Annotated in this window: 36 protein-coding genes and 7 pseudogenes; 11 read left to right on the top strand and 32 right to left on the bottom strand. The window is 66.7% G+C overall.

Features of this window, described 5'->3' with window-relative positions:
• Window positions 1-107: 107 nt before the first annotated feature.
• The 7 genes and pseudogenes from Y694_RS04920 to Y694_RS04890 all read right to left on the bottom strand — a co-directional run bounded on the left by Y694_RS04920 (window position 108) and on the right by Y694_RS04890 (window position 11,437).
• A pseudogene (locus Y694_RS04920) lies at window positions 108-3,250 on the bottom strand (type I restriction endonuclease subunit R).
• Window positions 3,250-5,540 (bottom strand): annotated as a pseudogene (locus tag Y694_RS26645) (ATP-binding protein). Before Y694_RS26645 ends, Y694_RS04920 begins: the two co-directional pseudogenes overlap by 1 nt.
• On the bottom strand, window positions 5,537-6,286 hold the full coding sequence (locus Y694_RS04910; RefSeq protein ID WP_036230324.1) for an abortive infection family protein: 750 nt from the start codon (window positions 6,284-6,286) through the stop codon (window positions 5,537-5,539). Before Y694_RS04910 ends, Y694_RS26645 begins: the two are co-directional and overlap by 4 nt.
• Window positions 6,283-7,563 carry a restriction endonuclease subunit S gene (locus tag Y694_RS25485; RefSeq protein WP_036230321.1) on the bottom strand — a complete coding sequence of 427 codons (1,281 nt, stop codon included), beginning with the start codon at window positions 7,561-7,563 and terminating at the stop codon, window positions 6,283-6,285. The genes Y694_RS04910 and Y694_RS25485 overlap by 4 nt, the downstream gene beginning before the upstream one ends.
• Window positions 7,560-9,131 carry a class I SAM-dependent DNA methyltransferase gene (locus Y694_RS04900; protein WP_036230319.1) on the bottom strand — a complete coding sequence of 524 codons (1,572 nt, stop codon included), beginning with the start codon at window positions 9,129-9,131 and terminating at the stop codon, window positions 7,560-7,562. The genes Y694_RS25485 and Y694_RS04900 overlap by 4 nt, the downstream gene beginning before the upstream one ends.
• A gap of 7 nt (window positions 9,132-9,138) precedes the next feature.
• A complete protein-coding gene (locus Y694_RS04895) occupies window positions 9,139-10,047 on the bottom strand; it encodes a YafY family protein (protein ID WP_197028733.1) in 909 nt (302 codons plus the stop codon).
• 739 nt (window positions 10,048-10,786) lie between these two features.
• Complete coding sequence (locus Y694_RS04890) at window positions 10,787-11,437, bottom strand: TetR/AcrR family transcriptional regulator (protein ID WP_081782188.1); 651 nt, start codon at window positions 11,435-11,437, stop codon at window positions 10,787-10,789.
• Here Y694_RS04890 and Y694_RS04885 point away from each other — a divergent pair.
• The 7 genes and pseudogenes from Y694_RS04885 (at window position 11,361) to Y694_RS04860 (ending at window position 19,782) form a co-directional block, all read left to right on the top strand.
• Complete coding sequence (locus Y694_RS04885) at window positions 11,361-12,998, top strand: efflux transporter outer membrane subunit (RefSeq protein ID WP_081782189.1); 1,638 nt, start codon at window positions 11,361-11,363, stop codon at window positions 12,996-12,998. The genes Y694_RS04890 and Y694_RS04885 overlap by 77 nt on opposite strands.
• A 32-nt stretch (window positions 12,999-13,030) precedes the next feature.
• Window positions 13,031-14,128, top strand: a complete 1,098-nt coding sequence (locus Y694_RS04880) for an efflux RND transporter periplasmic adaptor subunit (protein ID WP_161727946.1) — start codon at window positions 13,031-13,033, stop codon at window positions 14,126-14,128.
• Window positions 14,125-17,240, top strand: a pseudogene (locus Y694_RS04875) (efflux RND transporter permease subunit). Before Y694_RS04880 ends, Y694_RS04875 begins: the two are co-directional and overlap by 4 nt.
• 29 nt (window positions 17,241-17,269) lie before the next feature.
• A complete protein-coding gene (locus tag Y694_RS04870; RefSeq protein ID WP_036230314.1) occupies window positions 17,270-18,163 on the top strand; it encodes an alpha/beta fold hydrolase in 894 nt (297 codons plus the stop codon).
• 124 nt (window positions 18,164-18,287) lie between these two features.
• The gene (locus tag Y694_RS04865; protein WP_197028731.1) at window positions 18,288-18,782 is read left to right on the top strand and encodes a heme-binding protein; all 495 of its coding nucleotides are present in this window, start codon (window positions 18,288-18,290) and stop codon (window positions 18,780-18,782) included.
• A gap of 80 nt (window positions 18,783-18,862) precedes the next feature.
• Window positions 18,863-19,024, top strand: a pseudogene (locus tag Y694_RS25480) (helix-turn-helix domain-containing protein); the annotation flags it as partial.
• Between the two features lie 98 nt (window positions 19,025-19,122).
• Window positions 19,123-19,782 (top strand): SDR family NAD(P)-dependent oxidoreductase, encoded by a 660-nt coding sequence (locus tag Y694_RS04860; protein ID WP_051495569.1) that lies wholly within the window; start codon window positions 19,123-19,125, stop codon window positions 19,780-19,782.
• Here the strand turns inward: Y694_RS04860 and Y694_RS04855 are convergent.
• The 18 genes from Y694_RS04855 to Y694_RS04770 all read right to left on the bottom strand — a co-directional run bounded on the left by Y694_RS04855 (window position 19,757) and on the right by Y694_RS04770 (window position 34,022).
• Complete coding sequence (locus Y694_RS04855; RefSeq protein ID WP_197028730.1) at window positions 19,757-20,056, bottom strand: hypothetical protein; 300 nt, start codon at window positions 20,054-20,056, stop codon at window positions 19,757-19,759. The two genes, Y694_RS04860 and Y694_RS04855, sit on opposite strands and share 26 nt — an antisense overlap.
• Before the next feature lie 49 nt (window positions 20,057-20,105).
• Window positions 20,106-21,314, bottom strand: a complete 1,209-nt coding sequence (locus tag Y694_RS04850) for an NAD(P)/FAD-dependent oxidoreductase (protein ID WP_036230313.1) — start codon at window positions 21,312-21,314, stop codon at window positions 20,106-20,108.
• 135 nt (window positions 21,315-21,449) lie between these two features.
• Window positions 21,450-22,004 (bottom strand): Rrf2 family transcriptional regulator, encoded by a 555-nt coding sequence (locus tag Y694_RS04845; RefSeq protein WP_036230311.1) that lies wholly within the window; start codon window positions 22,002-22,004, stop codon window positions 21,450-21,452.
• A 120-nt stretch (window positions 22,005-22,124) separates the two neighbouring features.
• Window positions 22,125-22,703: a class I SAM-dependent methyltransferase gene (locus tag Y694_RS04840; RefSeq protein ID WP_036230308.1), complete on the bottom strand. Its 579-nt coding sequence runs from the start codon at window positions 22,701-22,703 to the stop codon at window positions 22,125-22,127.
• A 57-nt stretch (window positions 22,704-22,760) separates the two neighbouring features.
• The gene (locus Y694_RS04835) at window positions 22,761-23,318 is read right to left on the bottom strand and encodes a nitroreductase family protein (protein ID WP_036230306.1); all 558 of its coding nucleotides are present in this window, start codon (window positions 23,316-23,318) and stop codon (window positions 22,761-22,763) included.
• A 101-nt stretch (window positions 23,319-23,419) separates the two neighbouring features.
• Window positions 23,420-23,785 (bottom strand): hypothetical protein, encoded by a 366-nt coding sequence (locus Y694_RS04830; RefSeq protein ID WP_036230304.1) that lies wholly within the window; start codon window positions 23,783-23,785, stop codon window positions 23,420-23,422.
• A gap of 19 nt (window positions 23,786-23,804) precedes the next feature.
• A complete protein-coding gene (locus Y694_RS04825; protein ID WP_011828529.1) occupies window positions 23,805-24,281 on the bottom strand; it encodes a GNAT family N-acetyltransferase in 477 nt (158 codons plus the stop codon).
• Window positions 24,282-24,303: 22 nt separating this feature from the next.
• Complete coding sequence (locus tag Y694_RS04820) at window positions 24,304-25,161, bottom strand: amidohydrolase family protein (protein WP_036230300.1); 858 nt, start codon at window positions 25,159-25,161, stop codon at window positions 24,304-24,306.
• A 58-nt stretch (window positions 25,162-25,219) separates the two neighbouring features.
• Entirely contained in the window at window positions 25,220-26,110 is an 891-nt protein-coding gene (locus Y694_RS04815) for an ABC transporter ATP-binding protein (protein WP_011828527.1), read from the bottom strand.
• A 10-nt stretch (window positions 26,111-26,120) separates the two neighbouring features.
• Window positions 26,121-26,945: an ABC transporter permease gene (locus Y694_RS04810; protein WP_011828526.1), complete on the bottom strand. Its 825-nt coding sequence runs from the start codon at window positions 26,943-26,945 to the stop codon at window positions 26,121-26,123.
• Between the two features lie 3 nt (window positions 26,946-26,948).
• Entirely contained in the window at window positions 26,949-27,815 is an 867-nt protein-coding gene (locus Y694_RS04805) for an ABC transporter ATP-binding protein (RefSeq protein WP_011828525.1), read from the bottom strand.
• A gap of 1 nt (window position 27,816) precedes the next feature.
• Window positions 27,817-28,635, bottom strand: a complete 819-nt coding sequence (locus Y694_RS04800; RefSeq protein ID WP_231497540.1) for an ABC transporter permease — start codon at window positions 28,633-28,635, stop codon at window positions 27,817-27,819.
• A complete protein-coding gene (locus tag Y694_RS04795; protein ID WP_036230299.1) occupies window positions 28,590-29,150 on the bottom strand; it encodes a cyclic nucleotide-binding domain-containing protein in 561 nt (186 codons plus the stop codon). Before Y694_RS04795 ends, Y694_RS04800 begins: the two co-directional genes overlap by 46 nt.
• 96 nt (window positions 29,151-29,246) lie before the next feature.
• Window positions 29,247-30,392: an NrtA/SsuA/CpmA family ABC transporter substrate-binding protein gene (locus Y694_RS04790; protein WP_152543385.1), complete on the bottom strand. Its 1,146-nt coding sequence runs from the start codon at window positions 30,390-30,392 to the stop codon at window positions 29,247-29,249.
• Between the two features lie 127 nt (window positions 30,393-30,519).
• The gene (locus tag Y694_RS04785) at window positions 30,520-31,248 is read right to left on the bottom strand and encodes a cyclic nucleotide-binding domain-containing protein (protein ID WP_011828522.1); all 729 of its coding nucleotides are present in this window, start codon (window positions 31,246-31,248) and stop codon (window positions 30,520-30,522) included.
• A gap of 13 nt (window positions 31,249-31,261) precedes the next feature.
• Window positions 31,262-32,299 (bottom strand): 2Fe-2S iron-sulfur cluster-binding protein, encoded by a 1,038-nt coding sequence (locus Y694_RS04780; protein WP_011828521.1) that lies wholly within the window; start codon window positions 32,297-32,299, stop codon window positions 31,262-31,264.
• A gap of 22 nt (window positions 32,300-32,321) precedes the next feature.
• On the bottom strand, window positions 32,322-32,783 hold the full coding sequence (locus Y694_RS04775) for an aromatic-ring-hydroxylating dioxygenase subunit beta (RefSeq protein ID WP_011828520.1): 462 nt from the start codon (window positions 32,781-32,783) through the stop codon (window positions 32,322-32,324).
• Window positions 32,784-32,810: 27 nt separating this feature from the next.
• Window positions 32,811-34,022: an aromatic ring-hydroxylating dioxygenase subunit alpha gene (locus Y694_RS04770; protein WP_036230297.1), complete on the bottom strand. Its 1,212-nt coding sequence runs from the start codon at window positions 34,020-34,022 to the stop codon at window positions 32,811-32,813.
• Window positions 34,023-34,396: 374 nt separating this feature from the next.
• Between Y694_RS04770 and Y694_RS25475 the strand changes: the two are divergent.
• The 3 genes and pseudogenes from Y694_RS25475 to Y694_RS04760 form a co-directional block, all read left to right on the top strand.
• A pseudogene (locus Y694_RS25475) lies at window positions 34,397-35,526 on the top strand (SulP family inorganic anion transporter); the annotation flags it as partial.
• Between the two features lie 123 nt (window positions 35,527-35,649).
• Window positions 35,650-36,186 (top strand): sodium-independent anion transporter, encoded by a 537-nt coding sequence (locus Y694_RS25470; protein WP_310732199.1) that lies wholly within the window; start codon window positions 35,650-35,652, stop codon window positions 36,184-36,186.
• Window positions 36,186-36,926, top strand: a complete 741-nt coding sequence (locus Y694_RS04760) for a sulfite exporter TauE/SafE family protein (protein ID WP_148210889.1) — start codon at window positions 36,186-36,188, stop codon at window positions 36,924-36,926. Before Y694_RS25470 ends, Y694_RS04760 begins: the two co-directional genes overlap by 1 nt.
• 25 nt (window positions 36,927-36,951) lie before the next feature.
• On the opposite strand, the gene Y694_RS04755 is transcribed toward Y694_RS04760, so the two are convergent.
• From Y694_RS04755 to Y694_RS04745, 3 genes are read right to left on the bottom strand one after another with little or no spacing between them, the layout of a single operon-like run.
• The gene (locus Y694_RS04755) at window positions 36,952-37,410 is read right to left on the bottom strand and encodes a cyclic nucleotide-binding domain-containing protein (RefSeq protein WP_036230295.1); all 459 of its coding nucleotides are present in this window, start codon (window positions 37,408-37,410) and stop codon (window positions 36,952-36,954) included.
• Window positions 37,411-37,428: 18 nt separating this feature from the next.
• A complete protein-coding gene (locus Y694_RS04750; RefSeq protein ID WP_036230293.1) occupies window positions 37,429-38,877 on the bottom strand; it encodes a sigma-54 dependent transcriptional regulator in 1,449 nt (482 codons plus the stop codon).
• On the bottom strand, window positions 38,874-39,869 hold the full coding sequence (locus Y694_RS04745) for a sensor histidine kinase (RefSeq protein ID WP_036230291.1): 996 nt from the start codon (window positions 39,867-39,869) through the stop codon (window positions 38,874-38,876). The genes Y694_RS04750 and Y694_RS04745 overlap by 4 nt, the downstream gene beginning before the upstream one ends.
• A gap of 223 nt (window positions 39,870-40,092) precedes the next feature.
• Between Y694_RS04745 and Y694_RS25465 the strand changes: the two are divergent.
• Window positions 40,093-40,596: pseudogene (locus Y694_RS25465) on the top strand (TetR/AcrR family transcriptional regulator); the annotation flags it as partial.
• Window positions 40,597-40,711: 115 nt separating this feature from the next.
• Here Y694_RS25465 and Y694_RS04735 read toward each other — a convergent pair.
• From Y694_RS04735 to Y694_RS25450, 4 genes and pseudogenes are all read right to left on the bottom strand, one after another.
• Window positions 40,712-41,320 (bottom strand): c-type cytochrome, encoded by a 609-nt coding sequence (locus Y694_RS04735; protein WP_036230289.1) that lies wholly within the window; start codon window positions 41,318-41,320, stop codon window positions 40,712-40,714.
• Window positions 41,307-41,675, bottom strand: a complete 369-nt coding sequence (locus Y694_RS25460) for a hypothetical protein (protein ID WP_231497539.1) — start codon at window positions 41,673-41,675, stop codon at window positions 41,307-41,309. The genes Y694_RS04735 and Y694_RS25460 overlap by 14 nt, the downstream gene beginning before the upstream one ends.
• Entirely contained in the window at window positions 41,669-42,193 is a 525-nt protein-coding gene (locus Y694_RS25455; RefSeq protein ID WP_231497538.1) for a molybdopterin-dependent oxidoreductase, read from the bottom strand. The genes Y694_RS25460 and Y694_RS25455 overlap by 7 nt, the downstream gene beginning before the upstream one ends.
• Window positions 42,187-42,485 (bottom strand): annotated as a pseudogene (locus tag Y694_RS25450) (sulfite dehydrogenase); the annotation flags it as partial. The gene Y694_RS25455 and the pseudogene Y694_RS25450, both read right to left, overlap by 7 nt.

Here is a 42,485-nt window from a genome sequence, read left to right as displayed (position 1 = left end):
GCGCGCACACTTCCTCGATGCTGTATTTGTGGTTTTCGATGCGGGCCATATCTCTCGGCTTTCCTCTTTTCTTGTTTCAGTGAAGTGACGCCTCTTGCCGGTACTGATCAGGTAGTGCCGCGATGCGTAATCGACCACCCTGATGACAACGCCTCGGCCTGCTGCAGAACCGTTTGCACAGCGGTGTCTTGGAGATCGGGCGGGTAGCCGTACTTCCGCAGGATGCGCTTCACCAGCACCCGCATCCGTGCGCGGGCAGAGTCCCGGTGGGCCCAGTCGACCGACACGTTTTCGCGCAGACTCATCAGCAATTCGTGGGCAATCAGCTTGAGCTTGTCGTCGCCCATCATCTGCACCGCGCTTTCGTTCTCGGCCAGGGCGTCGTAGAAGGCGATCTCCTCATCAGACAGCCCTGCCTCTTCGCCACGCTGGCGCGCCGCACGGATGTCCTTGGCCAGTTGGATCAGTTCCTGCAGCACCTCGGCGGTGGTGATGGCGTTGGCGTGGTAGCGCGCCACCGCATCCTCCAATCGCTCCGAGAACGCCTTGGTCTGCACCACGTTGGCCTTGCTGCGCGAGCGAATGCCGTCGTTGATCAGCTTGCGCAAGGCTTCCAGCGCGAGGTTCTTCTTCTCCATCTGCTGAACTTCGGCGAGGAATTCGTCGGAGAGGATGGAGATGTCCGGGCTCTTGATGCCCGCAGCGGCCAGGATGTCCACGATCTCGGTAGACACTACCGCACGGCTGACGATCTGCTGGATGGCCAGCTCGCGCTCTTGCTGGGTCACGCCAGACCCCGTGCTGCTCTTGACCAGCGCGGCACGGATCGCCTGGAAGAAGCCGACTTCCTCCCGGATTTCGCGGGCCTCGTCGGAAGCGGATGCCAGGGCGAACGCCTTGGACAACGCCAGCACGGCGTCCTGGTATCGGCGGTGAGCGTTCTTCTTGCCTTCTTTGGTTTTCTCTTTCGCCGCCAACTTCTGTTGCAGGTCGAGAATCCACTCGATGGCTCCCGCCATCATCGATAGCGCTCCTGCGGCGTGCCGCTCATCGCGGAAACGTAGTCGTAGCCGTGGTACATGTCCCGCAAGACTTCGTACTTCTCCATCATCACCGCGATGGCCTGCGCTTCGTCGACGCCGGTGTTCTCCTGGTCGTTCTTGGAATATTGCTGCAGGGCAGACTTCAGGTTTTGCGCGATACCGATGTAGTCCACGATCAGTCCGGCAGGCTTGTCGCGGAACACGCGGTTCACGCGCGCAATCGCCTGCATCAGTCCGTGACCCTGCATCGGCTTGTCAACGTACATCGTGTGCATACACGGTGCGTCAAAGCCGGTCAGCCACATGTCCCGCACGATCACCAGCTTGAGCGGGTCTTTGGGATCGCGGGCACGCTTGGCCAGCAGATCGCGCCGGGCCTTGTTGCCGATGTGCTGCTGCCACTCCTGCGGGTCGCTCGCTGCGCCCGTCATCACGATCTTGACCGCTCCCGCGTTGTCATCGGTGCTGTGCCAGTCCGGTCGCAGCTTGACGATCTCGTCGTAGAGCTTGACGCAGATGCGGCGGCTCATGCACACCACCATCGCCTTGCCGTCGAGGGCTGCTACGCGATCCTCGAAGTGGGCGACCATATCCTTGGCTACCAGGGCAAGGCGCTTGTCGCTGCCAACCAGGGCTTCGACCGTTGACCACTTCTTCTTGAAGCGCTCCTGGTCGGCCTCGGATTCCTCTTCGGTCAATTCGTTGACCTCGGCGTCGATCTTCGGCTTTTCTTCCTCGTCGAGTTCGATCCGCGCCAACCGCGACTCGTAGTAGATCGGCACGGTCGCGCCATCCTCGACCGCGCGGCTGATGTCGTAGACATCGATGTAGTTGCCGAACACCGCCGGGGTATTGACGTCGTCCGCTTCGATGGGCGTACCGGTAAAGCCGATGAAGGATGCGTTCGGCAGGGCGTCGCGCATGTACTTGGCAAAGCCGTAGGAGATTTCCCCGGTCTTTGCGTCCACCTTGGCCTTGAAGCCGTACTGGCTGCGGTGCGCTTCATCCGCGATGACGACCACGTTGCGGCGCGTAGTGAGGGGCTCCGCAATCTCGCCGAACTTCTGCAAGGTCGTGAAAATCACGCCGCCAGATGCCCGACTCAAGACCTTCTGAAGATCTTCGCGGCTCTCGGCCTGTACCGGCGTCTGCCGGATCAGATCGCGGCACATCGAGAACGTAGAGAAGAGCTGGTCGTCGAGGTCGTTGCGGTCGGTCAGCACCACCAGTGTCGGGTTGGCCATCGCCGGGTGTTTGACCAGTTGCCCGGCGTAGAAAGCCATCAGCAGGCTTTTGCCGGAGCCTTGGGTGTGCCAGATGACGCCGACCCGCTGATTGCCCTCCGGCGAGGACGCAGCCACCGTGCTGTTGACCGCGTGTCGCACCGCGTGGAACTGGTGGTAGCCCGCGATGATCTTGGCGAGCCCGGAACCGGTTTCGCCGAAGACCGTGAAGTGACAGAGCAGATCGAGCAGGCGACGATGCTCGAAAACGCCTTCGATCAGGGTCGAGAGTTCCGGCGCACCTTTCGGGGCAACGTCCGTGCCGTCGGTGGTGCGCCACGGCATGAAGCGCTCCAGGTCTGCCGAGAGTGAACCCACCCGGGCCGCAATGCCGTCCGAGGTGACCAGCAGCGCGTTGGTGTTGAACAGCGCCGGGATTTGCTTCTTGTAGGTCTGCAGCTGGTTGAACGCGCCCAGCAGATGCGCCCCTGCGCTGCCAGGCGCTTTCAGCTCGATCACGCCCAGCGGCAAGCCGTTCACGAACACCACCACATCGGGCCGCCGGTTGTTCTGGCCGTTGATCACCACGAACTGGCTCACCGCCAACCAGTCGTTCTGTTCCGTGTGTTCGAAGTCGATGAGCGCGACCTTGCCCGCTGTCAGCGTGCCGTCGTCGGCGTAATACTCGACGTCGACGCCTTCCGTCATCAGCTTGTGGAGGCGGCGGTTTTCTTCGAGCAATGAGGGCAGTTCGGACTGCGTCACCTTCCGAATTGCATCCTGACGTGCCTCCAATGGGAGGCCAGGGTTCAGACGCGCGACGGCGTCCTCGAACCGCTTCTTGAGCACGACCTCATCGTGGCTCTCACGCTCCGGGCGGTGTCCATCGGGGCCGATGTCCTCCTCACGTTCGATGCTGTAATCGAGAGCACGCAGCTGATCCAGCAGCGCATGCTCCACGGCGGCCTCCGACAGAAACGCCATTACGGTTCTCCTTGTTCTTCGATGGGCTGAATCGCCACCAGCTTCAATAGACCGTCGTAATGCTCACGGTCGACAGCCATCATCATTTCGAGTGTGTCGCGCAACACGGGTTGGGTTTCTGCAAGTAGAGAAAGATCGTGTCCCGGATCAGCGATTGCGCCAGCATGTGAATACGTGTTGAGCAAGCGGAGGATGCGGGTCTTTTTCGCGCTGTCGAAATCCACCCGCTCGAGTCGTGGGCCAAGATCGCCGCTCATCTCGGGGAATCGGAATGCGAGGAAGGCCTCGATCAATCGGCGCGCGACGTTTGGCAAACCGTAGTGGTGTTCCAGTTGAACAACGTCATTGCGGTGAGCCTCCTCGTGGACGCGCTTGAACAGGTACTGGTACTCCGATTCGTACTCTTCAAGTAGAGGATCAAGGTGGCCTAACTCGCTGGTGCGCGATCCGTCCGCGTGACGCCGGGTACGAAGCAGAAAGAGCCGACCGGGCCGGTCTTCGACCTTCTTCTTTCGTTGCCCAGGCAGGTGATGGAACCAGTTCTTCACCAACCGGAAAAACGAGAAGCTGTGCGTCAAGATGAAAAGCTGCCCGGCCTCCTTGGTGCGATCCTTCATGTAGCCGAAGGCCGAGAACAGTGCGTTGTCATCGAGGCTCGACACCGGGTCATCAATGACGACAATCCCATTCTTCAAGTCGAATGCTCTGTCCTGCAGCGACTTGAGGAAATAGAGGAATGCAATCGCCGTGCGCTCTCCATCGCTCAAATGCGTTACGTACTGGCCGCTGCGGGTCAGCGCGTAGCCGGTGCCTTTCACCTCGAAGCGCAACTCGTCGCGCCCAAGGTAGGCGCATAGCTCTGCAGTCAGCTCGTCAGCGGGGCGGCGATGTTCGAGGATCGCGCGTTCCAGCTCATTGATCTGCGTCTGGGTTTCTGCCTGCGTAGCCTTTATGCCATCCAGTTCGGCGGTCGCGGTTTCGCAGCCCCGGAGAGCTGGACGAACTCGGTGTGTGCCTCCGCGACATACGAGGCTTCAAGCTTCTTGCACGCACTATCGACTGACGCTGTGAACTCTGCGGAGATGCGGTTGTGCTTCTCCACGATCCCGTTGAATGCGGCGACTGAGTCGGTGATCGAGGAAGGTTTCGCGGTAGCAGGTGTCAGCGTGGCGGTGGGTGCGAACGGCTGATCGCGCTTGGCCTCGACACGTGCGATGAGGGCATCGAGCGCGGATTGGGTCTCAGACTGCGCCGTCAAAACCATCGTGCAGGCGGATGGCACTTCGGACGCGAGCGCTTCATAGAAGCGTGAAACATCGGGCAGCGACAGTGAGGCCGCAGCCTGCTTGGCCGCCTTCAGCTTCGATAAAAGAGCAGACAGGTCTTTCTGAAATCCCGCGAAGGCATCGTTGAAGTGAGCTTCGAGCGCGGCGCGACGCGCTGCCTGAAGCGGCTGCTGGCAGAAGCGGCAGGTGTCGGAGGCGTGCTCGCCCGAGTGCAGATGAAGCCCTTCTTGCACCCACGCGGCAAGCTTGGCATTGCTGGTCAGTTCATCGAGCGTCTGCGCGACGACGGAGCGACCGACCAGGGTGTCTACCTCACTCGCCAACACATCAAGTTCGATGGATGGCGCGGCGACCTTCTCTACCAGGGGCTTTGGCTGGGCGTTCTTCTGGCTATGGAGCTGTGTTTTCTGCTCGTCGGTCAGAGTCGCGGCCGCCGCCTGCTGCGCATCCATTGCTTCAACGGCACGCCTGAAAAGTCGCTTGTCGTAGTTGTTGTAGGTCTGGCTGTTCGCGGTGGTCAACAGCTCCTTGATGAGCTTCGCCTTGTCCTTACAGAAATCGTCCAGCTTCGACTCTGCTCTTGTCTTGTCGGCCTGAGCAGTACGCGAATTGATGTCGGTCGTGGCAAGTTCCTTCTTGAGCTGCTCGACCCGTGCCTGCTTCTCGATACTGTCTTCGCCGAGAAAGTAGATCGGCGCAATGCCGCCCGTTTGTGACAGGGTGGCATTGATGAAATCCCGGTTGAAGACGCGCACTTGGGGCAGTTGCGCCGAAGCGAAAGCGGAGCCTGCGACCTTCGTTGTGCCGTCGATCTCCAGTGCCGCTTCACCTTCAAGGAGCGCGGTCTTCTTCTCAACGAGCGAAAGCATCCATGACAGCGTCGTTTTGCCGCTGCCGTTCCATCCATAGATGACATTGAACTGCGCGAACGAGTGCAGTTCTGTTGGCCAAGCAAAGTCGCGGAACACTCGGAGCCGTAGCTTGGCGATGCGGGTCAACTTCATGCTGACTCTCCTTGTCCTTCGACCGGCTCCGCAGCCAGAGCAGGTGCGCCGCGCGCAGCGTTCAGGGCTTCGACGTAGGCATCCCGATCCAGTTGGTAAAGCAAACGGCTGACTTCGATGTTGATGGGCAGCTCATCGCCGCCAGGCAGCAGGAAGCGCAAGGTTGGCGAGTCGCCATCCTCAGCGTCCACCGCCAGCCCCACGTGCGCATCGATCAGCGCGTTATCCTGCGCAAACCGCTCCCACGGCTCGCGAGAGCTGATCGGGTCGAGCTGCGCATCCAGATAAGCCTGATGCAGAAAGGCCACGATGGCATCGGCTGCCAGAACCGCGCTGCGGCGGTGGTGTTCTGCCAATCGAGCCAGATACGGGTCTTTGCCGTGGCTGGCGGGGCCTGCCTTGTTGCGCAGGTCGTTCAGCGCGTCGGCCAACTTGTGATGGCTGGACACCAGCTTCTTGAAACGGTCGTCACGGACATCGCCCAGCTTGAGTGCGCGAATTGCTGCGGTCAGCCAATCCGACAGCGAGGGCGTCTCCTGCGTTGGCTTGAGCGGGCCTTGTTGGGTGTGGAAACTTTCCACCACCACGCGGCACACCACCTCGACGACGGTCTTGGCGCAGTCGATGCACGCATCGTTGCTTTGCTCCAGATTGCGCTCCATCGCCTCGAAGGTCTGCTGCAGCATCGGCGCGTCACGCCAATGGCCGCAGGCCTCGCGGATACCGGGGCACCAATCCAAGGTCATACCGCCGCTCCGGCGATGCGTTCGGCATCAGGCACGCGCAGTTCGCCGGAAATCAGCTTGGGCAGCAGCGTGTCTCGCAGTTGGGCGAGGGAGCGGGATTGCTGCGCATTGCTGACCAGCTGATCGAATAGCGGAGCAATCGCGATGTCAAACTTCTTCATTCCCTCCGGAGACGCAACAGCGACCCGGGCATCTGTCAGATGTTTGCGCTGAATGTGACCCATGGTCGTCGCCTTGTCGGCGGCAATCGCACGGAAGCTCTGCAAATGATGGCGAGTAGCGAAGAAGTAGAACCACTTCGGAACCGTATCGGACGTCACCTTGAACAAGTGCTGATTCAACGCACCCCGCCCGCCGTTCCACACCTCGACCTCAAGCGAGCCTGACCACGAGAAAAGTACGTCGCCATCGACAACAACATACTCAGGCTTGATTCGGGCGCTTGCCCGGTCTGCCCCATTCGTGTTCCCGGCGCGTAGCTGCGCGATCTTGATGACCGGCAGAAACTCGTCGTCGCTTTCCGGCGGGAACTTCTGTAGCGCAAGACCGTTTAGATAGTTCGCAATCGAGTCCAGGGAGCGCATTTCCCAACCCACCGGAATCTCACCCAGCTCCGATTCGACGAGCCGGTCGGGGAAGAGGTCGTAGAGGTGCGCGGGCATGCCGGGCAGCGACTGGCCACGCTGCCAGCGGCCTTCGATCTTGGCGCGCACCGGCTCGAAGTCTACGAACCACGCCTTGAACAGGGTGCGAGCCATCGATTCCAACGATTGATTGACCCGACGGTAGTTGGCGATGAGGTTGTCCATCGACGACAAAACACTTCCGATTCCGCTTCGCTCATGGCTGGAAAAGTCTGGGATCTCGTAATCTGAGATTGCTTGCCAGGAGACTCTCTGTCGCCCAGACGTTCCCTCCATCCGGCCTTTCGCGTAGGCCCGAAACTCGGGATGCCTCGCAACGTAGTAGACGAAATCTTCGTCGACGCCCGGGTCTTTTGCGGCCATGACGATGAATTCGGTCGAGCCATGACCAACAGCGTTGTCAGGCAGGCCGCTCACCTTCGCGGTCTTTCCGTTTTCGAGACAGGGTGTGATACGAGCGAACAGCGTGTCGCCGTTCTTGAACTTGCTGCCGCCACCGTTGAAGATGCGGTTGCCGATTCCTGAGACGTCTCGCTCTCCCTCGGGCAAGTCCGCCATCTCAATAAATGGTGCAATGGCACCCTTCTCAATGGGACGCTTCGGATTGAAATCGATCAGATCGGACAACTTCATTGCTCAAGCTCCGCGATGGGGAAGCCTAGGAGCTTCAGTTGATCTCGCATGGTCGCTTGCAGGCTCGCAGACTCAACGAGTTGCTCCCCCAGATCGGTCGTGAGTCGAGTCATCCGCTCTTCGAAGGACTCATCGTCTTTGACGAGGTCTCCAGTCCCAACGTAGCGCCCCGGCGTTAATACGTGGCCGTGCTTGCGGATGTCGTCCATTGAGGCAGACTTGCAGAAACCCGCCACGTCCGCGTATTCGCCCGCGCCATCTTCACCACGCCAGGAGTGGTATGTGTCGGCGATCTTCTGGACTTCCTCGTCGGTGAGTTCGCGTCGGGTGCGATCCACCAGCACGCCCAGCTTGCGGGCGTCGATGAACAGCACGTGCCCGCGCCGGTCGCGCAGCCCCTTGCCCGGGTTTTTGTTGCGGGCCAGGAACCACAGGCAGGCGGGAATCTGCGTGGAGTAAAAGAGCTGCCCGGGCAGCGCGACCATGCAATCCACCGCGTCGGCCTCGAGCATCGCCTTGCGGATATCGCCTTCGCCCGACTGGTTGGAGCTCATCGAGCCGTTCGCCAGTACCACGCCAGCCGTGCCGTTGGGCGCGAGGTGGTGGTAGATGTGCTGGAGCCAGGCGTAGTTGGCATTGCCCACAGGCGGTGCGCCGAACTTCCAGCGCACGTCTTCACGCAGGCGGTCGCCACCCCAGTCGGAGATGTTGAAGGGCGGGTTGGCGAGGATGTAGTCGGCTTTGAGGTCGCGCAGTTCGTCTTTGTGAAAGCTGCCCTCGTTGTTCCAGCGGATGTCGGAGTCGATGCCGCGCACCGCCAAGTTCATCTTGGCTAGCCGCCACGTGGTGTAGTTCGACTCCTGCCCATAGATCGCGATATCGCCAATGCGGCCGCCGTGCTCCTGCACGAACTTTTCCGACTGAACGAACATCCCGCCCGATCCGCAGCACGGGTCGTACACGCGGCCGGAGTACGGCTCCAGCATTTCGACCAGCACGCGCACCACGGAGCGCGGCGTGTAGAACTCGCCGCCACGCTTGCCTTCGGCACCGGCGAACTGGCCCAGGAAATACTCGTACACGCGCCCGAGAATGTCCTTCGAGCGGTCGCCTTCCTCGTTGAGCGCAATGCCGGAGATCAGGTCGATCAGCTCGCCCAGCATCACCTTGTTGAGCGCGGGTCGGGCGTAGTCCTTGGGCAGCACACCCTTGAGAGACTCGTTGTCCTTCTCGATGGCGCGCATCGCGTCATCGATCAAGGTGCCGATGGTGGGCAGCTTGGCGTTGGCCTGAAGGTGCGACCAGCGCGCCTCCTTCGGCACCCAGAACACGTTGTCCGCGAGGTACTCGTCTTTGTCCTCGGCGGCCTGCGCGTCTTCGGCTAGCAGCGCCTTGTGCTTGGCCTCGAAGGCGTCGGAGATGTACTTCAGGAAGATGAGCCCGAGCGCGACGTGCTTGTAGTCGCTGGGTTCCATGTTGCCGCGCAGCTTGTCGGCGGCCTTGAAAAGATCAGCCTCGAAGCCGAGGTTGCCTCCGTTGCCGTTTTTGGCGGTGTCGTTCTGTGCCATCGTGTTCTTACCCTTTACGTGATGTCTTTGCTGCCGGGGCTTGATACCCCGGCGCAAGCTTGGCGTTCTCAACGCCGTACAGCGCCAGCGGATCGCTGAGCCATAGGCGGTACTGTTCTTCCTTGAGACGGTGGTCGGGCGAGCAGTCCACGCTCCAGCGCAGCAGCATGTAGCCCGCCACAGCGGCGCGAACGCGCATCCGAATCGAGCCGTCGGTCATCCCGTAGTCCATCTTGATGATCTCGGGGCGTTCAAGGCGCGGGTGCGGCACGAAGTCCAGTTCGACGATGCGCGTCCACTGGATGTCGTTGTCCGGCCGTTCGTTGGCCTGTGGTTCCTCGTCGAGCAGCGTTGGCGCTTCGATGCGGGTGACGACGAAATCCCGAAACTCTCCGCTCTTGCGATCAAAGGCCCGGACGTGCCAGCGCAGGCCGGTATCCACCAGCGCGAAGGGCACGATGACTCGCTCGGACTCACCGCTGCTCATCGAGTGGTATCGGATGGCGACGGGTCGCTTGGCGTGGATCGCCCGGCAGACCGGGGCCAACACGTCCATCCTGGGGTTGCTCAGAGCGGTGGGCGACTCGCACGGCAGCAGCGGCTGCGTTGCGCCGTTCACGCCATCGCCGAAGCCCAGAGCCAGCGCCGACAGCACGCGCTGCGATGCGTGTTCGAACAGCGGGGAGAACGCCTGCCCGATCCGGTAGATCTTGTTGCTACCGTCAAAGGTGATGTTCTGCGGCGCGATCTCCCGGTACAGCGCCAAGTCGCGTGTCGCCCCTGCTGGAGCCACGCCGAAGCGCTCAATCAGGTCTGGGCGACCGATCTCACCGAAGAAGTAGAGCCGGAAGTCGATGTAGGCCAGCCGCTCGCGCTGGGCGTGGCTCAAGCTCTCGACGCGATGGGGTTGAGTCACCGAAGGCTCCTCATCCAAGACGGACGGCCGAAAGACTGCGATTGGTTTTATGTTTGTCCATTGCTAGGCGGTTCACATCATCAAACTGATGACATTATGCGCCACAACTTGGACCGCAACAACACGAGCGTAGCTACGCCTCGGGGGTCGAGTTCGATTCCGCGTTTGGGGATTGAACCGGCGTCCGCAAAAGACGGCCGGATACGACACAGGAGTGCCAAAGGACGGTGATCAGCGTAGAATCATCGCCGAACGGTGCTCATCGGAACTCATTGCAGCCGTGATAGGCCGCGTGGCGTCGCCTCAGCACCACCAAAATGCCAGGAAAGACGGGCCTTCGCGGCCCGTTTTTCGTTTGACGCACCATCCGGCCCACCAAACTCCAGATTGCTTAGCGCGTCCCTGGCTGGTGAGATTGCAGTGGACGATCTGAAGCCAATGGGGGTCGACGCTGGAAAAGTCTGTCGAGACTACTCGCCGGCACCCGTCTCTCGGCAACGTAAGTCCCACACAGTCCGATAAGGATCGAGAAGCTTAGGACGGTGTCCATCGAACCGGCAACGGCCCAGAATCGCGTTACGGCGGCGGAACGCGTCCATCGCCGAGCCGCAGGCACGCTTCGATACCGACGTATTCAGAGCGATACGCACGATCCACGAATCCAGTCGATGCCGGCCTGCGAAAGACCTTCGGCTCGGCCTGATCGAAGCGACGCCCGACTCCGGCAGTCGCAGGCGCATCAGCCCGCGATCTCGTAGGCTGCCATGAACATGCGTACGGCCTCGCGGAGCAGTGCCTTGTTCTCGCGCGCTTCGGGCATCGTCAGCATCAGCAGCCCGCGCATGTGGCCGTCGCCCAGGAACATCGCGAGGAACAGGTCGGCAGCCAGCCGGGGGTTCGTCACCTTCAGCGATCCCGCGTCGTTCGCTCGGCGCAGGTACGCGGCCAACTCGCCGATGAGTCGCTCGGGGCCCTGCCGGTAGAAGCCCTGGCAAGCCTCGGGCTGGGAACCGGCGGCGCCGTACAGCGAGCGGAACTTGCCCAGCGTGTGCTCTTCGCGCGTCAGCACCAGGAACTGGTCGCCGATCGCGAGCAGCGCCTTGCGCGGCTGCATCGGGTCCAGCGCCTCGACACCGGCAGAACCGCCCATCACGCGGTCGGTACGGTCCTGGACCATCGCCTCGAACAGCCCCTCCTTCGAACCGAAGTTGCTGTAGATGGTCATCTTCGAGACGCCGGCTTCCGCCGCGATGGCGTCCACGCTGGCGCGCTCCAGGCCGTGCGCATAGAAGTGCTTGCGCGCCGCTTCCAGGATGCGCCGACAGCGCTCCGGGTCGCGCGGCCGGCCGCGACGCGAGACGGGCGCCGCTTCCTTGTCGTTTCGTGCCATCGATGTAATTTGTAGACTTGACAGTACATTATATGCCGCTACACTTACTGGACTTTCAAGTCCACTAACTGTAGAGACCCATGAGACCCTCGTTGCATCGCCGCCGCCATGTCCGCATGCGATCCAGCCGCGCTGCAACAGCGGTCTTGGCGCTGTTCATCCTATCCGCGTGCTCGGCCCCGGCGCTCAAGCCCTATCCCGCCCGTGCCGCTGGCGAGAAGCTTCTCGAACGACGCCCTTCCACCGGCTCGGCGACGGCGCTGGACGCCGACTGGTGGGACGGATTTGGCGATCCCGCTCTGGCCAAGCTCGTGAGCGAGGCTGTGGCGTCCAACCACGACGTGACCATCGCACTGCAGCGCGTCGTCCAGGCCCGCGCGGCGCCGATATCCAAGGCTCGCGGTTGTGGCCAACGTTGGGTGCGCAGGCCGCCGCGTCGCGCAGCCACAGCGGAGTGCCCGAACCCGTCAAGCAAAGCCTGCCGGACACCCGCACGTTGCGTGCCGGCATCGATGTCGCCTGGGAGATCGATCTGGCCGGTGGCGTTCGAGCGGCGCGTGACGCGGCAAACTCCGATGCGCAAGCCGCCGTCGCCGGGGTAAACGGCGCGCGCCTGCTCGTAGCCAGCGAAGCGGCGCGGCAGTACTTCGTGCTGCGCAGTGCCGAGGAACGGCTGCGCATCGTGCTGGCTCTGGCGGATGCGCAGCGTCAGACCGCGGCGCGCGTGCAAAGCCGCCTTCGTGAAGGCCAGGCCAGCGCCTTCGACCTGGATCGCGCGCGCGCCGAGGCCGATGCGCTCGATGCCCAGGTTCCGGCGCTTCGCGTGCTGGTCGGTACCACGCAGACAAAGCTGGCCGTCCTGCTCGGCCGCAACCCGTCGGCGAAGGTGGTCGAGGCCGACCAGGCCTTCGCGTGGCCGGCGATGCGGGCCATCGCAGCAGGCCAGCCGAGCGAGCTGCTGCGGCGCCGGCCCGACCTGGTCGCCGCCGAGGCGCGTGTCGGGGCCGAGGCGCTGCGCAGCGCCGAAGCCCGCGCCCAGTGGTGGCCCAAGCTGTTCCTGAGCGCGCTCGTCGGCCGCCAGGACCTGCGCCTGAACGCGCTGGATCTCGCACCGGTGCACTTCTCGAACGTGGCCCTGGCCTTTGCTGCGCCCATCTTCAATGGCGGCCGCCTCGATGCGGGCATCCGCGTGCAGTCCGCGCGCGCCGACGAGGCCTTGCTGGCCTGGCAGAAGGCCGTGCTGGTGGCGGTCCAGGAAGTCGAGGACAGCCTGCTCGTGCGCTCGCAGGAAGCCGAGCGCAGCGCCGCTCTCGCGCTCACCGTCGAGCACCGCCGCCGTTCGCTGCAGCGCGCCGAGTCGCTGCAGCGCGAAGGACAGATCGACCTGCTGGTGCTTCTGGACGTGCAGCGCTCCGTGCTCGCCAGCGAACTGGCCTGGTCGGACAGCCGCCTGCAGCAGGCGCTGGCCGACGTGCAGCTCTTCAAGGCGCTGGGCGGCGGGTTTCCCGTGACCCAGTCCGGCACCGACATCACTCCTCTTGCCGCTAGGACACCCCAATGAACAGGATCATCCCCGCCGCCGCGCTCACGAGCATGGCGGCCGCCGCCCTGCTGACGGCCGGCTGCAGCCAACCGCCCGCGCCGCCGGCCATCGCGAAGCCGGTCTTCGTGACGACCGTGGCGCCGGCCACCTCCGCGCAAACCCGCACGTTCACGTCGGTGGTCCGGGCCCGCGTCGAAACGGAACTCGGCTTTCGAACGGCCGGCAAGGTGGTCGAGCGGCTGGTCGAGATCGGCGACAGCGTCAAGGCTGGGCAGGTGCTGGCCCGGCTGGACCCCGCCGACTATGAGCTCGCCGTGAAGGCAGCCGCCGATCAGGCGCAGGCCGCTTCGGTAGACGCGCAGCAGGCGGCGTCCGACGAAGCGCGGTTCCGGCGGTTGTTGGCCGACGGATCGGTCGGCGCCGCTGACCACGAGCGGCAGAAGGCGCGTGCCGATGCCGCGGCCGCGCGCCTCGACCAGGCCAAGCGCCAGCTGGAACTGGCCCGCAATCGCGCGGGTTACGCCACGCTGGTGGCGCCCTACGCGGGCGTCGTCACGGCGCTGCGCTTCGAGCGTGGGCAGGTAGTGGCCGAAGGCCAGTCCGTCGTCTCGCTGGCCCGGGACGGCGAGCGCGAGATCGTCGCCGAGCTGCCGGAGGATTGGGTCGGCCGGGCGCGGACTCTGGCCGCCACGGCAGCCCCGTGGAACGAGCCGGGATCGCCGGTCCGGCTCGTGCTGCGCGAACTCTCGCCGCAGGCCAGCACGCCGGGCCGGACCTACCGCGCGCGGTACTCGGCCGCCGCGGAGTCGCGCGCGCCAGTGGCTGCGCTTCCGCTGGGCAGCACCATGCAGCTGACGCTATCCGGCGCACCGGCCGGCTCCGCGGCCACGGTGCTGCCGGTCAGCGCGCTGGTCAAGGGGAGCGGCTCCGCCGGCGTGTGGGCGCTGAATGCCAAGGGTTCAGGTCTCGTGTTCACGCCGGTCCAGGTCGTGTCGCTCGACGACGCGACGGTTCGTGTCACGGGCCTGGCCATGGGCAGCCGGGTCGTCAGCGTCGGTGCCCAGAAGCTCGATGCCGGCACCCGCGTGCGCGCGATCGAGCGCGTCACAGATACCGCCACGCCCCCTGTCGCGAAGACCAGCTCATGAAGCGTTTCAACCTCTCAGAATGGGCCGTCACGCATCGGCCGATGGTGCTGTTCCTGCTCATCGCGACGCTGATCGTCGGCGGCCTGTCCTTCAACCGCCTGGGGCGCCTCGAGGACCCGAATTTCGACGTGCCGCAGATGACGGCCATCGTCGTGTGGCCCGGCGCCACGGCCCAGGAGGTGCAGGACCAGGTGCTCAACCGCATCGAGCGCCGCCTGCAGGAGCTGGATCACTTCGACTATGTCCGCAGCTTCGCGCGCCAGGGTTACGGCGGCATCACGCTGTGGATGAAAGGCGGCAGCAGCAAGGCCGAACTCGACAACGCCTGGTATCAGGTGCGCAAGAAGATCGGCGACGTCCGCCAGGAGTTTCCCGAAGGCGTGCGCGGCCCCTTCTTCAACGACGAGTACAACGATCGCTACAGCGTGCTCTACGCGCTGAGCGCCCCCGATCTGTCGATGGCCGAGCTGGTCGACGTCACCGAGGCGGTGAAGCGGCGCTTCCAGGGCGTGCCTGGCGCAGCCAAGGTCGACGTGCTGGGCAAGCAGGCCGAGCGGGTGTACGTGGAGGTCTCCACGCGGCGCCTGGCCGCGCTCGGCATCGCACCGACGGCGGTATTCGATGCGCTGGCGCGCCAGAACCTCGTGACGCCGGCCGGCTCGGCCGACACCGAGCACGACCGCGTCCAGGTCCGCGTGGACGGCCGACTGAGCAACGTCCGCGACGTCGCCAACGTCACGCTCGAGGTGGGTGGCCAGTTGCTGCGACTGGCCGACATCGCCACCGTGCGCGCCGGCTACGAGGACCCACCCAGTTTCAGCATCCGCCACAACGGCGAGCCGGTCCTGGCCATCGGCGTGACCATGCAGCAGAACGGCAACGTGCTCGACTTCGGGCAAGCGCTGGCGCAGCGGCTGGCGCAGGTCCAGCAGGAACTGCCGGCCGGCGTGGAGATCCAGCAGTACGCCGACCAGCCGCGCGTCGTGGCCGAATCAGTCTGGGAGTTCGAGCGCGTGTTCCTGGAAGCCTTGGCGATCGTGCTCGCCGTGTCCTTCCTGTTCCTTGGCTGGCGTACCGGCATCGTGGTCGCAGCGTCGGTGCCGCTGGTGCTCGGGCTGGTGGCGGCGGTCATGTACGCCGCCGGCTGGAACCTCGACCGCATCTCGCTGGGCGCATTGATCATCGCGCTGGGCCTGCTGGTCGACGACGCATCATCGTCGTGGAGATGATGGTGGTGAAGCTGGAAGAAGGCTGGGATCGGCTGCAAGCGGTCAGCTATGCGTATACCTCGACAGCGTTTCCGATGCTGACCGGCACGCTGATCACGGCCGCCGGCTTCATGCCGGTCGGCTTCGCGAAATCGATCGCCGGCCAGTACGCGGGCGGCATCTTCTGGGTCGTCGGGGTGGCGCTCATCCTGTCGTGGCTGGCGGCCGTGATCTTCACCCCGTACCTCGGCATGATGCTGCTGCCGAAGAAGCTGTCGGCCGGCGCGCATCATGACGTGTACGACAAGCCCGTCTACCACCGGCTGCGCCGTGTCGTCGACTGGGCGGTACAGCACCGCATCGTGGTTCTGGCGGCCACGGTGCTGATCCTCGGTATCGCCGGCGCCGGCATGCTGAAGGTGCAGCAGCAGTTCTTCCCTACCGCTTCGCGGCCCGAACTGCTGGTCGACCTGCGGCTGCGCGAGGGCGCGTCCTTCGCCGCTACCGAGCGTGAGGTGAAGCGGGTCGAGGAACGGCTTGCGAAGGACCCGGACATCGAATTCTTCACTGCGTACACCGGCGCCGGCACACCACGCTTCTACCTGTCCATCCAGCCGGAGCTGCCCAACCCCGGGTTCGCGCAGTTCGTCATCAAGACGGCTGGCATCGAGCAGCGCGAGCGCGTACGCGCCCGCCTGATGGAGCTGTTCGACAAGGACGAGGACTTCCCAGACCTCAGGGCTCGCGTGCAACGCCTGGAGTTCGGGCCGCCGGTGGGCTTCCCGGTCCAGTTCCGCGTCGTCGGCCCCGACAAGGCACAGGTGCGCGAGATCGCCTACCGTGTGCGCGACACGGTGCGCCAGAGCGCCCTGGTGCGCGACACGCAACTGGACTGGAACGAGCAGGTGCGCTCGGTGCGGGTCGACGTCGACCAGGACAAGGCCCGACTGCTGGGCTTGAGCACGGCGGACATCCAGGGCCTCGTGCAGACGACGCTCGACGGCGCGCCGGTCACGCAGATCCGCCGCGGCGAGGAGCTGGTCGACGTGGTCGTGCGAGCGGTGCCGGAGGAGCGCAAGGGCATCGGCCAGATCGGCGACCTGCAGGTCTTCACGCGCAGCGGGACGACCGTGCCCTTGTCGCAAATGGCGCGCATCGAGCCGAGCTTCGAGGAACCGGTGCTGTGGCGGCGCAACCGCGATATGGCGCTGACCGTGCGCGCCGACGTCGTCGACGGCGTGCAAGGCCCGTATGCGACGGCGCAGATCCGGCCGTCGCTGCAGCCGATTGTCGACAGTCTGCCCCCGGGCTACCGCATCGAGGAAGGCGGCGCCATCGAGGAGAGCAACAAGGCCAACGAGGCGCTGTTCGCCGTGTTCCCGGTCATGTTCGCCGTGATGCTGACGCTGCTGATGATCCAGCTGCAGAGCTTCTCGCGGCTCGCGATGGTGTTCCTGACCGGACCGCTGGCGATCATCGGCGTGGTCCCGGCGCTGCTAGTCTTCCAAGCCCCGTTCGGCTTCGTCGCGCTGCTGGGCGTGATCGCGCTCAGCGGGATGATCATGCGCAACTCGATCATCCTGGTGGACCAGATCGACCAGGACATCGCGCGCGGCGTCGCGCCGTGGACGGCGATCGTCGACGCCACGGTGCGGCGCTCGCGCCCGGTGGTGCTGACCGCCGCCGCCGCGGTGCTGGCGATGATTCCGCTCACGCGCAGCGTGTTCTGGGGGCCGATGGCCATCTCGATCATGGGCGGCCTGGTGGTCGCCACGGCGCTCACGCTCGTCTTCGTGCCGGCGCTGTATGCCGCGTGGTTCCGCATCCGGCGCGACAGCCCGGCTCGGGCCTCGGCCGCTGTGCCGCTCGCCGCCACAGCCACGGCCACACCCACGGGCCCCTGACGCACCCACCCCACTTCGAGGAGACGAGCTTGTCTGCGACCACCGATTCCCAATCCACCATCAGCATTCCTGGAACCACCGAACACGTTCTCGACCCGCTCGGGCCGGAACTCCACGGTCGACTGCGTTACCTCGCGGGCGGAACGGGGGCCCCGTTGGTCCTGCTGCACACCGTACGCACGCAGGCCGAGCACTTCCGCCACCTCATCCCGCTGGTCCAGGAGCGGTACACGGTGTACGCGCTCGATCTGCCTGGCATGGGTTACTCGCAGATCGTTCCAGGTGCTTCGTACGACGAGCCCGCGATGCGCGCGGCGGTGAAGAGCCTCGTCACCCGACTCGACCTGCGCGACGTGACGCTGCTCGGCGAGTCGATGGGCGCGACGCTCGCCCTGACCACCGCGGCCGACCTGCGCGAGCGGGTGCGGCGTGTCGTGGCGATCAATGCCTACGACTACGCGGGCGGCATCGCGCGGTCCAGCCTCCTGGCCCGGGTCGTCGTGACCGGCGTGCTTGCGCCGGGCATCGGCCCGACCGTCGCCGGCGTCGAACCCAAGCCCATCATGCGCGCCGTGCTCCGTGGGGGTCTCGGCAACACGGCCGCCCTGCACGAGGACTACGTCGATGAACTGCTGAAGGTAGGGCGCCGCCCCGGCTACCCGGTCGTCGCACGCGCGGTGTACGGCAATCTGCCCAGCCTCATCGAGGCACGTTCCCGTTATCCCGAGGTCAGCGCAGCGGTCCATCTCATCTATGGAGAAATGGATTGGTCACGACCGTCGGACCGGCAGGCCAACCGGCAACTCCTCCCCGCGGCCGACTTCATCCAGGTGCCTGAAGCCGGTCACTTCATCGTCCTCGAAAGGCCGGACGTGCCCGCCAAGGTTCTGAATGACGCGATGCGACTCGCGCGCGTTCCATAAGCCGCCCCCTCATGTCGCTCGCCGCGACGCCTTCTTCCTCAACCCGAAACGCAAAGGACCAGACATGTTTGCCTCTCTGCCGGATTTCGTTGCCTCCAGGCTCTCACCCACTCGGGGCCTCCGCATGACCTGCCTCGGTGCCGTCGCTGCAATGGCCGCCGGCATCGCCACTTCCGCAACGGCGCTCGAACGACTGCCCGTCCTGTCGCTGGACGTGGCCGAGAAGGCAGCGAGCGCTTGCCGTCAATTGGCGGTACAGAAGGCCTGGCGCATGAACATCGCGGTGGTCGATGCCGGTGCCCATCCCATCCTGTTCCAGCGAATGGACGCCGCCTTCCTCGGCTCGGGCGACATCGCCATCAGCAAGGCCAAGGCGTCGGCCAACACGCCGTTTCCGACACGGGTCTTCGAGGAGCTCTCCTTCGGCAAGGACCACAAGGGCGGTGGCGCGATGCCGGGCCTCGCCTTGGCGCCCGGCGTCCTCAGCATTCCCGGCGGCCTGCCGATCAAGGTGGGCGATGTGCTGGTGGGCGCGATCGGCGTGAGCGGCAGCATGCCCGACAACGACGAAGTCTGCGCGCAGGCCGGCCTCGATGCGATCAAGGACCTGTTGAAGTAGCCGAGCCAGGTGCGGCGCTGAAGGACCGGCGTCGCCGCACGCGAACAGGCCGTTTCGATGATCGACACACAGCCTTCCAGATCCGACGACGCAAGCACGCGCGGCCTCAGGAGCTTCTGAATGCCGCCCTCGGACCGTTCATCGAGAAGGGCTTTGCTGCAACACGCGCCGACGAGATTGCCGCACGCGCCGGCGTCTGCAGGAGGACGCTCTACCTCTACTTCGACAGCGAGGATGCCATGCCATGCGATCGCGAGGATCTCGACAGGTACTTCGGCTTCGTTCTTGAAGGACTGATGGATCGACCTGGCGGGCGCTCGCAGTCCTCCCGGATCCCCACATGAGAATCGATGGCACCGTCGCCCTCGTCACCGGGGCCGACTGCGGTATTGGCACCGCGCTGGTACGCGCACTGCTGGCACGGGGTGCGGCCAAGGTCTATGGGGCATCGCCCGACGCAGGCCGCTCGGAGCTGCTCCGGTTCGTCCCGGTGCAGCTTGATGTTGCTTGGCCCGGGCAGTTGAAGGCGCTGGCACGCGAACTCGGGGACGTGAGCTTGATCGTCAACCACGAAGCCCTGGTCGAGCCTGGGCAGCCACCTACAGCAGACGCGCACGCTGGGTTCGTCGACGTGCAGCAGATGCCCGCAATCCCATTGCTGCAGCTCATCGACGCGTTCGCGCCTGTGCTGTCCACAAATGGCGGCGGCGCGGTGGTCAATGTCGTGTCCATGTCGAGCATGCGCGCCTTGTGGAACCAGGGCCATCCTGATGTCGGCTCGCGAACCTCGGACTGGGCGATGAGAGACGGCCTGAGAAGCTGGCTCGCGGCGCAAGGAACGCAGTTGCTGTACTTTCGCTCCGCGCTGGTCGACTCACTTGGCAACTACGATCTGTCAAGTCAAAGGATCGTGGTCGATCATATTGCATCGCGTGTGCTCGATTGGCTCGAAGCGAACGACGGCGCGGTCGGCATCAACCGGCCGGCCCGAGCCCACTGAGCGCGTGCAGGCGACCGTCGGCGTCGTCGAGGCCAACCTGCATCACGATCGCTCCCGCGAGCACATAGACGAAGGCATGCGCGTTGTGCCGATGGATGGCGTCGGCCCCGCCCGGCGGGTACTTCACGGTGAGCACCAGCCCTTCCTTGCCGGTCAGGTCGGCCAGCGGCCTGGACATGACCTGCTCGACGTGGGCAGGCGGGGCAGCCTGGGACCCCGGCGCAGCGAGCATGGCGCCAGCGAGCAGGAGGGGAGCAGCGAGCGTCTTCATCATGAGGAACTCCAAACGGAAATGAAATGCCCCGCTGATGCACTGCCGCGCATCACGGCACGATGACGTGGTCGGGGTTGGCGATCGCGAAGGCGGCCTCGCGATCCGCCTGGGGCGGATAGATCCACTGCGTGTTGATCGCCTGCTTCGTGGCCTTGCCGACCTCGCGCGTCAGCTTGATCTGGCGGTCCCAGCCTTCGGTGAAGAGGGCGCCCCAGGGCCCCAGATCGAGACAGGTCACGTACTTCGGCTGGCTGTAGGGGTGGGTGGGCAGGCCCACCAGTTCGGCGGCAGCGTTGTGGCCCGCCACTCGGCCCAGGCTCAGCGCGTGCTGGCAGGACATCGCCGCGTGATGGCCCTCGCCGTCGGTGGCCGCCAGCGCGACATCGCCGGTGACGAACACGTCCGGCACGCTGCGGGCCCGCAGCTGCGGGTCGGCGTGCACGCGCCCGTAGCGATCGTGTTCGCCCTCGATCTGCGCGGCCAGCGGGTGGGCACGGGCACCGGCGGTCCACACCACGGTGTGGGTCGCGATGCGTTCGCCGCTGGAGAGGGTCACGCCGTCGGCGTCGATCGCCACGACCCCCGCGGAGGTCCTCACCTCCACGCCGCACTCGGCCAGGGCCGACTCGATCACCGGGCGCGGCACCGGCCCGAGATCCGGACCGATGACCGGTGCCTGTTCCACCATCACGACACGGATCTTCGCGTCCGGACCGAGGATGTCACGCAAGCGCCGTGGCATCTCGGTCACGGTCTCGATGCCGGTGAAGCCGCCGCCGGCCACCACGACCGTGTTGCGCGCGGCCGTCTCCGGCCGCTCGACCAGCGAGCGCAGATGGGCGTCGAGGGCCATCGCGCTGGCCAGTTGATCGACGTTGAAGCTGTGCTCGGCGAGACCGGGCACGTCGGGCAGGAACAGCCGGCTGCCGGTCGCCAGCACGAAGCGGTCGTAAGGCAGCGTGACGCGCCGGCCGTCGGTGCCGGTCACGTCCACCTCGTGCCGCTCCGTGTGGACGGCCTCCACCACCCCGGCAAGGTGGCGGACACCGACCGCCGCGAACAGCGGCGCAAGGTCCGGCGCCATCTCCTCGAACGCGGTCTCGTAGAGGCGCGGGCGGATGTGCAGATGGGGCGTGGGCGACACGACGAGGATCTCCACGTCGCGCTCCCGACCGGCCAGCGACACGGCCCGAGCGGCCGACAGCGCCGCCCACGTCCCGGCGAAGCCCGAGCCTGCGATCACGATCTTCTGGGTCATTCGATGCTTTCTTGATGAGGATAGAAGTGGCGAGGTTCCGGCGCTCGAAGAAGACGCGCAGGCATGCGGCGGCGCTCCCGATGGGCCGGCAGGCCTCCGGGCAAGCGGTGCCGATCAGGGGGTGGGACGCTCAGTTCACGGGTCGTGATCGCGCCGCAGCGGCGCGATCGGCACGGTCCTGGCGGTGCCGCGCGACTGGCCGCGGTCGCTCAGCCACGCCTGCACGTCCGGGCCGAAACGCGCCGGCGCCTTGCGGCCCAGCGTGAGGGCCAGGCCGGCGAGCGTTTCCTGGGCCAGGGCGTCGCGCATCGACTTCTCCGCGCGCAGCATCACAGCGTGGATCGCGCAGACGCCGCCGGTCGCCCAGCGCGGCGCGTCGCCCTCGAAGACGGCGCAACGACCGCGGATCTCCTGGCAGTCGAACAGGGGCTTGTCGCCCTCGATCGCGTCCACCACGTCCAGCACCGTGATGCGCTCCGCCGGCCGCGCCAGGCGGTAGCCGCCGCGCACGCCGGCGCTGGCCGCCACGATGCCGGCCTTCTCCAGCTTCGGGAAGATCTTCGCCACGAAGCTGGGCGAGATGCCCTGCAGTTCCGCCAGGTCGCGGCTGCTCGGTTGCGTCTCGCCGGCGTCCACCAGCCAGAGCAGGCAATGGAGGCCGTATTCGACACTGCTGGTGAGGTGCGCCATAACGCAGACTATATTTGTCCGCGTTCAATGGCGCAAGCGAAATCAGCAGCGCACTGACTGGTCGCCGGAGTGAAGGCTCAACGATCGTCGCTGCGTCGGGCGACCCCGAGTACAGACTGGTCAGCCATCTCGCCCGGGCCGGTAGCGGCGCTGCAGACTTTCGATCCGGAAGCCCGCCGACTCGATCAGCCCCGGCATCTCGCGGTTGAGATGGCAGCCGCCGGCCAGCGGCCTCCAGTACGGCGTGAGGCGATCCTGCCAGCGCCGCACCGACGCGTCAGGCGCGGCACCGTGCTCCAGGAACAGCAGGCGCCCGCCTGGCACCAGCACGCGGTAGACCTCCTTCAGCGCCTGGGCCGCATCGGGAATGGTGCAGAGCGTGAAGGTGGACACCACGCAATCGAAGCTGCGGTCGTCCACCGGGATGCGTTCGGCCGACAGCGGCAGCGCATGGATCTCCAGGCCTGCGGCCTCGGCCCGGCGCCGGGCCAGGGCATGCAGGCCGGGATCGACACCGCACAGGCATTGCAGTCCGGCAGCGCGGTAGTACGGCAGGTTGCGTCCCGTGCCCATGCCGATCTCGAGCACCCGGCCCGAGGCCTGCGGCACCAGCTCCGCGCGCCCGCTCTCGAAGCTGGGCAGACCGCAGATGACATCGACCGCGCGCGGCAGGATGTGATCGTTGTAGAAGTTGCTCATCCGTGCGCACCGAGGATTGCGGTGGCGGCGAGCATACGCCGCAGCCCCGGCCGGCCACTACGACAGGCAACTGACGAACCGGGCCGGCGCCGGCCTGGGCGACACGGGTCGCCGTCCCACCACGGTGCCCACGTTGACGAAGCACACGGCCTGCTCCTGCGGCTGCACGCCGAACAGGCCGCGCAGGCGGGCCGAATCCATCGCGCGGCCGCTGGTCAACCCGCTGCCGAAGCCCATCGAGTGCGCCGCGAGCAGCAGGTTCTGGAGCGCGGCGCCGAGCGAGACGAGCCGCTCGGCCGCGGGGACGGCGTCGGCATCGCGCTCGTCGTCTCGCAATCTCGCGATCGCCAGGGCAATCCACGGGGCACGCCAGGCCTTGAGCCGGGCTGCCTCGATCTGGACCAGGGTCGCGCCGGGATCACGGTCGATCAAGGCCAGCGCGAAGGCCTCGGCCAGGCGCGCGCGCTGGTCGGCAGGAACGATCACGAAGCGCCAGGGTACGAGCCGGCCGTGGTCCGGCGCCGTCGCGGCGGCGCAGAACAGGCTCTCGATCTGGTCCGCGTCGGGGCCCGGCTCGACCAGACGCTTCGGAGACGTGTGCTGCCTTGCGGCCATCGTCGCCCGCAACTCGACACCCGCCCGCGACGCGCCGTCGTCATCGCACGCTGGCAGCGACGGCGTTCTGCGGCCCCCGGCTTCCTCGGGCGCGACGGACGTCACTGCGTCCACGTCGGATGGAGCCCGGTGCTGCGCCACTCGACCGGCGAGCATGTCGCGGCCGCTCTGCGGGCCAGCCCGGCAGGCATCGCCTCCCAGGCCGCCTCGTCGTCGTCCATGCCCTCGGCGAACCGGCGGCACAGCGCGAAGCGCACGAACCGCTGCCCCCGGGCGAGCGCCGCGGCGAGCGCCTCCTGAAGCTGAGGCCAGGTCTGCTCCTGCGGCAGCACGTCGTCGCAGAACACCGGGCGCATCGCAGGCAACTCCTTGACCACGACCCGTGCTCGATAGACCGAGCAGCCGGCGTCCGCCACGGCGCTCACCTGGATGCTGTACTCGGCACCGCGTTCGTCGGCCTCCACCATGCGAGTCTCCTCCGGTCGGTCAGGCAGGCGCCGCCGGAGCGGCGGCGTCGCCGGGGTCGATCAGGTAGCTGTAGCCGTGCTTGCGGAAACCCAGGCCCTCGTAGAAGGCATGGGCCTTCTCGCGATTGACGTGGCTCGACAACACCAGCTTGTAGCAGTCGCGCGCCGCGCACAGCTTCATCGCGAACTGCATCATCCGCCGGCCGATCCGCTGCCCCTGGGCGTCCGGCGCCACGACCACGTCTTCCACGATGCACGAGTCGCGCGCGCCGTGGGAGATGCCGCCCACGAAGACCACCGCGAAGGTACCCACGATGAGATCGTTCGACTCCGCCACGTAGATGTGGTGCAGCGGGTTCGCTTCCAGGTCGAGAAAGCGCGCCCAGGCGTGTTCGATCGGCATCTCGGGCTCGGGCGTGATGTCGAGTTGCTTGTAGAACTCCAGGAGACGCGGCACGTCGGACAGCCGCGCGGCGCGTATCTCGAGGTCCTTCACGGCGGTTCTCCGGTCCGGGCGGCTAGACGCCGAGCTTCAGCACGCGCTTCGCGTTGCCGTACATCACGTCGTCGATCACGCCCTCCGCGAAACCGAGGGTGCGGTAGTCGTTGATCGACTGTCCCATCGGCCGGAACGGGTAGGAGCTGCCGAACAGGATCTGGTGGCGCATGCAGCCGTTCGCGGCCTCGACGTAGAGCGAGCCTCCCGGCGCGAAGATGTACATGTCGGGCACGATGAACACGTTCTCCCAGCGGAACGCGACGCCGATGATCTCGTTCACGTACGGATAGAAGCCGTGGTAGCAGATGATCGACAGCTTGGGGAAGGCCTTCGCCACATGGCCGACCGCGGTCGGCGTCACCATGTCGAGGCTCGGCGCGGTGGGGCCGGACATGATGGAGACCGGCACGCCGAGCTGCGCGCAGGCGTCGTAGATCGGGAACAGCATCGGATCGTCGGCCTTGCACAGCGGGCTGCCGAAGCCGGGCTCGACGTTGATCGCCTTCAGGTCGAGCTGCCGCACCGCGCGCTCCACCTCGTCGATCGCCGCCTTGACGCCCCAGCGGTGCGGATCGATCGAGCCCACCCCGACCAGTTCCTTGTGGCCCTTGACGAGGTCGTGGATCTCGTCGTTCGAGTGCTTGATGCCGGGGGTGTCGCGGCCGACGACCACCGCCGCCGTGATGCTCGTCTCCTTGATGTCGCGCAGGTAGCCGTCGATGTTCTTCGAATGAGTGAAGTGCTCCAGGTCGCGCGAACCGACCCGGCCGTTCAGCCACTTCACGACCTCGAACTCCGGCGTGCCGCGCGTCTTGCCGTAGAAGTCGTGCAGGAACGCAGGGCGGCTGCGCATGTCGATCACCTTCTTGCTGGCCATGGATCGTTCTCCTTCTTGGATGGTTCGTTCGTTGTTCGGGTCGACGGCGCGACAGGTGTCATTCCGGCTGCTTCGCCTCGGCCGGCGCCTTGCCGGTGCGCTTGGCATAGGCCTCGATGAAGTCCGCCGCGGCGCGGCTGCCGCCCGAGAAGGACTTCATGGCCTCCTCGTGCAGCAGCGACAGCGCCTGCATCTTGATTTCGTTGGCGCGCTCGCTGTCGAAGGCGTTGGCCAGCCGTCGCGGCCGCGGGATGTCGACCTCGAGCGTGGCCCTCACCTGCGTCGGGATGTTCGTCATCACGATCAGGCGGTCGGCGAGGAAGATCGCCTCGTCGATGTCGGTGGTCACGAAGAAATTGGTGCGGTGAGACTCCTCGTACAGGCCGGAGTAGTACTCCCACATCAGCTCCTTCGACATCGCGTCGAGGCCGCGGAACGGCTCGTCGAGGATCATCACGTCGGGGTTGTTGATCATCGCCCGCGCCAGCTCGGCGCGTCGCTGCATGCCGCCCGACAACTGCGTGGGGTACTTGCGGCTGAAGGCCTTGAGTCCCACCTTCTCCAGCAGGAAATCGGCCTGCGACTGCGTCTGCCCGTTCTGCTCGCCGCGCGCGCGCGGTCCGTAGAGGATGTTGTCCATGGTCGTCATCCACGGGAACAGCGCGCTTTCCTGGAACACCACGAGACGGTCCTTGCCGGGCCCGGTGATGGGCCGCCCGTCGATCTGGATGCTGCCGCTGTCGGGCTTCTCGAAGCCCGCGAGCAACCGGATCAGCGTGCTCTTCCCGCAACCCGACGGGCCGATCATCACGGTGAGCTTGTTGCGCTCGATCGTGAACGAGCAGTCCTGCACCACGGTCTTGGCGAACGGTCCGGTGCCGTAGGTCTTGGTGACGTTGCGGACCTGGATCTCGCCGCGCGTGCTGCCCGAAGGCTTGTGTTGGGCCATCGTGCACTCCTCAACGCTGTTTCAACCAGGGCGTGACCAGTCCGCCGAGCGCGCGCAGCGCCTCGCTGCAGGCGAAGCCCGCGATGCCGATGCTGATCATGCCGACGACGATCTGCTCGTACGAACCGCCCACGTACGAGTTCCAGATGAAGAAGCCCAGTCCCCCGCCTTCGGCGCTCTTGCCGCCCCCGGAGATCATCTCGGCCGCCACCACCACCTCCCAGGTGATGCCCATGCCCACCGCGGAGCCGACCACGATCGACGGCAGCGTGGCCGGCAGCACCACGCGGCGGAAGATGTCCCACTGCGACGCGCCCATCGCCTGCGCCGCCTGGAAGTAGCGCACGTCGATCGACTTGGCCCCGCCGACGACGTTGATGACGATGGTGAAGAAGGCGCCGAGGAAGGTCACGAAGGCGATCGACATCTCGGCCGTGGGCCAGAAGATGATCGAGGCCGGCACCCAGGCCAGCGGCGGGATCGGCCGCAGCAGCTCGAAGCTCGGGAACACGACGCCGTGCACCGCCTTGCTCACGGCCATCATCAGGCCCAGCGGGATGCCGATCAGCATCGCCGCGCCGAAGCCCGCGAGCACCCGGACCAGGCTGAGGTACCAGCTCTCCCAGTAGCCGGCGTTGCCCAGCAGGCCCGCCCAGGCCTTGAGCACGCCGCTGGGCGCCGGCACCTGGCCGATCCAGGGCAGCGCGAAGCCCAGCCATTCGGGCGAGCGCGCGCCCAGTTCCCACAGGATGACGAAGGCCGTCAGCGCGATGATCGCGCGCAGCGTCGAGCGGCTCAGCACGCGCTGGCGAAACCGGGTGATGCCATGGCTCATGGTTCAGCCCTCCTTCTCGCCGGCCGCGAAGGACTTCTTCGCTTCCTCGTGCACGATCGCACTGGTCTCCTCCATCAGCTCGCGGAAGCGCGGGCTGGTCAGCACGCTGTAGTCGCGCGGATGGGGAATGTCGACATCGAGGATCTTCTTCGGCCGGCACGGCCGCGAGGTCATGATCACCAGCCGGTGCCCGAGGAAGATGGCCTCCTCGAGGTCGTGGGTGATGAAGAAGATCGTGACCTTGTTCTTGTAGTAGATCTCCAGCAGCGCCTCGTGCATGACCGACTTGGTCAGCGAGTCGAGCGCTCGGTAGGGCTCGTCGAACAGCAGCACCTTCGGGTCGTTCATCAGCGCGCGCACGATCTCCACGCGCCGGCGCAGCCCCGACGACACCTCGCCGGGGTAGTTGTTCTCGGTGCCGCTCAGGCCGGCATCGGCCATCATGCGACGGGCCTTCTCGTAGATCTCCTTCTTGCCCATCTTCCCCTGCATCAGCGGGCCGAAGGCGACGTTCTCGAGGTTGGTCTTCCACGGGAACAGCGCGCCGTTCTGGAACACCACGATGCGGTCCGAGCCCGGCTCGGCCTTGGGCTTGCCGGGACCGCACAGCACCTCGCCGTCCATCGTGATCGTGCCCGAGCTGATGCTGTGGAAGCCCGCGATCGCGTTGAGCAGCGTGGTCTTGCCGCAGCCCGAGGGCCCGACGATCATGCAGATCTCACCGGCCGCGATGTCGAGCGTGCAATGGTCCACCGCCATCACGGCCGCGCCGTCGGGGTCGTAGACCTTGACGACATCGTCGATGCGGATCGCGCCCTGCGTGGCGGCCCGGCCGCCGGACTGGCGCTGTCTTTCCTGGGTGGTGTTCATCTCAGCGTCCTCCCAACGCCAGCTCGCGCACGCGCCACTGCATCATCATGTCGCCCACCACACGCACCATGGCGCTGGTCACGTAGCCCACCGCACCGAGCGTGACCATGCCGATCACGATCGTCGGGTACTGCACCATCGTGTACGAGGTGTTGATCACATAGCCCAGGCCGAACTCGCCCGAGACCATCTCGCCGGCCACCAGCGAGAACCACGCGACCCCGACCGAGATCTGCAGCCCCGTGAAGATGTAGGGCATGGAACCCGGCACGATGACCTCGCGGAACACCTGCCACTTGCTCGCGCCCAGGCAGTAGGCCGCGCGGCTGTAGGACTCGTCGATCGACTCGACGCCGAGCATGGTGTTGAGCGCCGTGGCGAAGAACGAGGCCAGGAAGGTCAGGAAGATCACCGGCGTCTCGGTGCCCGAGAACATCAGGATCGCCAGCGGCACCCACGCCAGGATGGGGATCGGCCGCAGCGTCTCGAAGATCGGGAACACGTACTCGCGGAAGGTCTTCGACCAGCCGAGAAAGAGCCCGAGCGGCACGCCCAGCCCGGTGGCCAGGAAGAAGGCGGTGGCGACCCGCCGCACGCTGGCCCAGATGTGGTCGTAGTACTCCGGCGTGTAGATCGAGAGCCCGTACACCGGATGGCGGTTGAACATCTCGGTGAACACCGTCGTCAGGCCCGGCATGTCCCGAAAGCGCGGCAGCTTCCAGACCTCGACCGTGAAGTACCAGAAGCCCAGCAGCATGGCGTAGCCGGCCAGCATCATGTAGGGCTTGGGGCTCTTGAGCCACTGCGAGAGGCGGAACATCGTGCGCGCCCAGCCGTCGCCGCCTCCACCGCCCTGCGCCGCGCCGGAGTCGGCTGCGCCGAATGCGGCACCCGCGCCGCGACCGACGGCGACGCCGAGAACTCGCGGGTGATCATGGTCGCGAAACGACTCATCACCACGTCGCCGCGCGCCGGAGACTGCTTGATCAGCGCCATCAGCGCCCCGCCGTTGATGCGGATGGCCTCGGTACGCTCCAGGCACACCGTCCGGGCCATGCGGCGATTGCGACCGGTCAGTACGGCCGCCCAGCCGAACACGTCGCCCGGGCGCATCACCTTCTCGAGCAGTTCGCCGCCGGCTTCGCTGCGCAGGGCGTGGTTCACGCTGCCGGAGGCGACGATGTAGACATCGTCGGCCTCTTCGTCGAGGTCGTAGATCATGTCGCCACGCGCATACGACTTCAGCTTCGACAGCTTCACGATCTCCTGAAGCATCTCCGGCGGTACCGTCTGGAACGGCATGGCTCGCTTGAGCACCGCACCGATGTGATCCATGCATCCTCCTGAATGGGGCCGAGTGGCGGCACCGCCTGCGGCCCCTGGCCGCGGCGATGACCGGCTGCTCTCTCTCGATCGGGGCCGAACGGCCGGCTACTTCTTGCCGTACTCGCTGTCGGGCATGGACTTGACCTCACCGATCGGCGAACTCAGGTTGCGCTCCTTGAGCACCTGCGCCGCCATGTCGTTCATCAGCGCGTCGGCGCGCAGCTTCTCGACGTTGATGCTCTTGATGGAGAACAGGAAGGCCGCGGACTGGTTGATCTGCGCCACCACGTCGGGCGTCAGCGTGAAGGGCATCTGCATGCGCACCGGGATCCCGCCGATCTCGGCAGGGTACTGGCCGTAGAGGGAGTGCCACAGCATCTTCTCGGTGAAGCCGGTCGCCTGCTGCGCGGCCATCGCCGCCACCTCCATCGCGTTCTTCGGGTCGGCGAGGAACAGCTGGGCGTCGAGCTCGGCGTTCAGCCAGGCCTTGGCGACGTCGGGACGCTGCTTGATCAGGTCGGCCCGCATGGCCAGGAAGCCGGCGTCCTTCTCGTTGACCGTCGCGCCGCTGGCGATGCGCCGCGCCAGCCCCTCCTCCACCAGCCGCGAGGCGGTGGGCTCCCAGATCGCCGCGGCATCGAGCTTGCCGGCGCGGAAGCCGCTGGTGATGACCTCGATGTTCTGGTTCATGATGGCCGCCGGCGCGACGCCCTCCTTGCGGAAGGCCTCCTTCGCGAAACGGTCGGCACAGCTGCCCAGCGGGATGCCGATGCGCTTGCCCTCGAGCCACTTGACGCCTTCCTTGCCGTTGCCGAACTTGGGCGCGTCGTTGCGGGCCAGCAGGATGTTGCACTGGTCGAAGCCGACGCCGAGCGTCGCGACGATGCGGATGTCCGCCACCGACTCCTTGGTGGTCGAGACGATCGCCGGCATGTCGCCCATGTAGCCGATGTGCTGCTTGCCGGCCAGCATGGCGTTGACGATCACCGCGCCCTGCAGGCCGATCGAGAAGTCGACCGTGGAGCCCTTGGGCAGGTACTTCTCGTAGAACTTCTTGCCCCGCATGACCACGCCGGACCACGACTGGGTGTAGTACGGCTGGTAGCCGATCACCAGTTGGACCGGATCACCCGGCTTGCCGTAGTCGAGGTCGGCGGCGAGCGCCGTCGAAGGAGCCCCGATGCCGAGGCCGCAAGCCACCGCCATCGCTGCGGCGGCCGCGCGTACACGCTGATTCATCCAGAACGTCATGCTTGTCTCCTTGTTGGTTCATGCGGTGCCCGCGCAGCGGGCCCGGTTTTATCGGACCATTCGACTCCCTCTGCGGGCTTCCTTGTTGTTGCTTGCCTTCCTTGCGTCGGTTCCCGTGCGGCGCGGTTCACTTGCCGCCCTGCGTGCGCAGATGCCGCGTGATCAGCGTCGAGAGCTGGCGCATCACGAGGAAGCCTGCCGCCGGCTCCTCCGCCAGCACCTTCAGGACGTCCTCGCCCTTGAGCCGCAGGAACGTGGACGGCTCCATGCAGGTGGCGCGGGCGATGCGGCGCGGCTGGTCCTGCAGCAGCGCGGCCCACCCGAACATCTCGCCCTTGCGCAGCATGAAGCCCGCCATGCGCGTGCGGTCCTCGCGGCCGATCTCGAACTCCACGCGGCCCGATTCGAGGATGTAGAGGTCGTCGGCCGGATCGCCGATGTCGTACAGCGCCGCCGCCACGCCGTGCTCCTCCCGCCGCGCCAGGGCGTCGAGCCGCCCGATCACCGCGTCGGAGATGCCCTTGAACAGCTCGCAGGCCCGCAGCGCACTGGACTGCAGCACGAAGATCTCGCCGTCGACGTGCTCGATCTCGTAGCGCTCCAGCGGCGCCTCGGCCAGCCCGAGGGCCTCGCCCGTCTTCACGTCCCACTGCCACAGGTGCTGGTGGCAGGTGAGCGTGCTGCCGTCGAAGAAGCCCTCGTCGAGGCACACGTCCTGGTGCGGGCACAGGCCCTGGAAGGCGTGGAATTGGTCGCCGCTGTTCACCACCAGGACCTTGCTGCCCGTGGCCGTGTCGTAGCACTTCATCCCCTGGCCGGGGATCTCGCTGGCGCTGCAGATGCGGATGCGCTTCATGGGGGGCCCGTCGTCAGCTGAACTTGTCGTAGCGGATGTTGTCGGTCGACACGCGCGCCATCAGCAGCATGCGCACGCAGGCGTCCACCGCCGGCGGCGGCCCGGCCAGGTAGGCACGCACGCCCTGATAGCGCCCCTGCATGCCACGGCCGGCCACCTCGTGCACGAAGCCGGTCTCGAACTGCAGCAGCGGATGGCTCGCCCGCAACGCGTCGGACGCCGGCTCCTCGGAGAACGCGATCGTGACGCGCAGTCGCTCGCCACAGGCGGCGCGCAGGCGGCTGAACTCGTCGAGGAAGAACGCGTCCTTCATCGAGCGCACGCCGAAGAAGACGTCGCCGTCGTGGCTGGCGAAGTAGTCGGCCCGCGCGGCCCGCTCCAGGATCGACATCATCCCGGCGATGCCGCTGCCGCCAGCGATGCAGAGGATGTTCTTGTCGAGCTCCGGATAGAAGGTGGCCGCGCCGAGCGGACCGAACAGCTCGACCGCGGTGCCGGCCGGCGTGGCCGAGAACAGCCAGTCCGACAGCTTCCCGTCGGGCTTCTTCTTGATGACGAAGTCGAGCTCGAGGGCGTCCTTCGCGTGGTTCACCATCGACCAGCCGCGGTAGCCGTCGATCCCCGGCACCTGGACCAGCACGAACTGCCCGGCGTCGAACGACAGCGGTGCGGCCAGCGCGATGCGCAGCGACATCACGTCGTGCGTCAGCAGCCGGGCGGCGACGATGCGCCCGGACGCGGCGCGCGGGATGCAGACATCGGGCTCGAGGTCCTCGACGAAGCTCGCCACCTCGATCGACAGCGGGCCGCGCGCGGCGCACTGGCACATCAGGAACTCGTCGGCCTGCTTCAGGTACTTGCGGCCGGGCGCCTCGGGCCACAGGTCGTCGATCTCGCCCGACAGCAGCCGCGCCTTGCAGGTGCCGCAGGTGCCGCTGCCGCACTCGTAGGGCAGGTCGATGGCCTGGCCGAGCCCGGCGTACAGCACCCGGCTGCCCGGCTCGGCGTCGAACGCGTGGGCGCGGTTGCGCGCCTTGACTTCGATCTTCATGGGGTGGCTCCGTGGCCGGCGCTCAGATCGGGATGTGGTAGCCGAAGCCGAGCATCCGCGTGTCGAGCCGCACGTTGCGCTCGAGCATCCGCGGGCCCTCGGCGCCGAGCGCGACCCGGTCGTAGATCTTGCCGACCGCGAACAGCTCGGTCGTGCCGCCGTCCAGCGTGGTGCGGTAGGCCTGCACGGTGCTCACCACCTCGGCCTGCGCCGCGCCGTCGTCGAGCTTCACCGTGTACACGCAGACGTGGCGGGTCATCGGCGACTGGTCGCTGTTGTGCCGCGGCAGGTTGGTGAACAGCGTCTTCAGGCCCGGCTTGTCGTGCTCCAGCCAGGTCATCTCCTTGCGGATCTCGGGGCTGTAGGCGGTGATCCGGTACACGTAGGCCGGATCGCAGAGTTCGAGGTAGGCGTCGAACTTCTTCTCGTCCAGGGTCATGGCCGAGCGGCTGATCAGTTCGGTGATGGCGGTGCGTGTGTCCACGGTGTTCCTCGCGTCGGTGGTCCGGACTCAGGCGGCGGCCTGGGCCGTGCCGGCCTTGCCGTGCGGGTCATGGGCCATGCGGCCCATGCGGCGACTCCATTCCGCATAGAAGTGGCGCATGCCGCCTTCGTCGTGGATGGTCATGTTCTCCTCGCGCCCGTGCAGCACCCACTTGCTGTCGGTGCGGTCGCGCATCGCCAGCCCCTGGCCATGCACCCCAAGCAGGTCCTCGTGCAGGTTGCGACCGAACGGCCCCCAGATGGTGTTGTGGTCGCGGATGCGCTCGGCCCGCTCTTCGGGCGTGTCGCTCTTGAGGCCCAGACCGCGGAACTCGATCAGCAGCTTGTTCGGCCCCAGCGGGATCGCCGTGTCCATCCGCAGCACCGAGGTGCGCAGGTTGAACGTCATGCCCGGGAAGATGTCGATCAGCACCCAGCCTCCCGGCGCCAGGCCGGGCCAGCCCACGCCGCGCGCCTTGCTGCCCTCGTAGGCGTCGTACTTGATCGCCATCGAGCCGACCGAGGCGTGGCCGTTGGGGTAGCCGGTGTACTTCCGATCGAAATAGCCGGGCTGGATCATCCCGGTGATGCGATTGAAGTAGTGCATGTAATCGTGATAGAACTCGCTGTTCGTGTCGTGCCACAGCTTGTAGTTCGTGTTGACCACGGCCTTGTGATAGTGGAAGACCTCGAGCGGCATGTTCAGCTGCTCGTCGAGCATGCTCATCGAGTCGCCGATGTACTCACCGAGCGATGAGCACTGGTCATCCACGTTGACCCACACGAAGCCGCCGTAGCCGATCTCGGTCTTCACCTCGCGCAGGCCGGCCTGCTCGCAGCCGTAGCGGTCCTGGTAGCCCTGCTTGCCGCGCGAGATGTCGATGCAGTTGCCCTTCACGTCGAACGACCATGCATGGAAGATGCAGGTGATGCGCTTGGCATTGCCCACCGGCTCGTAGAGCAGCGTGTTGCCGCGGTGCGGACAGATGTTGTAGAAGCTGCGGACCTTCATGTCCTCGCCGCGCACCACGATCAGCGGCGCGCCGCCCGGGTGGTTGAAGGTGCGGTAGTCGTAGGCGTTCTGCAGCTCCGACTCGTGGCACGCAATGATCCACACCTTGTTGAAGATCAGCTCCTGCTCCTGCCGGAAGATCTGCTCGTCGGTGTAGATGTCGGTGCTGACGAAGTGGGTGTCGGGGAAATTGGGGCGTTGCTGCCACTCGGTTGCATTGCGCGACATGCGGCTCTCCGTGAGTTGCGAAGACAGGGATGACACAGCGCTCGAGGTCACCGCTGCGTCCGTGACGACACCTTCATTGCACGGTCCGTGCCCAAGGGAAAAATCGCGGTTTCCGGGCCGCGCGGAGGCCGAAATCGCGCTTCATCGAACCGATGTTGCGGCGCTTCCAAGGGTTTCCATCAGCGCGCTGGACCGACCGACGTTTCACAGCGAAACCGGCGACCGTTTCCATTCGAAACGCGCACGTGCCGATGCGCCGCGATGTCCACGCTGGCGTGCGTGGCACCAACTTTGCTGAACGAGGCGCTGGCGATGCGACGACGTGAGGGCGGCGCGCATCGCACCGCCCTCACGCGCGTCCCAACGAAAGCACCATGGCAACGACCGACCGCTGGCTCGCAAGGCTCCTGCCCATGCTGCAGTGGTGGCCGATGGTGAACCGGCGCAGCCTGCGCGCGGACCTGCTCGCCGGACTCACGGGCACCATCATCCTGGTGCCGCAGGCGGTCGCCTACGCCAGCATCGCCGGGCTGCCGCCGGCCTATGGCCTCTACACCGCGATCGTGCCGGTGATCGTGGCCGCGCTGTTCGGCTCGTCGCTGCATCTCGTGTCCGGCCCCACCGCCGCGCTGTCGATCGTCATCTTCGCGACGCTCAGCCCGCTGGCCGAGCCGGGCAGCGCGGCCTACATCCAGCTCGCGCTGAGCCTCACCTTCATGACGGGGCTGCTGATGCTGGCGATGGGGCTGGCGCGCCTCGGCGTGCTGGTGAACTTCATCTCGCACAGCGTGGTGATCGGATTCACCGCCGGCGCCGCGGTGCTGATCGCCACCAGCCAGCTGAAGAACTTCTTCGGCATCACCGCGCCGGCCAGCGCCTCGTTCATCGAGACCCTGCGCCTGTTCGTGCAGCGCCTGCCGGACACCAACGTCCACGTGCTGAGCGTGGGCATCGTCACGCTGCTGGCCGCGGTGGGCACGCGCACCTGGCTGCCGCGCGCGCCGCACATGATCGTCGCCATGGCGGTCGGCAGCCTGCATGCGCTGGCGCTGACCGCGCTGTTCGGCCCGCAGACGGGCATCGCGATGGTGTCGGCCATCCCGCGCAGCCTGCCGCCGCTGTCGATGCCGATCCTTCGGGTGAGACCCTGAGGCAGCTCGCACCGATCGCGCTGGCGCTCGCGATGCTCTCGCTCACCGAGGCGGTGGCCATCGCGCGCGCGATCGCGCTCAAGTCGGGGCAGCGCATCGACAGCAGCCAGGAGTTCATCGGCCAGGGCCTCGCCAACGTGGTCGGCAGCTTCGCCTCGAGCTATGTCTCCAGTGGCTCGTTCACGCGCAGCGGGGTCAACCACACAGCCGGCGCGAAGACGCCGCTGGCGCCGGTGTTCTCGGCGCTGTTCCTGGTGCTGACGCTGGTGGCGCTGGCGCCGCTGGTGCGCTACCTGCCGATCGCGTCGATGGCGGCGATCCTGCTCGTCGTCGCGTACTCGCTGGTCGACGTACACCACATCCGCGGCATCCTGCGGACCAGTCGCGCCGAGGCTGCGGTGCTGGCGGCGACGTTCCTCGCCACCCTGTTCCTGCACCTCGAGTTCGCCATCTACGTCGGCGTGCTGCTGTCGCTGATGGTGTTCCTGGAGCGCACCGCCCGGCCGGAGATCCGCGACGCGGTCCCGGCGCCGGGCGCGCACAGCTACCACTTCGTGCCGCAGACCGACGAGCCCGACTGCTGCCAGCTGAAGATGGTCTTCATCGACGGGCCCATCTACTTCGGCGCCGTCGATCACGTGCAGCGCCGGCTGCGCGACATCGACGCGGCCGATCCCGGCCACAAGCACCTGCTCGTGCTGGCGCCGGGCATCAACTTCATCGACAGCTCGGGGGCCGAGCTGCTGGGCCAGGAGGCGCGCCGACGGCGCCAGCTCGGCGGCGGCCTGTACTTCCACCGCCTGCACCCGTCGGCCGTCGACGTGCTGGCGCGCTCTGGCCACCTCGACGCCATCGGCCGCGAGAACCTGCATGCGATCGGCAGCAACGTGATCGACGCCCTCTACCCGCGGCTGGACCCGCAGATCTGCCGCCACTGCCCGGCCCGCATCTTCAGCCAGTGCCAGCGCACGCTGCCCGACGGCACACCGCGCGAGCCGGCCGGCACCCCATGATGGCCGGGCTGATCGCGGTCGCGCTGGTCGTCGGCGTGCTGATCGGCGCCGTGGGAGTGGGTGGCATCCTGCTGATCCCGGCGCTCAACCTGCTGGCGCCGCTGCCCATCCAGGCGTCGATGGCCACGGCCCTCTTCACCTTCATCTTCACCGGCATCGTCGGCACCTGGTTCTTCCAACGGCGCGGCAGCATCGACTGGTCGGTGACGCTGCCGCTGTGCGTGGGCGGCGCGCTGTTCGGCGCGGTCGGCGCCTGGGCCAACGCTCTGCTCGATGCCCACCTGCTCGGGCTGGTGCTGGCCGTGCTGATCGTGCTGGCCGGTGTCTACACGCTGCTCGGGGGCGGCGCACGACGCCGCACCGCCTTCGAGGGTCGGCCGCAGTGGCGGCGCGCGCTGCTGTTCGGCATCGGCGCGCTCACCGGCTTCGGATCCGGGCTCACCGGCGTGGGCGGTCCGGCGCTGTCCGTGCCGATGATGGTGCTGAGCGGCTTCGCGCCGCTGACCGCGATCGGCGCCAGCCAGGTGGTGCAGATCCTGGCGTCGGTCTCGGGCAGCGTGGGCCACTTGGCGCACGGCATCGTGGACCTCGAACTCGCCGCGCTGCTGACGGTGTTCGAGGTGGCCGGCGTGTGGATCGGCGTGCATCTCGCGCACGCCGTCGATGCCGCGCTGCTGCGCCGCGCCGTGGGCGCGCTGTGCGTCGCGGTCGGAGCCGGCCTGCTGCTGCGCGCGCTGTAGCGCGTCGGCCGCGCGGGGCTCTGCGTCAACCGCCGGCGAAGGCCGTCAGCGTGCCGGAGATGATGCGGTTGAGCTGGGTCATCAGGCGGTAGCCCAGCGTGTGATCCTGCTCCATCAGACCGAGCAGGCCGTTGCCGTCGATCGCCAGGAAGCTGCAGGGCGTGAGGCAGGTGGCGGTGGCGATGCGCAGGTTGCAGCTCGGCGTGAGCGCCGCCCAGCCGAACACCTCGCCGCGCCGCAGCATGTTGCCGGCACTCGCGTTGCGCTCGCCGTAGCCCACCGCGAGCCGGACCATGCCGCGCACCAGCACATAGACCAGGCTGGCCGGTTCGCCGACCCGGTAGACCTGCTGCCCCTCGCTGCAGTGCTGCACCTCGCTGAGCAGCGCGATGCGCTCGAGCTGGCGCGCGGTCAGGCCCTGGAAGAAACCCGTCTGCGCGAGGATCAGGTTCGGTGTCAGCAGTTCGGCGGATTCGTTCGACATGGCTGCTTTCCGTGCGGTTCACTGAACGCGGTGGAGGTGGTCTAGCTCGTCGCCGGCCGGTGCGCGCTCGCGCTGCCGGTGCAGGCCCCAGTTGCGGCGGCGCATCCAGAGCGCCTTGCGGCCGATGCCGAGCATCGCCGCAAGCTCGGCCTCGCCGTGCCGGTCCTGGTAGAGCAGCACGACTTCCTTGATGTACTCCTCCACCGACAGGGGCAACCCGCTGCCCAGCGGCAGGTGGGTCTCCTTGGCCGGCAGCGCGATCGTTTCCTCCAGGTCGGCGGCGCTCAGGATGTCGGCATCGGCCAGGATCACCGCGCGCTCGATCACGTTCTGGAGCTCGCGCACGTTGCCGGGCCAGGAGTGGCGGTGCAGGAAGTCGATGAAGTCCCGGTCCATGCCGCTGACCCGGCTGCCGAACTTGCGGCTGAACAACTGCATGAAGTGGCGCGCGAGCAGCTCGATGTCGGCCCCGCGCTCGCGCAGCGGCGGCACGTGGATCGTGATGACGTTCAGGCGGTAGTAGAGGTCGGCGCGGAAGCTGCCGCTCTCGGCGCTCTCCTTCAGGTTGCGGTTGCTCGCCGCGAGGAAGCGCGTGTCGGTGATGTAGCTCTGTCCCGAACCGAGCGGTCGCACCTGGCGCTCCTGCAGCACCCGCAGCAGCTTCACCTGCACGTTGAGCGGCATCTCCGAGATCTCGTCGAGGAACAGCGTCCCGCCGCTGGCTTCGCGGATCAGGCCCTCGCTGGCCGAGGCCGCGCCCGTGTAGGCGCCCTTGACGTGGCCGAACAGCTCGGACTCGATCAGCTCGGCCGGAATGGCCCCGCAGTTCACCGCGACGAACGGCCGGTGCGCCCGATTGCCGCCGAAGTGGATGGCCTGGGCCACCAGTTCCTTGCCGGTGCCGCTCTCGCCCTGGATCAGCACGTTGGCCTCGGTGGCGGCCACGCGCTGGATCATGCCCAGCAGGCGCTTGACGCCGTCGCTCTCGCCGATGATGGCGTTCTGGGAATAGGCCTTGCGCAGGCTGCGCTTGAGGGCCACGTTCTCCATGCGGGTGCGGCGCTCGCCGAGCGCCCGCTCCACCGAGAACAGGAAGTCGTCGTTGTCGAAGGGCTTGATCACGTAGTCGTTGGCGCCCAGGCGCAACGCCTCGATCGCACTCTCGACCGACGAGAAGCTGGTCATCAGGATCACCTGCGTCTCGGGGTTGGCCGCCTTGCTGGCCGCCACGATGTCCAGCCCGCTGGCGTCGGGCAGGCGCAGGTCGGTGATGACCATGTCGAACTCGCGGCTGCGGAGCTGCGCCAGGCCCTCGCCGCCGGTGCGCGTGATCACGCAGGTGTAGCCGGCGCGCTGCAGCAGCATCTCGACGCAGTCGCCGATGCCGTGGTCGTCGTCGATCACGAGCACCTGTTCCGACGGCCGCCGTGCCTCGGCCGGTGCTTCCCTGCGGGGCTGGCTGCTCATGCGCGTTCCCTGGGCAGCGCGACGCAGAACGTGGCGCCCTCGCTGCCGGTGTGTCGCAGCGAGAGGCTGCCGCCGTGCTCGTGGGCGATCTCGGTGCTGATCGCCAGCCCGAGCCCGGTGCCGTGCATGCTGGACTTGGTGGTGAAGAAGGGTTCGAAGATGCGGCCCACGGCCTCGGCCGGCACGCCCGGGCCGGTGTCACCGACCAGCACTTCGACCATCGGGCCGGCCTCGCGGGTCTCGATGCGCAGCGTGCCGCGGCCCGCCATCGCCTGAGCGGCATTGACGAACAGGTTCAGGAAGATCTCGCGGATCTGCCCCGTGTTGCCGAACACCTTCAGGCCCGCGTCGCGGCGCAGGTACTGCAGCTCCACGTCGCGCAGCAGGTCGTCCTGGCGCAGCACGTAGAGCGCCTCCTCGATGGCCTCGTCGACCGCGAAGCCGTAGCGCGGCTCGTCACCGACGCGCGAGAACTTCACCAGCCGCCGCGAGATGTCGAGGATGCGCTTGACGTTGACCGCGATGTTGTCGAAGCCCTTGTCCAGCAGCGCCGGGCTCGGCTGCTTCTCGGACCGCAGGATCTGCACGATGGAGTGCAGCGAGGTGAGCGGGTTCGTGATCTCGTGGCAGACGCCCGCCACCATGAAGCCCAGCGCCGCGAGCCGTGCCGTCTGCAGGTCGGAGGTCTGGAGCTGGCGCAGGTCGGTCTGGTCGACGATCACGAGGCTGGCCCCCCAGGGCGTGCGGCGCAGGAAGAGCCGCTCGTGCACCTGCGCCCCCGAGGGCAGCGTCCGCACGCTGTCGGCCTCCTGCGCGGCCGACCACGGCGGGCCGCCGCGCAACGACGCCAGGTAGTGCGGCGCACGCGCGCGCAGCGGCAGGTCGGAGTCGGACTCACCGTGGCCGTATTCGTCGCTCGCACCCAGCACCGCGGCGTCCTCGCCCAGCATCAGCATCGGCCACGGCGCGGCCGAGAAGATCTGTTCGAACACCTCGGCAAGATCGTACGTATGGCGCTGGGCTCTCATCGGTATCGGTCAATGGAACAGATGATGGCGGGGGCAGAACAGAGCGTATGGGCAGGCAGTGCACGCAGCAATAGAGAGCGACCCCCACGCACCGATCGGCGCTCGCGCCGACCCCGTATCGAAGGTGGAACAAACGGTACAGCGGCCTCTAGAATCCGGCTGTCGATTGCCGATTTCAGAACGACCGATGAACAAGAACAAGGCCCCCGCCGAAGCCTCCCAGCGCGATCGCATCCTCAAGACCGCGGCCCAACTGTTCGCGGCGCGCGGCTTCCACGCGGTCGGCATCGCCGAACTCGGCGACGCGGTCTCGCTCGGGCGCGGCGCGCTCTACCACCACATCCGCAGCAAGGAAGACCTGCTGTACGACATCAGCCGCGAGTACATCGTCGACCTGGCCGCGCACGCCGCCGAAGTGGCACGCAGCGAGCTGCCGCCGGCCGAGCGGCTGGTGCTGCTGGGCGACTACCTGATGCTGAAGATCGCGTCGCACCAGGCCGAGCTGACGGTGTGCTTCCGCGAGGTGCAGTCGCTCACCGGCGAGCGGCACCGCGAGGTGATGGCGCTGCACGCCCGCTACGAGGGTGCGTGGAAGAGCATCCTGGTCGATGGCGAACGCCAGGGCGTGTTCCGCCCCTACGACGCCATCGTGCTCAAGGGCCTGCTGGGCATGTACTTCTACAGCTACCTGTGGCTCAAGCCCTCGGGCCGCGTCGGGCCGCGGCAGATCGCCGAGCGCTCAACTCGATGCGCTGCGGGCGCTGGCCGCCTGACGCCGCGGTCCCGCGGCGCCCGGCAGCCGCCGTTCAGCGCGCCGCGCTCGAGATCGGCGGGCAGTCGCGCATGCACCGCGCGGCCCGGGTGTCGGGCCGATCGTCGACCAGGAAGCCGTCGCGGTTGGGCATGCGCACCGCAGCCAGCGTCTGTGCGCTCATCACCGCATCGGCCGGCACCAGCCCGTTGAGGTGCAGCAGGTAGCCGCTGACCGCGTAGGTCTCGTCGTTCGTCAGCGACTGCGGCGCGTTCATCGGCATCGCACGCCGCACGTAGTCGAACAGGATCGGCGCATACGGATACATGCTGCCCGGCGTGAGCACGCGGCGATCGGTCTTGAAGGAACCGATGCCGCCGACCATGGGCCCGAACACCGGCCCACCGGCCGCGGCGGCGCCATGGCAGGCGGCACACTTGGCGTCGAACACCGCCTTGCCCGCCGCGACCGAACCCGACCCCGGCGGCAGCCCCGCGCCGTCGGTGCCGCGCACGTCGATGTTCCAGGCCTGCAGTTCCTGCTCCGAGATCGCATGGCCGTGCGGCGAAGGCGCCGCCGCGTTCGGCGCGGCAGCCGGGACCGCGCAACCTGCCAGACAGCACGCGACGACGAGGCCGCACCACGACAATTCAGGCGATCGCATTCTTCACCTCCCCGGCGGCATCGATGGACCACGGGAAGATGCCGTTGTGGTGCTGCACGAAGCCGGTGATCGCGCGGACCTTCTTGATCTCTTCCACGGTGGGTTGCACATAACCCGTCGAGTCGACGGCACGACTGGCGATCGACGTCGGTCGACCGTCCCATTTCCAGCGCAGCCTGAAGCGGGTCAGGCACTTGTCGAGCACCGGCGGCTCCAGCGTGGCCTCCTGCCAGGTGCGCCCGCCATCGAGCGTCACGTCGACGGCGCGGATGCTGCCCTGCCCGGACCACGCGAAGCCCAGGATCTCGATCTCTCCGGGACGCACCGTCATGCCGCCCGACGGCGAGGTCACCACCGACTTGGCTCCATCGCGAAGCTGAACTGTCGCCACTTCCCGTCCGGCATCGGGTCGGTGTAGCGCGCCGTCTCGCTGCGCAGGTTCCAGGGTTGGTCACCCAGCTTGATGCGGCGCAGCCACTTGATGCTGACATTGCCCTCCCACCCCGGGATGAACAGGCGCAGCGGGTAGCCGTTCTCGGGTCGCAGCATCTCGCCGTTGGCGGCGTAGACGATGAGTGCGTCCTCCAGCATCTTCTGCATCGGGATGCTGCGCGCGTGCGCCGCGCCGTCGGCGCCCTCGGCCAGCGCCCAGGTCGCTCCGGGCATCACGCCGGCCTCCTGCAGCAGCGTCGACACCGGGATGCCCGTCCACTGCGCACACGACAGCATGCCGTGCGTCTGCTGCACGGTCTTCGACGCGGCCTTGAGCCAATCGGTCAGGCCGTTGCCGGAGCACTCCATGAAATAGAACTTCGACACCGACGGGTACTTCATCAGGTCGGACATCGTGAACACCAGCGGCTGCTTCACCATGCCGTGGATCGCGAAGCGTGCTCATCGGGGTTGATCTCCGGAACGCCGTTGTGGTGACGCTCGTAGATCAGCCCATTGGGCGTGACGGTGCCGTGCTGCTGGTGCAGCGGCGTCATGCTCCAGTCCGAGAAGTTCTGCTTGTTGACGAAGACATCGGTCCGGCGACGCTTCACGTGCGCCTCGAACTTCGACGGCATGCCGTACTCGCTCTCCGGCAGGGCCCGCCCCATCGCCAGGTTCGCGGCCGGCACCGTCAGCGGCGCGGCCGCGCTGCGGCCGGCGGCGAGCGCGG

This window comes from Methylibium sp. T29-B (genome assembly GCF_000576225.1).
GTDB lineage: Bacteria > Pseudomonadota > Gammaproteobacteria > Burkholderiales > Burkholderiaceae_C > Methylibium > Methylibium petroleiphilum.
The sequence above is the reverse complement of the archived record's forward strand: the minus strand, read 5'-3'. Positions and strand labels throughout refer to the sequence as shown.

What these genes read in the sequence shown, in the direction of transcription:
- Y694_RS04755 (WP_036230295.1), bottom strand. Translation starts at nt 37,410, where the DNA reads ATGTCGAACGAATCCGCCGAACTGCTGACACCGAACCTGATCCTCGCG.
- Y694_RS04865 (WP_197028731.1), top strand. Translation starts at nt 18,288, where the DNA reads ATGACCTGCCTCGGTGCCGTCGCTGCAATGGCCGCCGGCATCGCCACT.
- Y694_RS25485 (WP_036230321.1), bottom strand. Translation starts at nt 7,563, where the DNA reads ATGAAGTTGTCCGATCTGATCGATTTCAATCCGAAGCGTCCCATTGAG.
- Y694_RS04810 (WP_011828526.1), bottom strand. Translation starts at nt 26,945, where the DNA reads ATGAGCCATGGCATCACCCGGTTTCGCCAGCGCGTGCTGAGCCGCTCG.
- Y694_RS04845 (WP_036230311.1), bottom strand. Translation starts at nt 22,004, where the DNA reads ATGGCGCACCTCACCAGCAGTGTCGAATACGGCCTCCATTGCCTGCTC.
- Y694_RS04760 (WP_148210889.1), top strand. Translation starts at nt 36,186, where the DNA reads ATGGCCGGGCTGATCGCGGTCGCGCTGGTCGTCGGCGTGCTGATCGGC.
- Y694_RS25470 (WP_310732199.1), top strand. Translation starts at nt 35,650, where the DNA reads ATGGTGTTCCTGGAGCGCACCGCCCGGCCGGAGATCCGCGACGCGGTC.
- Y694_RS04910 (WP_036230324.1), bottom strand. Translation starts at nt 6,286, where the DNA reads ATGACCTTGGATTGGTGCCCCGGTATCCGCGAGGCCTGCGGCCATTGG.
- Y694_RS04785 (WP_011828522.1), bottom strand. Translation starts at nt 31,248, where the DNA reads ATGAAGCGCATCCGCATCTGCAGCGCCAGCGAGATCCCCGGCCAGGGG.
- Y694_RS04805 (WP_011828525.1), bottom strand. Translation starts at nt 27,815, where the DNA reads ATGAACACCACCCAGGAAAGACAGCGCCAGTCCGGCGGCCGGGCCGCC.
- Y694_RS04885 (WP_081782189.1), top strand. Translation starts at nt 11,361, where the DNA reads ATGCGCCGACAGCGCTCCGGGTCGCGCGGCCGGCCGCGACGCGAGACG.
- Y694_RS04830 (WP_036230304.1), bottom strand. Translation starts at nt 23,785, where the DNA reads ATGGTGGAGGCCGACGAACGCGGTGCCGAGTACAGCATCCAGGTGAGC.
- Y694_RS04800 (WP_231497540.1), bottom strand. Translation starts at nt 28,635, where the DNA reads ATGTTCCGCCTCTCGCAGTGGCTCAAGAGCCCCAAGCCCTACATGATG.
- Y694_RS04835 (WP_036230306.1), bottom strand. Translation starts at nt 23,318, where the DNA reads ATGGCCGCAAGGCAGCACACGTCTCCGAAGCGTCTGGTCGAGCCGGGC.
- Y694_RS04790 (WP_152543385.1), bottom strand. Translation starts at nt 30,392, where the DNA reads ATGACGTTCTGGATGAATCAGCGTGTACGCGCGGCCGCCGCAGCGATG.
- Y694_RS04880 (WP_161727946.1), top strand. Translation starts at nt 13,031, where the DNA reads ATGGCGGCCGCCGCCCTGCTGACGGCCGGCTGCAGCCAACCGCCCGCG.
- Y694_RS04860 (WP_051495569.1), top strand. Translation starts at nt 19,123, where the DNA reads ATGAGAATCGATGGCACCGTCGCCCTCGTCACCGGGGCCGACTGCGGT.
- Y694_RS04900 (WP_036230319.1), bottom strand. Translation starts at nt 9,131, where the DNA reads ATGGCACAGAACGACACCGCCAAAAACGGCAACGGAGGCAACCTCGGC.
- Y694_RS04735 (WP_036230289.1), bottom strand. Translation starts at nt 41,320, where the DNA reads ATGCGATCGCCTGAATTGTCGTGGTGCGGCCTCGTCGTCGCGTGCTGT.
- Y694_RS04840 (WP_036230308.1), bottom strand. Translation starts at nt 22,703, where the DNA reads ATGAGCAACTTCTACAACGATCACATCCTGCCGCGCGCGGTCGATGTC.
- Y694_RS04850 (WP_036230313.1), bottom strand. Translation starts at nt 21,314, where the DNA reads ATGACCCAGAAGATCGTGATCGCAGGCTCGGGCTTCGCCGGGACGTGG.
- Y694_RS04890 (WP_081782188.1), bottom strand. Translation starts at nt 11,437, where the DNA reads ATGGCACGAAACGACAAGGAAGCGGCGCCCGTCTCGCGTCGCGGCCGG.
- Y694_RS04795 (WP_036230299.1), bottom strand. Translation starts at nt 29,150, where the DNA reads ATGGATCACATCGGTGCGGTGCTCAAGCGAGCCATGCCGTTCCAGACG.
- Y694_RS04820 (WP_036230300.1), bottom strand. Translation starts at nt 25,161, where the DNA reads ATGGCCAGCAAGAAGGTGATCGACATGCGCAGCCGCCCTGCGTTCCTG.
- Y694_RS04770 (WP_036230297.1), bottom strand. Translation starts at nt 34,022, where the DNA reads ATGTCGCGCAATGCAACCGAGTGGCAGCAACGCCCCAATTTCCCCGAC.
- Y694_RS04780 (WP_011828521.1), bottom strand. Translation starts at nt 32,299, where the DNA reads ATGAAGATCGAAGTCAAGGCGCGCAACCGCGCCCACGCGTTCGACGCC.
- Y694_RS04750 (WP_036230293.1), bottom strand. Translation starts at nt 38,877, where the DNA reads ATGAGCAGCCAGCCCCGCAGGGAAGCACCGGCCGAGGCACGGCGGCCG.
- Y694_RS04815 (WP_011828527.1), bottom strand. Translation starts at nt 26,110, where the DNA reads ATGGCCCAACACAAGCCTTCGGGCAGCACGCGCGGCGAGATCCAGGTC.
- Y694_RS25455 (WP_231497538.1), bottom strand. Translation starts at nt 42,193, where the DNA reads ATGGTGAAGCAGCCGCTGGTGTTCACGATGTCCGACCTGATGAAGTAC.
- Y694_RS04855 (WP_197028730.1), bottom strand. Translation starts at nt 20,056, where the DNA reads ATGATGAAGACGCTCGCTGCTCCCCTCCTGCTCGCTGGCGCCATGCTC.